The 57,671-nt window shown below is 56.8% G+C and carries 49 protein-coding genes (1 of these 49 running past the window's edge); 44 read left to right on the forward strand and 5 right to left on the reverse strand.

Annotated elements, in window-relative coordinates:
• The first annotated feature begins 42 nt into the window (after positions 1-42).
• Together EOC93_RS08985 and EOC93_RS08990 are read left to right on the forward strand one after the other, a co-directional pair.
• Positions 43-1,671 (forward strand): fatty-acid--CoA ligase, encoded by a 1,629-nt coding sequence (locus tag EOC93_RS08985; protein WP_126103200.1) that lies wholly within the window; start codon positions 43-45, stop codon positions 1,669-1,671.
• 76 nt (positions 1,672-1,747) lie between these two features.
• Positions 1,748-2,530, forward strand: coding sequence for a DUF1499 domain-containing protein (locus EOC93_RS08990; protein ID WP_164759087.1), 783 nt, complete (start codon positions 1,748-1,750; stop codon positions 2,528-2,530).
• A 3-nt stretch (positions 2,531-2,533) separates the two neighbouring features.
• Here EOC93_RS08990 and EOC93_RS08995 read toward each other — a convergent pair whose 3' ends face one another.
• Complete coding sequence (locus tag EOC93_RS08995) at positions 2,534-3,442, reverse strand: MBL fold metallo-hydrolase (RefSeq protein WP_095486143.1); 909 nt, start codon at positions 3,440-3,442, stop codon at positions 2,534-2,536.
• A gap of 115 nt (positions 3,443-3,557) precedes the next feature.
• Here EOC93_RS08995 and EOC93_RS09000 point away from each other — a divergent pair, with 115 nt between their 5' ends.
• The 15 genes from EOC93_RS09000 to EOC93_RS09070 all read left to right on the forward strand — a co-directional run bounded on the left by EOC93_RS09000 (position 3,558) and on the right by EOC93_RS09070 (position 20,255).
• The gene (locus tag EOC93_RS09000) at positions 3,558-4,148 is read left to right on the forward strand and encodes a biotin transporter BioY (RefSeq protein ID WP_095486142.1); all 591 of its coding nucleotides are present in this window, start codon (positions 3,558-3,560) and stop codon (positions 4,146-4,148) included.
• Between the two features lie 478 nt (positions 4,149-4,626).
• Positions 4,627-5,148, forward strand: coding sequence for a transcription termination/antitermination NusG family protein (locus tag EOC93_RS09005; protein ID WP_164759088.1), 522 nt, complete (start codon positions 4,627-4,629; stop codon positions 5,146-5,148).
• 503 nt (positions 5,149-5,651) lie between these two features.
• Positions 5,652-6,647 carry a sugar transferase gene (locus EOC93_RS09010; protein ID WP_245329911.1) on the forward strand — a complete coding sequence of 332 codons (996 nt, stop codon included), beginning with the start codon at positions 5,652-5,654 and terminating at the stop codon, positions 6,645-6,647.
• Between the two features lie 99 nt (positions 6,648-6,746).
• Entirely contained in the window at positions 6,747-7,841 is a 1,095-nt protein-coding gene (gene gmd / locus EOC93_RS09015; RefSeq protein WP_095486140.1) for a GDP-mannose 4,6-dehydratase, read from the forward strand.
• A 21-nt stretch (positions 7,842-7,862) separates the two neighbouring features.
• Positions 7,863-8,651 carry a glycosyltransferase family 2 protein gene (locus EOC93_RS09020; RefSeq protein WP_127204425.1) on the forward strand — a complete coding sequence of 263 codons (789 nt, stop codon included), beginning with the start codon at positions 7,863-7,865 and terminating at the stop codon, positions 8,649-8,651.
• A 63-nt stretch (positions 8,652-8,714) separates the two neighbouring features.
• On the forward strand, positions 8,715-9,716 hold the full coding sequence (locus EOC93_RS09025; protein ID WP_095486138.1) for a hypothetical protein: 1,002 nt from the start codon (positions 8,715-8,717) through the stop codon (positions 9,714-9,716).
• Between the two features lie 97 nt (positions 9,717-9,813).
• Positions 9,814-10,980, forward strand: a complete 1,167-nt coding sequence (locus EOC93_RS09030) for a glycosyltransferase family 4 protein (RefSeq protein WP_281033124.1) — start codon at positions 9,814-9,816, stop codon at positions 10,978-10,980.
• Positions 10,977-11,585, forward strand: a complete 609-nt coding sequence (locus EOC93_RS09035; RefSeq protein ID WP_095486136.1) for a DapH/DapD/GlmU-related protein — start codon at positions 10,977-10,979, stop codon at positions 11,583-11,585. The genes EOC93_RS09030 and EOC93_RS09035 overlap by 4 nt, the downstream gene beginning before the upstream one ends.
• A 379-nt stretch (positions 11,586-11,964) precedes the next feature.
• Positions 11,965-13,518 (forward strand): lipopolysaccharide biosynthesis protein, encoded by a 1,554-nt coding sequence (locus EOC93_RS09040; RefSeq protein WP_095486135.1) that lies wholly within the window; start codon positions 11,965-11,967, stop codon positions 13,516-13,518.
• Positions 13,515-14,843: a polysaccharide pyruvyl transferase family protein gene (locus EOC93_RS09045; RefSeq protein WP_158302601.1), complete on the forward strand. Its 1,329-nt coding sequence runs from the start codon at positions 13,515-13,517 to the stop codon at positions 14,841-14,843. The genes EOC93_RS09040 and EOC93_RS09045 overlap by 4 nt, the downstream gene beginning before the upstream one ends.
• Positions 14,840-16,012, forward strand: a complete 1,173-nt coding sequence (locus EOC93_RS09050; protein ID WP_095486133.1) for a glycosyltransferase — start codon at positions 14,840-14,842, stop codon at positions 16,010-16,012. Before EOC93_RS09045 ends, EOC93_RS09050 begins: the two co-directional genes overlap by 4 nt.
• Positions 16,009-16,761 carry a class I SAM-dependent methyltransferase gene (locus EOC93_RS09055; protein WP_095486132.1) on the forward strand — a complete coding sequence of 251 codons (753 nt, stop codon included), beginning with the start codon at positions 16,009-16,011 and terminating at the stop codon, positions 16,759-16,761. The genes EOC93_RS09050 and EOC93_RS09055 overlap by 4 nt, the downstream gene beginning before the upstream one ends.
• Before the next feature lie 261 nt (positions 16,762-17,022).
• Complete coding sequence (locus EOC93_RS09060; protein WP_127204427.1) at positions 17,023-17,766, forward strand: methyltransferase domain-containing protein; 744 nt, start codon at positions 17,023-17,025, stop codon at positions 17,764-17,766.
• 10 nt (positions 17,767-17,776) lie between these two features.
• The gene (locus EOC93_RS09065; RefSeq protein WP_095486130.1) at positions 17,777-18,853 is read left to right on the forward strand and encodes a glycosyltransferase; all 1,077 of its coding nucleotides are present in this window, start codon (positions 17,777-17,779) and stop codon (positions 18,851-18,853) included.
• A 172-nt stretch (positions 18,854-19,025) separates the two neighbouring features.
• The gene (locus tag EOC93_RS09070; protein ID WP_127204428.1) at positions 19,026-20,255 is read left to right on the forward strand and encodes an O-antigen ligase family protein; all 1,230 of its coding nucleotides are present in this window, start codon (positions 19,026-19,028) and stop codon (positions 20,253-20,255) included.
• Between the two features lie 68 nt (positions 20,256-20,323).
• Here the strand turns inward: EOC93_RS09070 and EOC93_RS09075 are convergent, their stop codons facing one another.
• Positions 20,324-21,031 (reverse strand): hypothetical protein, encoded by a 708-nt coding sequence (locus EOC93_RS09075; protein WP_164759090.1) that lies wholly within the window; start codon positions 21,029-21,031, stop codon positions 20,324-20,326.
• Positions 21,032-21,487: 456 nt separating this feature from the next.
• Between EOC93_RS09075 and EOC93_RS09080 the strand changes: the two genes are divergently transcribed.
• The 21 genes from EOC93_RS09080 (at position 21,488) to EOC93_RS09175 (ending at position 46,194) form a co-directional block, all read left to right on the forward strand.
• Positions 21,488-22,327: a class I SAM-dependent methyltransferase gene (locus tag EOC93_RS09080; protein WP_095486127.1), complete on the forward strand. Its 840-nt coding sequence runs from the start codon at positions 21,488-21,490 to the stop codon at positions 22,325-22,327.
• Entirely contained in the window at positions 22,269-23,306 is a 1,038-nt protein-coding gene (locus tag EOC93_RS09085) for an SDR family oxidoreductase (protein WP_158302599.1), read from the forward strand. Before EOC93_RS09080 ends, EOC93_RS09085 begins: the two co-directional genes overlap by 59 nt.
• A complete protein-coding gene (locus tag EOC93_RS09090) occupies positions 23,303-24,478 on the forward strand; it encodes a glycosyltransferase family 1 protein (protein WP_126103186.1) in 1,176 nt (391 codons plus the stop codon). The genes EOC93_RS09085 and EOC93_RS09090 overlap by 4 nt, the downstream gene beginning before the upstream one ends.
• Positions 24,475-26,715 carry a mannose-1-phosphate guanylyltransferase/mannose-6-phosphate isomerase gene (locus EOC93_RS09095; RefSeq protein WP_095486124.1) on the forward strand — a complete coding sequence of 747 codons (2,241 nt, stop codon included), beginning with the start codon at positions 24,475-24,477 and terminating at the stop codon, positions 26,713-26,715. The genes EOC93_RS09090 and EOC93_RS09095 overlap by 4 nt, the downstream gene beginning before the upstream one ends.
• Before the next feature lie 49 nt (positions 26,716-26,764).
• A complete protein-coding gene (locus tag EOC93_RS09100) occupies positions 26,765-27,238 on the forward strand; it encodes a hypothetical protein (protein WP_095486123.1) in 474 nt (157 codons plus the stop codon).
• Between the two features lie 372 nt (positions 27,239-27,610).
• Positions 27,611-28,117, forward strand: coding sequence for a hypothetical protein (locus EOC93_RS09105; RefSeq protein ID WP_126103184.1), 507 nt, complete (start codon positions 27,611-27,613; stop codon positions 28,115-28,117).
• A gap of 108 nt (positions 28,118-28,225) precedes the next feature.
• Positions 28,226-28,384 (forward strand): hypothetical protein, encoded by a 159-nt coding sequence (locus EOC93_RS34045; RefSeq protein WP_164547023.1) that lies wholly within the window; start codon positions 28,226-28,228, stop codon positions 28,382-28,384.
• Between the two features lie 108 nt (positions 28,385-28,492).
• A complete protein-coding gene (locus tag EOC93_RS09110; RefSeq protein ID WP_095486121.1) occupies positions 28,493-29,302 on the forward strand; it encodes a CpsB/CapC family capsule biosynthesis tyrosine phosphatase in 810 nt (269 codons plus the stop codon).
• Positions 29,302-30,081: a polysaccharide biosynthesis/export family protein gene (locus tag EOC93_RS09115; RefSeq protein WP_095486120.1), complete on the forward strand. Its 780-nt coding sequence runs from the start codon at positions 29,302-29,304 to the stop codon at positions 30,079-30,081. The genes EOC93_RS09110 and EOC93_RS09115 overlap by 1 nt, the downstream gene beginning before the upstream one ends.
• Before the next feature lie 56 nt (positions 30,082-30,137).
• Positions 30,138-32,519, forward strand: a complete 2,382-nt coding sequence (locus EOC93_RS09120; RefSeq protein ID WP_126103183.1) for a polysaccharide biosynthesis tyrosine autokinase — start codon at positions 30,138-30,140, stop codon at positions 32,517-32,519.
• Positions 32,407-33,666 carry a hypothetical protein gene (locus tag EOC93_RS09125; RefSeq protein WP_164547022.1) on the forward strand — a complete coding sequence of 420 codons (1,260 nt, stop codon included), beginning with the start codon at positions 32,407-32,409 and terminating at the stop codon, positions 33,664-33,666. The genes EOC93_RS09120 and EOC93_RS09125 overlap by 113 nt, the downstream gene beginning before the upstream one ends.
• Positions 33,663-35,051 (forward strand): O-antigen ligase family protein, encoded by a 1,389-nt coding sequence (locus EOC93_RS09130; RefSeq protein WP_126103182.1) that lies wholly within the window; start codon positions 33,663-33,665, stop codon positions 35,049-35,051. The genes EOC93_RS09125 and EOC93_RS09130 overlap by 4 nt, the downstream gene beginning before the upstream one ends.
• Positions 35,052-35,094: 43 nt before the next feature.
• Complete coding sequence (gene rfbA, locus EOC93_RS09135) at positions 35,095-35,976, forward strand: glucose-1-phosphate thymidylyltransferase RfbA (protein ID WP_127204430.1); 882 nt, start codon at positions 35,095-35,097, stop codon at positions 35,974-35,976.
• Complete coding sequence (gene rfbC, locus EOC93_RS09140; protein ID WP_095486116.1) at positions 35,977-36,531, forward strand: dTDP-4-dehydrorhamnose 3,5-epimerase; 555 nt, start codon at positions 35,977-35,979, stop codon at positions 36,529-36,531. It begins immediately after the preceding gene.
• Between the two features lie 25 nt (positions 36,532-36,556).
• The gene (rfbB, locus tag EOC93_RS09145; RefSeq protein ID WP_127204431.1) at positions 36,557-37,627 is read left to right on the forward strand and encodes a dTDP-glucose 4,6-dehydratase; all 1,071 of its coding nucleotides are present in this window, start codon (positions 36,557-36,559) and stop codon (positions 37,625-37,627) included.
• Complete coding sequence (rfbD, locus tag EOC93_RS09150; protein WP_127204432.1) at positions 37,624-38,532, forward strand: dTDP-4-dehydrorhamnose reductase; 909 nt, start codon at positions 37,624-37,626, stop codon at positions 38,530-38,532. The genes rfbB and rfbD overlap by 4 nt, the downstream gene beginning before the upstream one ends.
• Positions 38,529-41,180, forward strand: a complete 2,652-nt coding sequence (locus EOC93_RS09155; RefSeq protein ID WP_206072964.1) for a glycoside hydrolase family 99-like domain-containing protein — start codon at positions 38,529-38,531, stop codon at positions 41,178-41,180. The genes rfbD and EOC93_RS09155 overlap by 4 nt, the downstream gene beginning before the upstream one ends.
• A complete protein-coding gene (locus tag EOC93_RS09160) occupies positions 41,173-42,864 on the forward strand; it encodes a rhamnan synthesis F family protein (RefSeq protein ID WP_164759091.1) in 1,692 nt (563 codons plus the stop codon). Before EOC93_RS09155 ends, EOC93_RS09160 begins: the two co-directional genes overlap by 8 nt.
• A gap of 144 nt (positions 42,865-43,008) precedes the next feature.
• Complete coding sequence (locus tag EOC93_RS09165) at positions 43,009-43,788, forward strand: ABC transporter permease (protein WP_095486112.1); 780 nt, start codon at positions 43,009-43,011, stop codon at positions 43,786-43,788.
• Positions 43,778-45,310 (forward strand): ABC transporter ATP-binding protein, encoded by a 1,533-nt coding sequence (locus EOC93_RS09170; protein ID WP_127204434.1) that lies wholly within the window; start codon positions 43,778-43,780, stop codon positions 45,308-45,310. The genes EOC93_RS09165 and EOC93_RS09170 overlap by 11 nt, the downstream gene beginning before the upstream one ends.
• Positions 45,311-45,390: 80 nt before the next feature.
• Complete coding sequence (locus EOC93_RS09175; RefSeq protein ID WP_127204435.1) at positions 45,391-46,194, forward strand: glycosyltransferase family 2 protein; 804 nt, start codon at positions 45,391-45,393, stop codon at positions 46,192-46,194.
• Between the two features lie 102 nt (positions 46,195-46,296).
• Here the strand turns inward: EOC93_RS09175 and EOC93_RS09180 are convergent, their stop codons facing one another.
• Positions 46,297-47,799 (reverse strand): glycosyltransferase family 39 protein, encoded by a 1,503-nt coding sequence (locus EOC93_RS09180; RefSeq protein WP_164759092.1) that lies wholly within the window; start codon positions 47,797-47,799, stop codon positions 46,297-46,299.
• 318 nt (positions 47,800-48,117) lie between these two features.
• On the opposite strand from EOC93_RS09180, the gene EOC93_RS09185 reads away from it, so the two are divergent.
• From EOC93_RS09185 to EOC93_RS09195, 3 genes are all read left to right on the forward strand, one after another.
• The gene (locus EOC93_RS09185; protein ID WP_127204437.1) at positions 48,118-50,079 is read left to right on the forward strand and encodes a nucleoside-diphosphate sugar epimerase/dehydratase; all 1,962 of its coding nucleotides are present in this window, start codon (positions 48,118-48,120) and stop codon (positions 50,077-50,079) included.
• Between the two features lie 82 nt (positions 50,080-50,161).
• Positions 50,162-51,094 (forward strand): glycosyltransferase family 2 protein, encoded by a 933-nt coding sequence (locus tag EOC93_RS09190; RefSeq protein ID WP_127204438.1) that lies wholly within the window; start codon positions 50,162-50,164, stop codon positions 51,092-51,094.
• A 9-nt stretch (positions 51,095-51,103) separates the two neighbouring features.
• Positions 51,104-51,643 (forward strand): sugar transferase, encoded by a 540-nt coding sequence (locus EOC93_RS09195; RefSeq protein WP_127204443.1) that lies wholly within the window; start codon positions 51,104-51,106, stop codon positions 51,641-51,643.
• Here the strand turns inward: EOC93_RS09195 and EOC93_RS09200 are convergent.
• Positions 51,631-52,578, reverse strand: coding sequence for an NAD-dependent epimerase/dehydratase family protein (locus EOC93_RS09200; protein ID WP_127204439.1), 948 nt, complete (start codon positions 52,576-52,578; stop codon positions 51,631-51,633). The two genes, EOC93_RS09195 and EOC93_RS09200, sit on opposite strands and share 13 nt — an antisense overlap.
• Before the next feature lie 17 nt (positions 52,579-52,595).
• Positions 52,596-53,783 carry an O-antigen ligase gene (locus tag EOC93_RS09205; RefSeq protein WP_126107209.1) on the reverse strand — a complete coding sequence of 396 codons (1,188 nt, stop codon included), beginning with the start codon at positions 53,781-53,783 and terminating at the stop codon, positions 52,596-52,598.
• 614 nt (positions 53,784-54,397) lie between these two features.
• Here EOC93_RS09205 and cysD point away from each other — a divergent pair.
• The 3 genes in view from cysD to cysQ are tightly spaced (at most 10 nt apart) and all read left to right on the forward strand, a layout consistent with a single transcriptional unit that may run on beyond the window.
• On the forward strand, positions 54,398-55,303 hold the full coding sequence (gene cysD, locus EOC93_RS09210; protein WP_095486105.1) for a sulfate adenylyltransferase subunit CysD: 906 nt from the start codon (positions 54,398-54,400) through the stop codon (positions 55,301-55,303).
• Between the two features lie 2 nt (positions 55,304-55,305).
• On the forward strand, positions 55,306-57,243 hold the full coding sequence (gene cysN, locus EOC93_RS09215) for a sulfate adenylyltransferase subunit CysN (RefSeq protein ID WP_164759094.1): 1,938 nt from the start codon (positions 55,306-55,308) through the stop codon (positions 57,241-57,243).
• A gap of 10 nt (positions 57,244-57,253) precedes the next feature.
• A protein-coding gene (gene cysQ / locus EOC93_RS09220; RefSeq protein WP_164759096.1) for a 3'(2'),5'-bisphosphate nucleotidase CysQ crosses the window boundary here: on the forward strand, positions 57,254-57,671 show its 5' portion. Its footprint extends 371 nt past the window's final position; 418 of the gene's 789 nt are visible here — the first part of the coding sequence; its start codon is at positions 57,254-57,256; its stop codon lies off the right edge, out of view.

Below are 57,671 nucleotides of genomic sequence, written 5' to 3' on the forward strand. Positions count from 1 at the left end.
GGTTCGCCCCACAATGGAACGAAAAACCAATGGGAGGAAAAAATGCTCGGACTGATGCAGGAATGGCCGCTGCTTTGCCACAAGCTCATCGACAATGCAGCCAGGCAGCACGGCGAACGCGAGATCGTGTCGCGTTCGATCGAAGGCCCTATCGTCCGGACCACTTACGCCGAAATACGGCGCCGCGCCTTGAAAGCCGCGCAGCGGCTCGAGCGAGACGGTTTTGGGCTTGGCGACCGCATCGCCACATTGGCCTGGAATACGGCGCGCCACGTCGAAGCCTGGTACGGCATCATGGGTGTCGGCGCGATCTATCACACGCTCAATCCGCGCCTGTTTCCCGAGCAGATCGTCTGGATCATGAACAATGCCGAAGACAAGGCGATCTTCGTCGATCTGACATTCGTGCCGCTGCTTGAGAAGATCGCCGGCGCGGTCAAATCGCTGAGAAAGGTGATCGTGCTGACCGAAAAGGCGCATATGCCGCAAACGGCGCTGCCGAACGTCGTTGCCTATGAGGAGTGGCTTGACGAAGCCGATGGCGCCTTCGCCTGGAAGACGTTCGATGAAAACACCGCCGCTGGCATGTGCTACACCTCGGGCACGACAGGCGATCCGAAAGGCGTCCTTTACAGCCATCGCTCGAACGTGCTGCACGCGATGATCGCCGCGATGCCCGACGCCATGGGCCTCTCGTCGCGCGATACCATACTGCCGGTCGTGCCGATGTTCCACGCCAACGCCTGGGGCCTTGGCCAGAGTGGCCCGATGATCGGCGCCAAGCTGGTCATGCCTGGCTGCAAGATGGACGGCGCCTCGATCTATGAGTTGCTCGACACCGAAAAGGTGACGTTCAGCGCCGCCGTGCCGACAGTGTGGCTGATGCTGCTCCAGCATCTTGAGGAGACCGGCAAGAACCTTCCTTATCTGAAGAGGGTCGTCATCGGCGGCTCGTCCTGCCCGCGCGCGATCACGGCGAAGTTCCAGGACAATTACGATGTTGAGGTCATCCATGCATGGGGCATGACCGAGATGTCGCCGCTCGGCACCCTGTGCACCATGAAGCCGGGCTGTGCCGGGCTCGAGGGCGAAGCCCGGCTCGACGTCCAGAGCAAGCAGGGCTATCCGCCGTTCGGTGTCGAAATGAAGGTGACGGACGACGACAATAAGGAGCAGCCATGGGACGGCAAGACATTCGGGCGCTTGAAGGTCCGCGGACCGGCAGTCGCGCGCGCCTATTATGGCGGCGTCGGATCCGAACAGTTCGATCAAGAAGGCTGGTTCGATACCGGTGACGTCGCCCATATCGACCCGGGCGGCTATATGCAGATCACCGATCGCGCCAAGGACGTCATCAAATCGGGCGGTGAATGGATTTCGACGATCGAGCTCGAGAATCTCGCGGTCGGCCATCCGGATGTGGCGGAGGCAGCCGCGATCGGCATCCAACATTCGAAATGGGGCGAACGGCCCTTGCTTGTCGTCGTCCGCAAGCCGGGCCGGGAGCCGACCAAGACGGATATTCTCGCTTTCATGAACGGCAAGGTGGCGAAGTGGTGGATGCCGGACGACGTCGCCTTCGTCGGCGAAATTCCCCACACCGCCACCGGCAAGATCCAGAAGACCACCCTGCGCCAGCAATTCAGGGACTATCGCCTGCCGACGGATTGACGGAGATGACGTCTTTCGCCTTCAAGCCGCCGCTAAAGGGCTCTAAACGCCCGTTCGGGTTGGGGCAGTGCGGATAATGGAAACTCCCGAGCGACAGACGTCGAAGGTGGCCGGCTGGTCGCGGCGCACAGGCGCTTTTTCGGCGGTCCTGCTACTGACCGTTCTTATCGGCCATCGATATGGCCTGGTTGAAACGCCGGCTTTCCTCTGGGTGCTTGGCATTGTCGCGTTGCTTGCTGCTTTTGCCTTGCTGTTCGCCGGATTTGCCTTTTCGAGACTGTGGAATTTCGGCGACCGTGGCGGTCGCGATCTCACCGTCGGCACGTTGCTGGCACTGCTGGTGCTTGCTCCTTTTGGCATTGCTGCCTACTGGGCAGCGACTTACACGCCGCTCAGGGACATCTCGACGGATTTCGACGATCCGCCGATGCTCGACACCAGCACCCGGACCGGGGATATGAACGCGCTTTCGCCACCGACCCCGGGCGAGCAGCGCCTGCAGACCGAGACCTATCCGCTTGTCACCGGACGCAGCTACAATCTGCCGTTCGATCGCGTCCTGGAAGCAGTCGAAACCGTGCTCGATCGGCGGGATTGGCAGCTTACGGCGCCGTTTCCCCGCGCGATCGGGCAAAGCGAGGTGACGATCAACGCCCTGGCCAAGAGCTTCATCCTCAGCCTTCCCGCCGACGTCGCTGTCCGTGTGACCGACGATGGCGATGCGATCATTGTCGACATGCGTTCGGCGTCGCGTTACGGCCGCTACGACCTTGGCGACAATGCAGTTCGCGTCGTGGATTTCCTGGCCGAACTGGATCAGGAGGTCGCCGGCCAGGTCGGCACGGCCCCGACCGAGTAGCGCCTACGCAACGGGCGCGAAAATGCCGTCGATCGCCGGGTCGCCGTCGGTGCTCACCAGGCCGCGCGCCACCAGGTCCTCCAGATGGGCAAGCACGGACAGTCCGGCAGCGCCATGAAGGCGCGGATCTGTATTGCTATAGATAGCCATGACCATGTCCTTGATCGTCCGGTCGCCGCTTCTGATCCGTTCGAGGATCGCTTGTTCGCGCATCCTGCGATGCGTCTTCAACTCGTGCATGAAACTGCGCGGCGCGGTCACCGGCCCGCCATGACCGGGCAGCAGCAGGCGATCGTCGCGCTCGATCAGCCGATCCAGCGAGGCCATATAGTCGGCCATCGCGCCATCCGGCGGCGCAACGATGGTGGTCGCCCAGGCCATTACGTGATCGGCCGAGAACAGGACACCGGTTCCTTCCAGCGCAAAAGCCGCGTGATTGGCGGCATGACCTGGCGTCAGCACTGTTCTGATCGCCCAGCCGTCGCCGTTGACGACTTCATCGTCGGGCAGTGTGATGTCGGGAGCAAAGGCGATGTCGGCGCTGGCGTCGAGCGGATTGACCTCGCCTATGCGCAGCGGCCTCGCCGGGCGATGCGGGCCTTCGGCCAGGACAATTGCGCCGGTATGCTGCTTCAGCCGCGCTGCCAGCGGAGAATGGTCGCGATGCGTGTGGCTGACAAAAATGTGGCTGACCGGCCTGTCTCCGATCACCTCGATCAGTGTCTTGAGGTGCGCGTCGTCATCCGGTCCCGGATCGATCACCGCCAGCGTCTTGCGCCCGACGATGTAGCTGTTGGTGCCGTAAAAGGTGAACCGGCTGGGGTTTTTGGCGGTAATCCGAAGCACGTCGGGCGCTACGGTCACGCTGTGGCCGTAGGACGGGTCGAAGCGTGTGTCGAATTCCAGCGCCATGGTGAATGTCGTGACCTTTATTGGGGGGAGGGCAAAACTGATTGCCGCATAACACGGAAGCCAATATAGGAAAACGCAAGGCCGCGCTCTGCGGCAGTCCGAAATGGGGAAGACCATGGCAATTGTAACGACGATGCGCCCGCTTGTTTCTCTCGCTTTGCCTGAAAAGGGCGCGACCCGGCTAATGACCCAGCTTTTGCTTGCGATCGTTGGAACGCTGGTGCTGACCTTGTCGGCCAAGACGAGGGTTTTGCTCGGGCCGGTCGACATCTCGATGCAAACTTTAGCCGTCTTTCTGATCGCCGCAGCATTCGGCATGCGCCTCGGCGTCGCCACGCTGCTTCTTTACATGGCGGAGGGCGCCATGGGCTTCCCAGTCTTCCAGGGCACGCCGGAAAAGGGCATCGGCATCGCCTACATGCTCGGCTCGACCGGCGGCTATCTTGCCGGCTTCGTGGTCATGGCCGCGATCGTCGGCTGGGCCGCCGATCGCGGCTGGGATCGCCATCCGGTCAAGCTCTTCAATGCGATTCTGGTTGCCGAAATCATCATGATGGCGATGGGTTTTGCCTGGCTGGCGCTGCTCATCGGCCCGGAAAAATCATGGCAGTTCGGTGTTGTGCCCTTCATCGTCGGCGACCTGATCAAGGTCGCCCTGGCGGCGAGCCTAGTGCCAGCCGTCTGGTCGCTGCTCAAACGCTCCTGAACTCTGGTCGATAGATCGGGCGCGGCACTGATCGAGTCCACGCAACCACAGGCCTGTGATTGCGTGGTCCTGTTTCAGCGACGGCCTGGCCGCGAGTTCTCGTCAAAGCAGGCCGCCGCCAAGTGGTCGGTAACGCTTTGCTAACGATAACCGTCACACTATGTTCAAATCGACCGATTAAGGACCAGAAGTGCCAGCGGTTCGCCGCGAGTCAGCGTAACCAAGCAGCTACATATCGACGCAATTGCTCGATACCCTGCTGGATAGCTAAAAAAGAAAGCGGCTCGATGACTTTTAGGTGCAGCCAAAGTTAGTGGACAATTAACAGGACTTTTTCGACCAAGCTTGATTCTCGCGAGATGGTTGCTTGCTGGTATCTTCACGCTGTCGTAACCCTTGCCGTCAGCCATGCCGAAAACCGCCGAGAGCGAGACGTGTGATTAGCCCGGAAAAAATAACTGTTAAGGCGACTGTATCGTTGCAACGGCCCGCAACCGGCACCGCCGCACGCTGGTATGCCGCCAGCGTATTTCCGGGAAAAGAAGACGTCGCCGAACGGCATCTCCGGGTGCAGGGGTTTCACCCGTTTACGCCTCGCTGCGAGAAGACCACACGTCATGCCCGGCGCATCGAGACGCGACCGGCGGCCTATTTTCCAGGGTATATGTTCATCTCCCTCGATGTCGCGCTGCAGCGGTGGCGCTCGGTCAATGGAACGTTCGGCGTGCGCTCACTCATCATGCAGGGCGAACGGCCATTGCCAGTCCCGTCGGGGTTGGTGGAGCGGTTCATAGCTCTGACTGGCAGGGACGGCCTGCTTGATTTCAGCGGAGGCCTCGTTGCGGGCGCATCGGTTCGGATTCTTTCAGGTCCTTTCGCGGAGATGATCGGCCGCCTTGACCGACTCGATCCAGCTGGAAGAGCCCGGGTTCTGGTTGCCATCATGAATGGCGAGATCCCTATTGACATGGATTCAAGGGAACTCGTCGCGATCGCATAACCGCAATTGTCGCTCGGTCATGCGGTGTAGACTGTTGGAAAGTCGGCTCTCGGGTTTCACCCGGGAGTGCGGTAGCCATTGTTGGAGCCTAAGCATTCCGATGGAACGAAAGGTTGCCTTGCGCGCGTGGGCACGGAGCCTGACAATTTCTGCATTTCGCGTGGAATGCCTAACGTTTTCTGGCCGTTTCTCGGGAACCCATTAGAGAGCACTCTGAATTGAATGCGCCCATCATAAAGCCGCAAAACCAACGGCACCTGCTACACCGGATTAGATTTCAACTTCTCGGTGGATTGGCTTTTGCGATTCTGACTCCTGCGCTGGTTAGGATGCTGGTAGGTCAAAATATATTATATTACTCAAACGTTCAGATTACGATTTTCGCCGGAATAGTCGCGCATACTTCGGGATTTTTTTTCTTTCGCCGAATAATAAATCTGCCTGGCGTCGCGGCCGCTGGTTATATTATGCCGACTTTTGCGCTTTCCTACGGACTTGTATATTTGGCGATTTTCCTGTTCCGAATTGACTATAGCGCTTTCCAGGCAGCCGGCAGTTTGACGCTGTCAATCTTCTGGTATTTCGGTTTGAGTATCCTGAGCCGGCGCCTGGATCCGTACAGTCTCGCCGTGGTTCCAGGCGGGGCTGTCAGTCGTCTTGAAGAGATTGGCGGCGTGAATTGGCATTGGCTCCGCTCCCCCGAGACGGTCATTGACCGCGTGAGCGGAGTCGTTGCCGACCTTCGTGCCGAGCTATCCGACGATTGGGAGCGCTACATCGCCGATCAGGCTCTCGCAGGCGTTCCTGTCTATCACGTCAAGCAGATCAGTGAATCGCTGACGGGTCGCGTCGAAATCGAGCATTTGTCCGAAAACACGTTGGGTTCGCTTAATCCCAACCAGGCCTATATCAAGATCAAGCAGGTGATCGACTGGGTTTGCGCGCTGTTGGCCCTGATTATGCTGGCGCCGTTCTTGTTGTTGATTGCGCTGATGATCAGGCTGGAATCTCCTGGGCCCGCCATATTTCGCCAGGAGCGCCTAGGCTACGGCGGAAAATCATTTACGGTCTATAAGTTTCGGACGATGACAGTTAGCGCGCCTGAAGCGGCAAACGTTCGCAGTCTCGCCGTCACCAGGCCGGGCGATACCAGGGTTACCCGGCTCGGCCGCTTCCTTCGCAGGAGCCGAATTGACGAACTGCCGCAGTTGATAAATATCGTTCGCTCGGAGATGAGCTGGATTGGGCCCCGCCCCGAAGCGACGGTGTTGTCTTCTCATTATTCGATGGCGCTGCCGTTCTATCGCTACCGAAATATCGTTCGTCCAGGAATTTCCGGGTGGGCCCAGGTGAATCAGGGATATGTGTCTGACGACGACGACGAGATCGAGAAGCTGCACTATGATTTCTATTACATCAAGAATTTCTCGCCATGGCTCGATATCGTTATTGTGCTAAGGACCCTAAAAACGATGCTAAGTGGGTTTGGATCCCGATAATAGCCAGGTTGAATTCAGTCTGGTTCCACCAGTCGAACGCTGCACCGATTGACTGAAGAACGCCATGGTTGTGTTTCTACAGCTGCCGAAGGGAACGAAATGAGCCGAAAAACTGCGTTGATTACCGGTATCACCGGCCAAGATGGCGCCTATCTGGCGGAACTGCTCCTGGCAAAGGGCTACGATGTCCACGGCATCAAGCGGCGTTCCTCGTCGTTCAACACCGGTCGCATCGATAATCTCTACCAGGATCCGCACGAAAAGAACGTAAGGCTGTCGCTTCACTATGGTGATATGACCGACGCGACCAACCTCATCCGCATCGTCCAGGAAGTGCAGCCAGACGAGATCTACAATCTCGCCGCACAATCGCATGTCCAGGTAAGCTTCGAGACTGCGGAATATACGGCGAATGCCGACGCGATAGGTACGCTACGCCTTCTGGAAGCCATCCGGCTGCTTGGCCTGACAAAAAAGACGCGTTTCTATCAGGCATCGACTTCCGAACTCTATGGTAAGGTGCAGGAGATCCCACAAAAGGAAACGACGCCCTTCTATCCGCGCTCGCCTTATGCGGCGGCAAAGATATATGCCTACTGGATAACCGTGAACTACCGCGAAGCTTACGATATCCATGCCTCCAACGGCATACTGTTCAATCACGAGAGCCCGATGCGCGGCGAGACGTTCGTTACCCGCAAGATCACGCGCGCGGCTGCCGCGATCAGCCTCGGCCTTCAGGACAAGCTCTACCTCGGCAATCTGTCGGCTGAACGTGATTGGGGGCACGCTCGCGACTACGTCGAAGGCATGTGGAGAATTCTTCAGCATGACGTGCCAGACGACTACGTCCTTGCAACCGGCGTAAAGAATTCGGTCCGCCGCTTTGTCGAGCTAGCATTCAATGAGGTCGGGACCGAGATCGAGTGGGTTGGTTCCGGGATTGATGAAAAAGGCGTAGATGCAAAATCAGGCGCTGTCCTGATCGAGGTGGATCCGCGCTATTTCAGGCCGACTGAAGTAGAGCTTCTGATCGGCGACGCCTCGAAAGCGGAGCGCGTTCTCGGGTGGAGGGCAACAACCTCGCTCGACGCGATGGTTCAGGAAATGGTTCAGTCCGACCTTGAAACGGTAAAGCGGGAATCGGAGCACCGGCGCCTGGACGAGGATCGCATTCGCGTTGCGGCGCAGTAAGCGACTTTGGGCCTGGTCGACATGAAAATCTCGGTTTTGACGGTCTGCCGGAATTCCGCAGCAACGATCAGGCATACGCTTGACAGTTTTTTTGCCCAAGATCATGAGGACAAGGAACTGGTCGTCGTCGATGGAGCGTCGACCGACGAAACGCTCTCGATCATTCGTTCCTATGGGGACAAACAACTGCAGATCGTCAGCGAGCCGGACCGAGGCATGTATGACGCTCTGAACAAGGGGCTTGCGCTTTGCAGCGGCGAGGCGATCGGGGCCCTCAATGCGGACGACGCGTTTCACGACCGGTCTGTGCTTGGCAAGATCAGCGTGGCGCTCGCTGACGCCGATATCGTCCACGGCCATCTCGACTTCGTGGAAAACCACGACAGCAAGCGGGTGGTTCGCCGCTGGCGGGCAGAACCAAGACCTCGAGATGGGTTTCGTTCGGGCTGGATGCCTGCTCACCCGACCTTCTATGTTCGGCGTGGCGTTGCCGAAAAGGTCGGGTCGTTCGATCTGGCGCTCAAAGTCTCCTCCGACTACGACTGGATGCTGCGGGCCGTCGAGCTTCATGGATTTAGGCTCGCTACAATGGATCAGGTCCTTGTCGACATGATGGTTGGGGGGGCAAGCACAAGGAGTTTCCGTTCCCATATCGGGCACAATCTGGAAGCGCTGCGCTCCCGCCGCCGTTGGCTCGGATCAGGCCCTGTCGACTACGCGCTTGTTGCGAAGCCGATGCGGAAGATTGGGCAGTTCTTCGGCGTCAAGGGTGCCAGCACTGCCAAGCAAAGCCGGCACGGAGCAAGCTGAATAGTGGTTTCGGCAACTGATGCCGCGAAGGCCGGCGCAGGGGTGAGGCGAGATCGCGTTCACGTGTTTGCGCCCGATGGTCACCGCCAATTCTACCAGGGTCTCTTTGCCAGCCTGTTTGACCTTGAGCCGGTAATGGGACGCATTGGACCTCGATTGTGGCTTGACCTCGTTCGGGCCCGCCACCTCCTGTTCGCCACCATAGACGATGACTACGCTGGTTTTATAGCAGTTGCGTTGACAAGATCGCTGATCGGACGGCGCACGGTTGGGCTTTTTCTCAGGCCGTCCCAATGTTTCGAGAGCGGGAGGCTCGTCTATCGCCTCAAGAGATGGGCTTTCCGGTGCTTGCGATATTTGCCTCGCCTGTCGCTCTTTACGATTTTGCCGTTCACATTTGATCGTCGATTTGCCCAGGTCGCGTACGGATGGGTACACGACCCTCAGATGTGGGACATGCATGACCGCGCGATGTCCATCGAAACGTCTCAACTGTCACGCGACGTGTTGGCCGCGGCCGGTGGACGCGCGATTTTGTGCTTCCTGGGCAGCGTGAGAAAGTCGAAGGGCTTCGAATTCTTAGTCAACATCCTCTCCGACCATCCAGATCTCGCGAAAGATGTCTTTGTGGTGGCTGCCGGCCGCGTCGATCCGGCCTCTGGCCGGGATTGTGCTCGGCTGATTTCTACTGGCGGAATGGTGGTCGACCGTTTCGTGTCCGACGACGAACTTCTGAGCCTTTACAAGACCTGCGATTTCGCCTGGTGCTGCTACGAGCCCGACTACGACCAGGCCTCCGGCATATTCGGACGAAGCGTACAATTGGGGGCACGTCCGATCATCCGCAAAGGCTCGCACCTTGAGAAATACGCACAAGAAGGTGCAGTTGCGCCGGTCTGTCTAATTTACGGCGACACCCGTGACGCTGCCGCCAATATAGCAACGGCCGCAGCCAATCGATCCGAGAAGGTCGCGGACAGTCGGTCCGACAAAGCGGTTCGGCTGGGCGAAATCGTCGGTAGCTGGCGGTCTGATTTTATTCAGAAGATCCGAGCGGCCCTTTGACCCGCAGGCACATATTCCTCAAGTACCGCTGGCAGTCAGTTTCGGGTGCCTGCAAGGCGTGGTTCGAAAGTGTGGTCGGTTCCGAGTGTATCCGATAGTGAAGAAAGTTCTGTATTTTCATCATGCGACGGGCTTGGGTGGCGCGCCACGGAGCCTTTCCTTGCTCATCCAGGGGCTTGATCGCGAGCGATTCCAGCCAATCGTAGCTATGCCTAAGCGGGAGGGTAATGGTGCGGTAAAGGCCTTATTTCGTGAAGCTGGTGCCGAGGTCATCGAAGAGAGAGATATACGGCCGTTCAATGGGTCCTCAGTAGCCCGCAATGACGCATTAAAAGATCGCGCCTATGCGATCGCTTCCTATCCACTCACTGTAAGGTGTGCAAAGCGTCTAGTTAATGATGTTCGTCCCGATCTGGTGCATCTGAATTCAACCTGTCTAGTGGCCGCCGCCGCCGGGGCGCACATGGCGGCGCCAAAATTGCCGGTGATCGCTCATGTACGCGAGCCTCTGCTCTCCAATAGGTGGGGCCGAGCGCTGGCCAGCCTTAATAGGAGGCACGTGAATGCCTTTATTAGCATTGACGAAGCTGGTTTGCGGACGCTCGGAAGCAAAGATGCAGATGGGACAGTTGTGTACAATTTCGTCGACGACGAAGCATTTCACTCCGATCCTGAATCCGGTGAAAAATATAGGCGCATGCAGGCTTGGAATGCTGACGATATCGTTTTCTTATTCTTGGCTCGTGTTGCTCCGTCAAATGGCCCCCTGGAGTTAGTGAAGTTGATCGACGAGAACGCGCAAAAGTTGCATCCGTCTGCTCGATTTGTTGTTGCCGGATTCCCAAAAAGCAAGACCGGCTACGCTTTGGCTGCGTACGAAGCTGCAGGACGGAGCCCCCGATGTGTCGCAGTGGATTTCGTAGAAGATCCGGTTCCCTTGATGTTGGCTTCGGATGTAATGGTCGCTCCCTTCACAGAGCCTCACAGTGCGAGAAGTGTGTTCGAAGGTGCCGCGTTAGGAAAGCCGGGCTTGGTCGCCAACGTTCCACATTTGGTTGAATTAGTGAGGGACGGTCACACAGGCGCTGTGTTCAGTTGGGAAGAGCCAAATACCTTTGTGTCTGCTGTTAATGACTTGTGCAATAGTGATAAGCGAACGGAAATGGGGCGTGCCTCGCTCGAGTTTGCTAAGGCAAACTTTTGCAGCAAGACGGGTGTCGAAAAGACAATGTCAGTCTATGACAAACTGTTAGAGAACAGATGATCGCACGAATTGGACATCTGTATAACATAATATGCCGTTTCTACTGGTCTGTGAGAGTTCGCCTGCAACTGCGCATCCGCAGGGTCCCTTTGCCAAAAGGCTTTGTGGTACTTGGCCCATTGGGATTAAGCGCGCGGGGTCGAATTCGTATTGGTGAGAACGTCACAATCGTAAACAGCTCTCGTTTTAATCGGGCCGGTATCAACCACCCAACACAGTTGGTGGCTGGGCAGGGAGCAACACTGACGATCGGTAATAATACTGGGATATCGGGAGCAGCGATATTCTGCTCAGAGTCGATTTCGATTGGAAATAATGTACTTATAGGAGCAAATTGCAATATATATGACACAGATTTCCATCCAGTAGACTTTATGCGGCGGCGCGAGGGCATGCCGTGCAAAACCGCGCCGATAGTTATCGAAGATGATGTTTGGCTGGGCGCGGGCGTTACCGTCCTGAAGGGGGTAATGATTGGCGCGCGCACCGTCATCGCGGCGGGAAGCGTCGTCACTTCCGACATCCCGCCGGATTGCCTGGCCGCCGGCGTGCCTTGCAAGGTCATACGGTTCCTGGCGCCCACGCACGTCGCATCGATTGAATGACGACTTATTTCCTCAATGGCGGCTGGATGACGGCCAACAACGTCATTGCCCGGGTTCTGGGCCTTCTGGTCATAGTCTTCGCCGCGCGACGTCTGAGGCCCGAAGTTGCGATGCCGCCGGTCAGCGCCGTGTTTGGTAACTGGTTCTGCTCGCGCGTCGAGGCGTGCTGTGCCGTCGTTTCCAAGTTAGCCGGTGTTGTGTGGGGGGAGGAGGTTCAAGGTGGGTGCCGTTGGAGCCATTCTGGGCGTTGGATAACGTCTCGCATGATCATGGCATTTCACGACGCTGGAAAGAGCGAGCGCCGAAGATGGCGACAGGTGCCAAATAGCTACGTGCATGGGCCTGTGACCAACCGACGAGAGCGCGCTGGAATGCCATTGTGACGAAGGCTCCGTCCGGTCGTTCTGATACGTCAAAAAGCTCTGTGCTAAGCAGCGAGCATCTGACGCGCGATCTCGGGAGACGCACGGCATCTGGGGGGGTCATAGCCCTCTGCGCTCAGGCTTTGATTCTTCTTACACAGGTCGGCTACATGGCGCTAATGGCGCGGTTGCTGCAACCCGATGACTTCGGTCTGGTGGCCATGGCGGCGTCCGTCACGGCGTTTGTCGGAGTCTTCGCCGACTTGGGTCTGTCCATGGTGACTGTCCAGCGCAAGGAGGTTGATCACGACACCGTCAGCGCGTTATTTTTCGTCAATCTTGGCGTCGGTTTCGGTCTGATGCCGCTGGCGTGGCTGATGGCGCCGGTCGCGACCTGGCTTTTCAATGACCCTCGCGTTTTTCACCTTGTCTTAATTCTGGCGATCGCCATCCCGATCACAGCGGCCGGTGCGCAGCACAAGGCGCTATTAATTCGACACATGCGTTGGATGTCGCTGCATAGTGTAAATCTTGGCAGCCTCGTGTGTGGATGTGCTGTCGGTGTTGCAATGGCCTGGGGTTGGCACTTCGAATACTGGTCGCTCGCCGGGGCGACGCTCACGACGGCTCTTGTTGGCACGACTGGCCAGTGGGTACTGTCACCTTGGCGACCGACCAGGGTCGCCAATTGGAGGAATGCACGATCGGCCATTAGTTTTGGGATCAATTACAGTGGATCCCAGTTCACAAACTACATTAACCGCCAATCCGACAACGTGCTGGTCGGCTGGAAATCCGGTCCCAACGAACTCGGATTCTACACCCGCGCTTACTCACTGTTCATGCTGCCGATGACGCTTATAAGCGGACCAATTGGCTCGGTTATCATTCCGATGCTGAGCCGCCTTCAAACCCAACCCGACAAATGGGCTAGAACCTATCTCAGCGCCATGCGGCTTACACTCATGATAAACACGATATTGTGCATTCTCATTACGATCAATGCGCAAGAAATCGTAGAGATCGTTTATGGAGAAAACTGGTCAAAGTCTGGTACTATTTTGGCGATACTCTCGTTGTCCCTCATCACGAGTATTTCCGGTCAGTTTGGTGGTTGGGCGCTGATCTCTTTGGGTCGAGCGCGCGAGTTGTTTGTATTTTCCATCTTCTCTTCGTTAATCCGATTTGCGCTCTTCCTGTTCGCCATTCAATGGGGGGCTCCGGGAGTCGCTGTCGCGTGGTGCATAACGTCTTGGGTGTTCACCCCGGTACTCTGGCTTTATGCGACAAGAGGTACAGAGCTGAGATTCAAGGATCTTGTGAAGGCATCGAGCCTATTCTTCTTTTCTTATATTGCGATCGTCGCGCTCTTTATTCTCGGGGAGTCGGTCGGAACTTCATTTAACGCCCTGTCTATGCTGACCGAGGGCGGCCTCGTCTTAAAGACTATCAGCACGATGTTAATCTATGGAGCTTTTGTTGTTGCTCCATATCGTTTCGCCGGTTCCATGTGGGAGGACATGCGGCTCTTTCTAGACAAAGACGTCCATCCAGAGGATCTAAAGCATTGAAAATCATCGTCGAAACCACGGTTTTTTTGAACGGCGGAGACGCTGCGATCCAGGTCGCGACAAAACGGATTCTTAAAGCCGCGTTCGGAGACGATATCGAGATCGTTTTTGCGGACATGGATGCGCAGGTCGCCAAACGGTACTATCCGGGAAACACCTTTGTTTGCTTTCCTTCTGCACAGCTTCACAAGAGCAAATATATTAGGTTGCTGAATAGGCTGACAAAGGGACGGCTGGAATTAAATTCAGTTTATTCAATTCTGATCGCCATGATCTTTATAGAGCGGCATTTGAGCTGGTTGAAATACCTTGGGTACGGAGGCCAAGTTGCTCGAGCCTTACGAGAGTACATTGCGGCAGATCTCATTATTTCGACCGGCGGCACGTACCTTTCAAAGAAACACCGAGGGTCGGTTTCCCATCGGCTGCCGGAATATGAGAGAGACGTCTATCTTGGAAAGCCGCCCATTTTTTTTACGCAATCGATGGGTCCATTCGGCGACGATCGCATTTTTCACCGACTTGCGGAGATTCTGAGAAAAAGCCCTCTCATACTGGTCAGAGACCGGAAATCCATGGCTTTCGCGAAAGAGCTTGTCGGACATGCGGATAATATTGAGGAAGTGGCAGACTGCGTATTCATTCTGACGGACCAGGACGAGATCGAGAGACGGCGCGCAGCGTCGCAGGTTGCGAAGCCGGGACGGCGGCCGAGAATCGCCGTTTCAGTTCGGCCGTGGGCGGATTTTGGGGAACGAGATTCTGAGGTCGGCCGCGCGAAATACCATCAATCGGTAGCCCGAGCGACCGCGTGGTTCGTGGAAGAAGTCGGGGCCGAAGTGACATTTATTTCGACCTGCCAAGGGATTCCCGAGTATCGCTTCAACGACTCGGACGCGGCGCGCGACGTCTTGAAGTATCTGCCGGAGCACGTGCGAAACAGCGTAGTCATTGATTTGCAGTTCAGGGACACCGAAACATTGCTTCGTAAAATTGGCGAATTCGATGGCGCCATATGCACACGCATGCACATGTGCATTCTGAGTTTGTGTCGCGGCCTTCCAGTCTTGCCGATTTGCTATGAGAGGAAAACAGCAGATCTTTTTCGATCACTTGATTTGGAGGACTACGTTACTTTCATCGATAAGATTGAGCCGGATGGTTTTCGCAATCTCGCTGAGCGCTGGTGGCAAAACCAGGAATCGATAGCGGAAAGATCGCTGCGGGGAACCCTTGCGCTCCGCGACAGTGCTTTATCCACGGTTGGTATTCTCAAAAACAGATTTGCACCGGTGGAGTTGCAGATGGAGGCAGTATCCCCATGATTGCTGTCATTTCGCAATTCTTCAACACGCCTTCTGAAACATTTATCCGTGATCATGTTCGCCATCTCGCGCCCGGCAGGACTGTGCTCATCTGTCAGGAGCCCGATGGTGCCGATCAATTCGGTTATCCAGTTCTTTCCGGGGTCCCGCGGCTGTCACCGCTTAGCCGACTACACAGCCGCATTGTCAATGTGGCGCGTCTGGGCTGGCTTGCGTATGTGCGTGAGGGAATGTCGCGGAGCGATGAGGACCGGGTTGTCGAATTCTTGAAGGCCCACAAGGTGGATGCCGCCCTTGTCGAGTATCTTACGATGGGCGCGCTGTTCGCTCCCGCTTGTCGCCGCGCCGGCGTGCGGTTGTACGCCCACGCCCATGGGGCGGATTCAACCGTGATGCCCAGGAAGCAACTATGGCGACGTCGCTACCGGCGTCTGTTCGCCATTGTTGACGGCATCATCACGCCATCGCGTTTCATCGCCGACCGTCTGAGTCAAATCGGCTGTCCGAATGAGAAACTCCACGTCAGTCCGTGTGGAGTTTTGCCCGAGCGCTTCACACCATCGAAGCGCGAAAGCGGTCGGCTCCTTTTCGTTGGGCGGTTCGTTGAAAAGAAATCACCGCACCTCGCGATCGAGGCGTTCGCCCGGATCGCTTCAAAGTTTCCCGAGGCGCAGCTCGATTTCGTTGGGGATGGGCCCTTGATGGCGCGATCCAAGGCGTTGGTGGAGCAGGAGAATTTGTCGGATCGTGTCATTTTTCACGGCTCTCGAAGCATAGAATATGTTCAGGGCATGATGCAGGACGCTGCTATTTTCGTGCAGCATTCAGTGACGGCTCGCAATGGAGATATGGAAGGCCTGCCGGTATCGATCCTGGAGGCCATGGCGAGCGCGCTTCCCGTTGTGGCGACACGTCACAGCGGCATTCCAGAGGCCGTTGTCGATGGTAAGACTGGCATACTTGTGGAAGAACACGATATCGAAAGCATGGCAGAGGCGCTTGCTAGTCTCCTGGCAGAGCCTCACCGTGCTGCCAAGATGGGGGATGCCGGGCGCCAGCGCGTGCTGGATCATTTCACCCAACGGCACACGCGCGATCGCCTTCGACACGCCATGATGCTGCCGACAATTGCGGAACCTCTCGACTTCGCTGAGGGCCAGGTTCAATGAAGAATGCCGAGCAGTGGAAGCCTACTAAGTTCGAACGGACCGGCAAGGGCGTTTGGCGCTCGAACCGCAAGGAGGTACCGGCGCGGTCGCGATTGATCGCCGATCGATTGGCGTCCGTCTATGCCGCGGCGATCGCTACTCATGCCAAGGGTCGTCTTGTCGATTTGGGCTGTGGTGCCGTTCCGCTTTACGGGATCTATCGCGAGCATGTCAGTGATGTCTTCTGTGTCGATTGGCCGGGCAGCACCCATGGCGCCGCCTACGTCGACCTTTTCGCGGACCTCAACGAGCAATTGGTCCTGGAGCAAGGGAGTTTCGACACGGTCATCGCCAGCGACGTTATCGAACATCTGCATACGCCGCAGGCCTTGTTCGACAGTGCAGCCCGGGCTTTGAGGCCTGGTGGTAAGTTGATAATCGGCGTGCCGTTTTTTTACTGGCTGCACGAGGTTCCCCACGATTATCATCGCTACACCCGCTTCGCCTTGGAGCGGATGACGATGAAGGCGGGCCTAAGCACAATCGAGTTGTCGTCCTACGGCGGCGTCACAGATGTTATTTCCGATCTTGCCACGAAGGCGGTGGCGTCTCGGCCCCGGATTGCCAGTTCGGTCTATTGGCTGACCAGCCTGATGCGGGCATTGCCGCCTGTCAAGAAATTGGGGCTTGCGACTCGCGAGAGCATGCCGATGGGTTATCTTCTAATAGCCGAAAAAGTATCAGCCCCACCGTCTTCGGGGGGAGGCTAAAAATACAGGACCGCCGAATATTGTGCCTGCAACCGGTGTCGCCGAGAGCTGTCAGGCTCGATTTCGTCATCCGGCGCACAGAAGAGAGACACGACAACGCTTCGTTTCATTCTTGACCGGCATCCAGAAATCGAATTGCGCGAGAGGCGCCACCTTCATCGGGTTGGAGAAATGGGGCGAATCTCGTGGTGCAGCTGGCTATGCCATATCCACTAGGAAGCAGCTATCCGCGGTACGACCGATTGGCAGAAAAGGGATACGGTGATTCTCAAGACATTTATTGGCTGGAACAGGAATGCTGCAGCATGGCTCGAACGCCGTTTTCCCCGAATCTTCGGTGCGCCATCCTACAAGGAAGAACTTGAACGGCGTATCGCTGACGATGTTGCGCGCCTAAGGCCGTCGGCGATCCTCGAAGTCGGCGGGATTGACCGGCCACTCCTCAAGCGGAGTGCTGATTTTACCTATATCGGGCTCGACATCGAGGAGAAGCCAGACTGCTATCGCATCTATGATCGATTTGTCGTCCAGTCGATTGAGCGGCCAGTCGATGTCGAGGCCGGCATGCTGATTTCGATCACATTGATGGAGCATATACCGGACAACAAGGCGGCGGCGCGTTCGATGTTTTTGGCGCTACGGCCGGGGGGCGTGATGCACCACTACATCCCATCGAAATGGCACCCCTATTCGGTGGCATTGCGGCTCGTCGGACCGGTTATGCAAAAATGGCTGATCCCGCACCTTAGGCCGTCTGCCGTCGGTGTTACCGGCTACCCGGCCTTTTTTGACCATTGCTCTCCTTCGGACATGGCGAAGCTGTTTAGCGGCCAAGGATTTGAGCGGGTCGACGTCATGTCATTTTACCGCGCCAGCGATTACTTTGCGTTCTTTTTACCCGCCTATCTTTCCGTCGCTCTGTTCGAGAATCTTTGCGCGGCCCTGAACTGGCGCATGTTCTGTTCCGGCTTCGTCATCAGCGCTACAAAACCCACTCACCAGTAAGAACGAGGCCATGCGACTTTTTCAAAATTCTGGGCTCAACCCAAGCTATCGGCCCCGGCTTGCTGACCTCGTCGGGCAGGCCAGGGGATTCGAGCAGCAGAAGGAAGTGTTTCTGAACGATCGCTACGGGGCGGCACACATTCTCTTGCCGATACTCGGGCGTAGCCCGGAGGCATTCTTTACGAACGGCGACGACGAATCACTGCAGCGGGCTTGGGCGCGCGAAAACGGGCTGGGCCAAGATACGCCGCTGGCCGACATTCTGCTTGCTCAGATCGAGCACCACAAGACAGATGTCTTCTACAATCTCGATCCATTTCGCTACGACGCCACCTTTGTGCGCCGCTTGCCAGGACATGTGAAACGAAAGATTGCCTGGCGCGCCGCACCAGGCAAGATTGACTTTTCAGGTTATGATCTCGTGCTTTGCAATTTTCCGTCCATGCGACAACTTTGGGAGGAGCAGGGCGCCAGGACGGCTCACTTTTTCCCCGCTCATGATCCGGAGCTCGATACCGTCGCCGCAAATCGGGACAGGGACATCGATGTCCTGTTCTTCGGTGGTTACAGTCGCCATCACCAGCGCCGGCGGCAGATATTGGAAGCTGTTGCAGGTCTTTCCAGCCGCCGCCGGGTTGTTTTCCATTTGGATCTATCACGCTATACACCGCTGGCCGAAACGCCGCTTGGCTGGTTCGGTCCCCTGAGAGCGGTGCGGCGCCCGCCTGCGATCCGCGAGGTCAGTGCGCCTCCCGTATTCGGTCGCTCTATGTACGCGCAGCTTGGAAGAGCCAAGGTCGTGGTCAACGCCTCAATCGACATGGCAGGCCCTGACCGTGGCAATATGCGCTGTTTCGAAACCTTGGGTGCCGGGGCTCTGCTGGTTTCCGATTCCGGTAACTATCCAGCGCCGATGTACGATGGGCAAACCATGGCAGTTTATGAGCACCCGCAGGACGCATCAGAAAAAATCGCACGGCAATTGGACAGCGGGAACTGGGACGGGATCGGTTGGGCCGGTCACCGCGCAATCCGTGAAGAATACAGCAAGCAGCGACAATTTGAGCGGTTTCTCGAACTGACATAGCGGAGGATTCCGTCGTTTAGCGATCAATAGCGATGGGACGCTCTGTGTGCAGCGGCTATGACCCGAGAGCGGGCTTTTGGGCGACGCGCATTGGGTGGCCAGCGCCAACCCATTGTCTTGACTGGAAGAGACATGGTATCGATCTTGCTGTTTCAAAGGTGCCATTATCGTTATGCATGTCAGCAAACCCGTCCCGATTTACAAGGATTTGTGGGCGTGGAGCTTTGCTCTGGCGCTTGCCGGTTATCCGTTGGTCGGGCTCCTTTCATCTGTGACCGGACGAGAAGATGAGAGGCTTTCGATCGCCTTTCGGCTTCTGGTAGTTTGCCTCTGTGGGCTGTCTTTTTTGTTTTCAGACCGGCAGAAAGCCTGGCGGTTCGGGGACGTATGGTTATTGTCTTTCGTCGGACTTTACCTGCTGAAGCTTGGCATTGACGCTTCCGAGATCGCTAAGGCGAGGGACGATCTTGTATTTGCCATCATCACTTCGATCGTGCCCGCGGCTTTTCTGGGCCTGTCGACGAACAGATGGTCGGAGATCAACGTGGCGTGGGCTCTTTTTGCTGTTGGGGCATTGAGCGTGGCGGGCATCGTTTGGCTTCAATATAGTGGCTCCAATGCCGTGCTGATCGATAGTACGGACCGAGTCCATTTCGCGCGGTTGAACCCTATTTCCATTGGTCACGCCGGTGTGACTACACTTATCGCCTCGTACACGCTGATAAGAATTCCCCAAAGAAAAATTCTGAAGATCGCAATTGTTGCTGTAATCGTCACCTCGGCAGCCGCCATTTATCTGGCTGCTGCTCGCGGTCCGATTGTCGCCTTGGCATGTTGCGCCATTTTGCTTCCCATGCTCCGTCCCAAATTCATGACCATGATGATGTGTCTGTTGTTTCTTACGGGCGCAGTGTTGGTGTTGGCGGTCACGGACATAACGCCGTTGCTGGATAAGTTCCATTTGACGGCGATTGGAAAAGACACTTCAACAACGAGCCGTCTTGGATCGATTGCATTGTCGTGGGAGCTCTTTCAGCAAAACCCATTGTTTGGATACGGGACGCAACTGCCTTTGTACGGATATCCGCACAATATGTTCATGGAGATCCTTCAAGCCATGGGGCTTCTCGGCATGGCGATATTCGTTCCGGTTTTCGTGAAGGTAGCAAAGGCGGTAAAGTTTTTGGCCGACAGGCGCTTGGCGCTCCTGCCGCTTTTGACCACGCAAGCCATCGTCGGAGCCCAATTTTCCGGATCGCTCTGGGGTGCAGCGTTCCTTTGGATTGTCGTTACGGTCATGATCTTCCGCGTCAACGCCATGAGGTCGTTTGATTTGTGGGCACACCGACGCATGATGTCGCGCTCATATGCCCGGTTTGGAGCACCCATCAGGGCCGGATAACCGGACGCCATAGCCCGCTCGAAAACCGGTATGCACCGGACATGAGCCGGCGATACGTTGACCCGCCACTATGGAGCCTTGTCAAGCTCGTTCAGGAATCTCAAGGTAGCTTGCCACCACTCCGCTTTTTCATCCCATTTCGCTGGCCGATAAGGGGAATTGCTGCCGATGGTACCCCATAGAACGATACCGTCAGCCAGCTTCCTGCAAGTGTCCAGTTGGGTATACCAGAGATCGCCTGGCAGAAAGGCCATGGTCTTATGAAACTGCGGCCACAGAAAGCAGTAGACCGGCTTCCCTTGTGAAATCCTTCGTGCTTCCCCGATATTGGCCCGTGCATAGGCCACCCAGGCGTCCTTGTCGCCGTAAAATGTATACAGGGAGGGAAATAGCGCATCGACATAAGGGACGAGGGCGGACCCGATCTTGGTGTTTTGCTGCTTCCAATCGTCCAGTGCAACGGCGCCCTGGTGGCCGATCGCTCTCCAATGATCCCTGAGCGGCAAGACAGCATAAAGGCCGAGCTTGACGCTCGGGTCTGACTTTCTGAAGGCGCTGAGCGTCTTCTGATATTTCGCGATGGACGACGCTTGATCCGGGCCCTCCAAGGGCCAGCTTTCAATGTCGATATTCAGATATTCGTTACTCCTCGGCATTGCCAGCGCTTGCTGCACTTGGCCAGCGTCGGGAACGTCCGGTCCCAGAACATGAGGGTCCACGATCCTCAGGTACTCGAAGCCGAACGAACGAAAATCGGGCCCGCCGGCGAAGTTCATAGCCTCGAAAAGCCTGAACGGAGCCTGCGTCTGCGCTATCGCCGGCCAAGACGTTAGAAGGCATATTATGCAGAATATTGTCTTGAAAAACATGATGCTCGCTATCCGTAGTCCGCAACGGGTGAGTTTGCGCTTCCGATATTGGCGCGGGTCGAATTCTCGTGATCTGAACTTGACGAGTCTCGAAACGGTAGCTTAGCTGGACGTCTCGAACAACCTCCTAACTAAAGCGTGATCGACGCTGGAAATTATCCGCCTGGGATGGTGGACGGGCGAAGCATGCGGGCCTATGACCGAAGCGCTATCCCACTCGTTAAGCTAAGCCTTGGCGGTGGTCGTCTCGGGCAATCTGAGAAATCTGGCGAGAGAGCGAGATTGTTGTGACCAAGAACATGCCGCCTTACGCAGTTGTCGCCGGAAATCCGGCGCGGATGATCCAGCATTTGGGTTCTCTCGATGCCTGAAGCGGCCATGAATTGGGAAGACGCCGTCCGCTGGTGCATGAGCGAGCCTTCGATGAAAGAGCTCGCCCGCGCCGCCTATTTTGACGATCCGGTTGTGGCCGCACAGCGCTATCACCAAAGCGCGGAGTTCGACGCGGTTCGCAGCATGATCCCGCGCAAGGCGGGCCGTGCTCTCGATCTTGGCGCCGGCAACGGCATTCTCTCCTATGCCTTGGCGCGCGAGGGGTGGTCCGTAACCGCTGTCGAGCCCGATCCGAGCGCACTCGTAGGCGCCGCTGCGATCCGGACTCTTGCCGAAAGGACAGGCACGCCGATCGACGTGATCGAAGCGTTCGGTGAGGCGATCCCGTTATCCGCGGCAGGCTATGATTTGGTCGTCGCACGGCAGGTGCTTCATCACGCCCATGACCTTCCGGCTTTCTGCCGCGAAATGGCGCGTCTCTCTCGCGAAGGCGCGACGATCCTGTCGTTGCGCGACCATGTTGTCTCCGGGCCGCAGCAACTCGAGCCTTTTCTGCGCGCTCACCCGCTTCATCACCTCTATGGTGGAGAGAACGCCTTTACGCTGGCGGCCTACCGCGCTGCAATCCAGGAGGCCGGGCTGACGATCGACCGCGAATTGAACTCATTCCAGTCCGTCGTGAATTATGACCCAATGACACCATCTGAGATTCGCGAGAGGCTCGCCAAAATCTTTGGCCCGTTCTCCCCGGTTGTTCGCCTGGCTCTTTCGCCTGTTCCCTTTGGTGTCGTCGCCAGGGTCGCCGCGTCGGTTGACCGCCGGCCCGGGCGCCTGGTCTCTTTCCTTTGCCATAAGCACGGGAAGGACTGATTTCTTGACACAATCACAAGAGGCTAAGCCTGTCTGGGTGACTGGAGCCGGCGGTTTTATCGGCCTGCACCTCGCTCGTTTCCTTGCTCAAAAGGGCTGCCACGTCATTGGCTTCGGTCGAAAAGAAGCACCCGAGTTTGCTATGGCAACCCACGGCGCCTTTCTTTCGGGCGGGGTGACCGTGGAAACGCTGGATGCGGCTCTGGCGGCGCATGGCCGCCCAGCAGCCGTGTATCATTTGGCGGGTGGCGCAACGGTCGGCCAGTCAATTGCCGATCCCCTGAAGGACTTTGAACAAAGTGTTGTCTCTGCGGCTCGTGTGCTTGATTTCTTGCGCCGCCACGCACCCGATGCACCTGTCGTTCTTGCATCCTCGGCTGCGGTCTATGGCGGCGGGCATGCCGGTTCGATCAGGGTCGACGCGGCGCTCGATCCCTATTCTCCGTATGGCTATCACAAACGCATGGTCGAGGAGCTTGGCCGGTCATATTGTGCCGCATACGGCCAGCCGGTCTCGGTGGCTCGCCTCTTTTCGGTCTATGGCGAAGGATTGCGCAAGCAGCTGCTCTGGGATCTCTGCGGCAGGCTCGCGGCAGGCGAAACCGACATTGTGCTTGGCGGCACGGGTACGGAAATGAGGGATTGGCACCATGTCTCGGATGTCGTGCGTTTGATCCATCGCATTTTGCCTGCCGGCGAACCGCGCTTCGCCATCTATAATGGCGGTGCGGGCGCAGCTGCGTCCGTCAGCACGATTTCCAGCATGATTTTGAAGGCCTGGGGAGGGAACCATCGCCTCTCGTTTTCTGGTGAGTCCCGGCGGGGCGACCCTGTCAATCTGATCTCGGATCCGTCCGGCGTCCCGGAGGGGCTTCAGTTGCAGGTGCCGCTCAGCAAGGGTATTGCAGGCTACGTCGATTGGTATCGCGCCGACGTTCTCGCCGAGCCTGTCGGTCGTCAGCGGCGCGCCGCGCCTTGATTACCGTCGGTTTCACTCTCATCGGCCGCGGAACTTGGTCAGGCGGCGAATCCTATCTACGCAACATGTTGAGCGTTATCGCCTCCGAGCTGCGTGGTAAGGTGCAGGCGAAACTGTTTCTTACACCCGAGCAGCATTCAAGCATTGGCGCGTCCTTCGATCATATGTTGGCTGCACCCGCTATTATTGATGACCGGGTCATGGGCGCCGGGCTCGGCAGGCGAGGGCTGATCGCACTTGCTGGCGGAAGGGATCGTGCCTTCGCGGACCTTGTCGCTGCGCAAGGCATCGATGTTGTCTTTGAAGTCGCCCAGTGGTTCGGGAACCGGTTTCCAGTACCGGTTGTTTCCTGGATCCCGGATTTCCAGCACCGGCGCCTGCCGCAACTCTTTCCGCGTAGCGCCTGGTGGCGCAGGGATCTCGGCTATCGCCTGCAGACGTCCGGAAATCGTACGATAATGCTATCGAGTGGGGATGCGCTGGCGGACTGCGAAACATTCTATCCAGCCTCGCGCAACAAGACCGCTGTCGTGCGTTTCGCTATCGACCTCGATCCCGGTGCCATCCTGGCGCGCGCCGATGAGGCGCGACAGGCACATGGTCTGCCTGCGCGTTTCTTCTTCCTCCCCAACCAGTTTTGGATCCACAAGAACCATAGGCTGGTCATAGAGGCGTTGAGGCATATAGGCCAAATGGGGGCGCTGGACTCCTTGCCGCCGATAATCCTCACGGGGCGCACCACCGATCCGCGCGACCCGACATTGTTCAAGCGCATGATGGAGCTTGCGGAAACGCACCGGCTCGGAAGCCATTTTCGACACCTCGGATTGATTCCCTATGACGATGTCGTCGCCCTGATCGGAGCCGCGGACTATCTCCTGAACCCTTCGCACTTCGAGGGGTGGTCAACCACGGTCGAGGAAGCGAAGTCGCTGGGAACGCCGATGCTGCTGTCCGACATTCCGCTGCATCGCGAGCAGGCGCCGGAATCGCTCTTCTTCGCACCCGATAGTGCAGAAGCGCTGGCGCAGCGACTCCTGGAGGCCGGGCAGCGCCCACGCTTAGCCCGCGATAGTGTCGCCGTGCTGCAGGGTCGGCAACAAATGCGCCGCCGAGACTACGCGGCAGCGCTCCTTGCTTTGTTTGAAAATGTCAGAGGTGTCACCCAATGACCGAACGGATCGTCAGTTTTGTCATGAGCGGCGGCGTTGGCTCACGGCTGTGGCCGCTGTCGCGCGAGGACAATCCCAAGCAGTTCCATGACTTTTCGGGCGATGGCTCGATGCTGGCCAAGACGTTGCGCCGGTTGACGGCGCGGCCGGATGGTGAAACGCCGATTTTCCTGATTGCCTCGGAGCGGCACGCCGACCGCGTCCATGCCGACCTCGCCGGCCTCGACCTTTCCGGCGGCGGCCCCTTGTTCGAGCCGACCGGCCGCAACACTGCCGCCGCCGTTGCCTTGGCGACGCTGCGCACCTTGTCCGAATATGGCGACAGCCTGGTGCTGGTGGTGCCGTCCGATCATGAGATCACTACCGCACGGCAATTCTGGCAGAGCGTGGAAAACGGCGCCGGTGCGGCGCGCGCGGGCCGGCTGGTGGTGTTCGGCATCAAGCCTAGCCAGCCGGAGACCGGCTACGGCTATATCGAGGTCGCCGGCGAGAAGGATGGCATCTGCGATGTCTCGCGTTTTGTCGAGAAACCGGACCTCGCGACCGCGCAAAGCTATCTGGCGGCCGGTAACTTCTACTGGAACACTGGCATCTTCCTGTTTCGTGCCAGCGCCATGCGCGACGCTTTCACGGCTTTCGAGCCCGAGATATGGAATGCCACCGAAATTGCCTACCAGGCAGCGACATCAGATCTTTCCGGTCTCTATATGCCTCTGGAGCTCTACGCCGCCATTCCCTCGACGTCGATCGACTACGCGATCATGGAGCGCGCCAGTCACATCGCCATGGTACCGGCCGGCTTCCGCTGGAACGATCTCGGTTCCTGGCAATCACTGCTCGATGTCGGTCCCTCCGACGAAGAGGGCAACGTCATCGTCGGCGACGTCGTCGCCATCGACTGCGAGAACTCCTACATCCGCAGCGACAGTCGCTTGCTGTCGGCCATCGGCCTGAAGGACGTTGCCATCGTCTCGACCGCCGACGCCACCTTCGTCGCCCCGGTCAGCCGCAGCCAGAACGTCAAGAAGATTGTAGAGCAGCTCGAAAAGAGCGGTCGGCTTGAAACCAGGTTCACGCCCGCCGACGACCGCGTGATCGAAAGCGGCGCTTGGCGGCGCCGCGTTCACCACTGGCTGTTTGAAGAGACGGTGCCGCTATGGTCCACGGTCGGTGTCGACGAGCGCCATGGCGGTTTCCACGAGGCACTCGGCTTTGACGCCACACCGCTGATGAAGCCTAAGCGCATGCGCACCATGGCCAGGCAAGTCTACGCCTTCGCTGTCGCCAAGGCGCGCGGCTGGGATGGGCCCGCCGACAGGTTGATCAGCCACGGCATCGAATTCATGAACAGGAACGGCCGCACCGACAATGGCGGCTGGGTGCGCACGCTTAATGTCGATGGCACGGTCGCCGATGCCACAGAGGATGCCTACGATCATTCCTGCGTGCTCCTTGCGCTGGCGCATGCCCATATGGTCGGCAATGCCGATGCATTGCGGCTTGGCGAAGAAACGTTTTCGTTTCTCGACGCGCATCTCGAGGATCACCGCATGACCGGCTTTCTCGAAACGTCGAGCGGCGCGGGCGAACGCCGCTCCAACCCACACATGCATCTGCTCGAGGCTTTCCTGGCCTGGCATCAAGCGACCGGCGATCTCGCCTATCTTCGCCGCGCCGCGCGCATCGTCGATCTGTTTCGCAGCCATTTCTTCGATCCGGAAAGCTGGACGTTGGGCGAATATTTCGACGCCGAGTGGAGCCCGGCGGAGGGCGAGAAAGGCGGATGGACGGAACCCGGCCACCATTTCGAATGGGCTTCGCTGCTGGTCGACTTCGCAGGGCGCACCGGCCAGAGCGAACTAACCAGCTTTGCCAGAAAGCTCTATGCCTCGGCCATCGCCAACGGCCTCAATCGCGCCACCGGCCTCGCCTATGGCGCCGTCTCGCGGCAAGGCCTGCCGCTCGACCTTGTCTCGCGCAGTTGGCCGCAGGCCGAAGCAATCAAAGCAGCGATTGCACTGGACGGTTCGGGCGGTCCCGACCTCAAGCCGGAGATCGAAGCACGTGTCGGTCGCCTGTTCCGTTGGCACATCAATCCGGCGCCGCTCGGCCTGTGGATAGACCGCATCGACGAGCGGGGGCGCTCGCTGGCGAGCGATGTACCGGCAAGCATCTTCTACCATCTGGTCTGTGCGCTGACCCAGTATCTCGACAGCACGGTCGGCGAATCTCGGTAGAGCGATTGACGGAGAGACGCGTGCTTGGCCACGGCGGGAGTGAGAATTTTTGTCGTTCAAGAAAATAGGCTTGCTGGCACTCGTTGCCTTGGCGTTTGCGATTGGCTTCTTTGCCATCATCGTGAAAAAAGGGACGCCTGTTCGTTCGCAACCCCCTAGGCCGCAAGCGGCGCTTGAGCCGTTTGATGGCAAGCTTTCCATCCAGGCGGTCGATGATCTTCGCGTCGGTGGCCGCAAGATTGTGTTGTGCGGCGTGGCGTTTACCAAGCCGCGATCTATGCGTGCGATGGTAACGGAGGCGGCGCGCCGGGATTACCAAGGGCTCGCCCTGACCTGCAAACCGGTCGGCACGGGGACGCCTTGCGACGGCAATGTCGCCTCAAAGTTTGGTGATGCCATCGTTGTGCAATGCCTCACGTCCGATGGCACGGATTTGGCGGCGAAGCTTGCCGAGAACGGCATCTTGTGCGGTCAGCCTGCGCAGGCAGGTCCGATCTACAAATCTTGCTTGTCGGGTTCGTAGCTCACGGGTTCCCTAACTGCCCCTCGCATTCCCATGGATCGCGACTGTCATAAAACGAAAGGCAGGATGTGCGATGACGCCCCCAAGTCAAACAGAGTCGACTCATAATCCCTGTACGAAGCACGGCGCGATTGGCGGTCATCAGGGCCCAAGAAATAGACCTGACTTTCCGACAATTTCCAGATGGGCCGGCGCTAGAATGCTAAATTCAAATCTGCCACGTGAGTGTGTCCGATGAAACACAGCGGAACCAAAAAGTCATCTCGCACCTGCGAAGCAGGTTGGAATCAAAGCAAAAAGCTGTTACGCGCTTGTTCAATACCTTGGTACTTGGGCGGGACGAGGTACGGCGGGAAAAAAGGATCGAAACGAATGAACCTTACTGTAAAAATTGCGTTGGCCGGATTTGTCGCCTCAATCGGCTTCGGCTCGGTTTCGTCTTTCGCTCAGGACACGCCATGCACCTGTACGACCCCTTACCAGGGAGCGGCGAATTCGATTGGTTCCATCGGGCACGCCAATGGTGACGTAATGGTTTCGCAAGCCGCCGGCTATGGCCCGGCCAAAGCGGGAAATGCGCTGGATTTCGGCAGCCGCGTAGTGGTCGGAGCCAGGGGATCGGCTTCCGTCAAGGTCGGTGGCTGCAATCTGGATGTGCCGGCTAATTCAAGCCTCGACATTTCTCGTGTCGAGAACAATATCTGCCTGAAAGTTGTGGGCTCCGAGCAGACGGCTGCCGCCGTTAGCTCTGAGTATACGGGTCAGATTCCCCCGGGCGGCAACCGGTCCAACACTCCGCTATTCATTTTCGGTGGTATGGCTGCCGCCGCCGGTATTCTGGCCGCAACGCAGGATGACGACGACGGCGTGAGCCGTTAGGCGCAACAGGACAATCGCAGCAAAGGCATGTGACGGCCTCTGCTGCGATTGTGTCGCCGGTGCCCTCTGTGCCTTGGGCTTAGCGCGCCGGCTGGAGCCGGGGTATTTATGAAACTCGTCAACCATACCGCTCTATTGCTTGAGTTGGAGCTGGGTGCGGTTCGTCTTGGGCGAACTCGCACCGTGACAGGTGGCGCGGCAACGCTGATCATTCGCTTGCACGATGACGGCAGCGCCGTCGGCGAATGGCTTGAATCTGGCAGCTAAAGCATTGCATGAATTTGATAAATGCGTCATTCGCTATCGTGCGGGTGGCGCATTTGCCTATTATCCGGGAGAAAATGTCACGTTGCTTCAGTGCGGCCACAAACGTCAATGATCGACCTGCATTCCCATATCTTGCCCGGTCTTGATGACGGCTCGCGCAGTCTTGCTGAATCGCTGGAAATGGCGCGGCTGGCCGTGGCAGACGGAACGACCCATATGGCGTGCACGCCTCATATCGTGCCAGGCATGTATGAAAACGGATCAGCAAATATTGCCCGAGCTGTTCAAGGGCTGGAGCAGGCGCTGCGCCGGGCCGAAATACCGCTCGCTCTTTATGTCGGCGCCGACGTTCATGTAGCGCCCGATCTTCCGGAGCAATTGGCTCTCGGCGATGTGCCGACGTTAAACAGGTCTCGCTATTTTCTATTCGAACCGCCGCATCACGTTTTACCGCCAAGGCTGGAAGATCTTGCTCTACGTCTCGTAAATGCCGGGTTCGTCCCGATTCTTACCCATCCTGAGCGGCTGACCTGGATCAAGGCAAATTACGACGTTGTCGAGAGGTTGAATGCAATGGGCTGCCTTGTTCAGCTTACGGCAGACTCGATTGTTGGTGCTTTTGGGCGCACGGCACTTTACTATTCGGAAAAGCTGATTGACGAAGGCAGGGTAGATATTATCGCATCCGACACTCATGGCGCCACTCGCCGGCGTCCTGGGCTCTCGCAGGCAGTCGCTGCTGCCGCGAAGCGATGTGGGGAAGATGAGGCCCGCAATATGGTGTTCAAACGTCCAGGCGAAATATTGGCGAATCGGCACCTCGAGCCGGTCGGAAAGGCACACGCAAAAAAACCAAGCCCCGGCAACGTCGGTCGCTTTGCGGGATTGGGTCGCTTGTTGAAGGGTGGGACGGCGTGATGGGCGTTTTTCATTTCGCAAAAGGCTGTATGGGCACGATGTGTGTCTTGCTCGCTTCGCTCACGATGTCTGCCTGCACAAGCACCTCGTCAACGACACCGGCTTCGGTCGATGCGCTGCAATTGACTTCAACCTCTGCGCCGCTTTCGGGCGGCGGTGCCCTGCAGGTCGTAAAGGACCTGCCTGCGCCGCAAAACACCCAGAACGGCAGCGAGCAGCCTTTGTCTCCGAACGACGTGCTCGAGGTGAATGTGTTCCAGGTCGACAATCTGAACAGAACCGTTCAAGTCGACGCCGGCGGGCAAATTTCGCTTCCACTTATCGGCACCGTCGCCGCGGCGGGAAAGACCGTCCGTCAGTTGGAGCAGGAAATCGAAACGGCATACGGCGCCAACTATCTGCAGTCGCCCGATGTGTCGGTTTTCGTCAAGGAATCGATCGGACAGCGCATTACCGTCGACGGCGAAGTTGCCAGGGCCGGTATCTTTCCGGTATCGAGCAATTCTTCTCTCATCGATGCGATCGCCCTTGCCGGAGGGTTTAATAATGTTGGAGATGCAAAAAAGGTCTTTGTCTACCGCACTATTGGCCCAAACACGTTGGTCGCAAATTACAATGTGGAGGAGATTCGTGCTGGCAAGAGCCGCAATCCACGCATCTACGGTGGTGACAAGGTTGTCGTCTTCGCCTCGAAATCGAAAATTGCGATGAACAATCTCAAAGACGCTCTCGGAGTTGCATCAAGCGCAGCGAGACTTGCGGTGGTCCCGGGACTATAAATTGCAGCTGGTCGGAATTTTCGGAACACAGACAAACCCCAGGATCATGTCGCACCATGCTCGATCGTAACAGACAGCATCAAATTGCAGGCCCAGGACACGGCCAAGCCCTGTCCGCCGACCTGTATTATGACGGCGCGCACAACTATAGCCCCTACGGCCGCGATTACTCGGAGCAGGACGAAGGCTTCAATCCGCTCAAGCTGCTTTTTTACGTTGTCCAGTATCGGTGGCTGATCGTCATGATGGTAGCCGGCGGGCTTGTCGCCGGCGTCATCGTTACCATGATGCAGACGCCAAAATATCGGGCAACAGCACAATTGGAAGTGCTGGTTCCTTCGGCCAAGGTCTTCAAGGACATTGAAGTGGTTTCTGAAGCCAGCGACGCCTATCTGGTCTTTGAAACCGCCCGGGAAAAGCTGAAAAGCCGGGCTTTGGCGCAGCGCGTGGTTTTCCAACTAGGGCTTAGCGAAAAGCCGGATTTCCTGTTTCCGACCCCGAACTTCTCGCTTAGCAATATTTTCTATCGTGCGTTCGGAATTTCCAAATCGCCTTCCATTGAAGAGACAACCCCGGAGGAACGTGAGCAGATTGCAATCGGTCGCGTTCGAGGTGACCTCACAGTCAATTTGGTCCCCAACACCAGCCTGCTGTCGATTACGTTTGCCGACCAGAAACCGAAATATGCAAGTGATATAGCCAATCAGGTTGCGCAGAGTTTTATCGACCAGCGCCTCGATCAGACGAGCGAAACCTCAGACCTGGCACGGCAATTCATTCAGGAACAGGTTTTGCAGGTCAAGCAAAAGCTGCAGAAGTCGGAGGAGGAACTCGTCGCTTACGCAAAGGATGTAGGCATCACCATAACCGGCGACGAAAAGTCGCTGATTGGATCGAACATCGAGGCTTTGAACACGGCGCTCGCGACAGCAATCCAGGAACGTCTCGATGCCGGCCGGGTGGTGGAACAAATCGACAAAGGTCGCGGCGCGAGCCTTGGCCCGGTCTTGGAAAGCGAAGGTCTGCAGAAGCTCAGCGATAAACTGGCCGATTTGACCAGCCAGTATCAACAAAAATTGGGCATATTGAAACCCGGTTTTCCGGAAATGCAGCAGCTTCAGTCGCAGATCAAGGAGCTGCAACGGCTTTATAACAATGGCGTTTTGACTATAACCGATTCGCTGCGACAGAAATACCAGGAAGCTCAGAACAAGGAAGCCGACCTCAAGTCAAAGCTCGCCGAGATGGAGATGCAGCAGGTTATCTTCAACGACAAAAATATCAAATACACGATCCTGAAGCGCGAGGTTGATTCCAATAGGTCTCAGTATGACAGCCTTATTACCAAGCTGAACGAGGTTGGCGTCAGCTCAGAGCTCAAGTCACAAAGTGCCGCAATCGTGGATTTCGCAGCACAGCCTGGCAGCCCTTATTCTCCACGATTGACAATTAGTCTTGCAATCGCTCTGTTTCTTTTCATGGCTCTGAGCGCGTCAATTATCTATATCATCGAGTTGTTGAACAACACCTTCACCAATCCTGAGCAGGTCGAAAAGGAATTGGGATTGGCGATGCTCGGCATCTTGCCGCTTGTCGATGACCGGGAACTCATAGCCAGCATCGCCGATCAGAAATCCGGACTATCCGAAGCCTACCGTTCGCTTCGAACGTCGTTGCAGTTCTCCGGCGCCGAAGGTGCGCCGCGATCGCTGCTGGTCACGAGTTCGGAACCCTCGGAAGGCAAGTCGACCACCTCGTTCAAGCTCGGGCAGGATTTTGCGGCGCTCGGTGCAAGGGTTCTCATTGTCGACGGCGATCTTCGAAAGCCCAATCTTCATCGGCTGTTTGGTCTCGACAACACAATCGGACTGAGCAACCTCCTGACGAACACCGTCCGCAAGGAAGATCTGGCAAGCATTTTCAGGGCGACGAAATATCCTAATGTGACCGTTCTGACCTCTGGAACGATCCCGCCGAACCCCGCTGACCTGCTTTCTTCACCGAAGATGGCACTGATCATCACGAATCTCGGCAAGCGCTTCGATCTTGTCATAATCGATGCCCCACCGGTCGTCGGCCTTTCAGATGCGCCCATCCTCAGCCGGCTTGCCGAGGGCACATTGATGGTCATCTCTACCAATCAGGTGACGCGCAAGTCGGCGAAGACGGCGTTGAAACGCCTGCGAGCTGCCGGCGCGAACGTGGTCGGAGCGGCGATGTCGAAGTTTGCAGTGAACAAGTTCGATTACAACTACGGCTACAAGTATATGAACTATCAGTATTACGACTACGGCACGGGTACCCCGAAAATTGAGGGCAAAGTCGATGACGGAGCAGACCAGCCCGCTTATGCAAAATCTCCGGCGTTCAGGCGTTTGGTTCGTCGCATCCGTTCTGGTGTTGGCGGCTTCGTCGATCGGGCTAAGTCGATTTCTTGAAACCGAAACGCCAACCGTTTCCCTTGCGCTGGATCCGCTGAACGTCAATGCCCTGATAGGCGAAATTACCAACGACCTGAACGATACAAGCACCGCTCCCGATCTCGACGCATTGCTTGCCAAGGCCGAAAGCGCGCTTCGCTTTGACCTTGCGGACGCACGTCTCTACAGCCTGATCGGCGAGATCAAGTACCGACAAGGTGACAAAGTCCAAGCCTATGAATTTTTCGATCAGGCTCGAAATTTATCCAAGACTGAAATCCACGCGCTCCAGAGGTCGATCGGCCGCTCGATCGAAACAGGCGATCTGTCAAAGGCTGTTGGCGAGATCGATATTTTGCTGCGGCGATGGCCAGATCAATTTCCGGCGATCGCCGAGGGGCTGCCGACAATCCTCTCGAACCCCGATGGATACCAGGCTGTACTGGCGGCCATCAGGGCCGCGCCGCCCTGGAGAGCCAAGCTGTTGGTCGAGCTGGGCAAAACGCCCGACGGGCTCGATTTCGCAAATCGGCTGCTGCTCGATTTGATTGGGTCAAGCGTGCCACCAAACTCAAGCGAATTGTCCTATGTGATCTCCGGCCATATTCGACAGAAAGAATATGAACAAGCGTATCGGTTGTTTCTTTTCAGCCTGTCCGATCAAGAACGAAAGCTGGGCGGGTACATTTTCAACAGCACATTTGAGCCTGTGTCCAGCGGTAAGCCTTTTGACTGGCAGGTCGGCAATCAGTCGGGCCTGGAAGTTACGTTTCTATCATCTCAAGATGCGGTCGAAGGTGAGGGTGGAGCGACGGTCCGCTTCCTAAACACGCCCGTCAAGAACACAGCTCTTCAGCAATATATAGAACTGCCTCCAGGCTCCTATAAAATTTCTCTCGCTGCGTCTGCGAGAAACTTGAAGCTGCCAAAGGAGTTGTTCTGGTCGATCAGATGTGTGGGGCCGACCGGCGAAATAGCGCGTCTCAATATTCCGGAGGGTACATACAACCGCCAAGCGCTCAGTCAGGATTTTTCGGTTGGACCGGCTGGGTGCCCCATGCAATTGTTGAAGCTGGAAACTGCCGCCATCGCCGAGAGCTGGCGCTTTCGATATGTCGGTACGTTGATAATGCACAAATTGAGCATCGAGAGACTTTCATCTTGAGCGACCGGCCATCGGAATGGGATAAATATCTCCTCGGATCGGTTCTGTTTATATCGCTTTTGTTCGGCGGTGGCACTGCAAACGGCCTCTATACGGACACGCTGATTGAGATCGCGGCAATTGTCTCGGCGGCGGCTGTCTTTTCACAGACCTCTGGCCAGAGGGTCCCCCATTCTGTTCTGTGGCTGCTTATCTTCGCTGTGGCGTTGGTGATTTTGCAAATTGTCCCGCTGCCTGCGGCGATTTTCAGTGGATTGCGACCAGAGCTGTTGCTCGCAGATTCCGGGCTGGTTGGAGAAACTCGTTTTCGCTTCGTCAGCGTCGGAGTTGGACGGACGATTGAATGTCTGTTGTATCTGGTGGCGGCGGCGGCATTTTTTTTGAGCGTATTGCGTTTGCGCGTCGAGCAGGTGCACGGGCTTCTGCCGTTCTTTTTTATGGGTGTTATCTGTAACGGCTTGGCAGGCGCGATTCAATATTCGCTCTCCGACGACATCGCCATAGAGGGATTGTTGCCTTTCACGATCAACGCCGGGCTTTTTGCCAACGAGAATCATTTTGCGGCATTACTTTTTGTTTCTATCCCCTTCGTCGTTTATTATGGTCTGTTCCGCGGACATCTTTTGTCCGGATCGCTCGGGCTGGTCACGCTTTTGCTGCTTCTTTTGGCCGCCGGTTCGCGCGCCGGTGTTCTGATTGGACTGGCGATCACCGTACTGTCCATCGTCTTTCTTTCAGCGCGTTCCAAGGCGAGTGGATTCGGCATCCTGCTGATTTTCATTGCGCTTTCGGTCTACACCATGGGCGCGTGGACAAAGATCGATGCCGAGGCGGTTGATCCGGATTTCGGGCGAGGAGAATTTGCGCGTACCACTGTCGAAGGAATCAAAGAGAATTGGGCTACTGGCGTTGGGTTTGGGAATTTTCAAAAGGCTTATCAGATATACGAAAAAGAAGAGATGATTTTTAAGCAATACGTCAATCACGCCCATAATGAGTATCTTGAAATAGCCTTCGAAGGTGGAGCTCTCGCCATTCTGCTGATGGTGCTTTATTTCGTAATTCTTTTGATGGCGTTTACTAGAATTCGCCGCGACCCACTTCAAAAGGCGGCGTTTCTCTCGGTGTCTTTTCTTCTCATCCATTCACTGGTTGATTATCCGTTGCGGACCGAAGCGCTTGCAATGACGTTTGCCTTTATGAACGCCATCATCTTCCATAAGGGATTTTCAGACCGTTTGGCCCAGAAGAACGAATTGATCGAGATCGACCACAACGGTGACAAATTGTTTGTTCCAATCGAAACTTCGTCCCAACGCAAGCCAAGATTGACAAGCCGCCGCGTGAAACATAAGCACGAACGCGCGAAACATAAACACGAATAAGTTGCGTCGGCTGGGGAGCGAAGGCGGTTTTTAGGAGAGCTTGTTGAAAGGCATTATCTTGGCTGGGGGCAGCGGAACCCGGCTCTATCCGCTGACACTGGCGGTCTCTAAGCAAATCCTGCCGATATACGACAAGCCGATGATCTACTATCCGCTGAGCGTCCTGATGCTGGCGGGAATCCGCGAGGTTCTGGTCATCTCGACCCCGCGCGACCTGCCGGTTTTTCGGGATCTGCTCGGCGACGGCTCAGAGTTCGGGCTTGATCTGTCCTATGCTGAGCAGCCGCATCCCAACGGCCTTGCTGAAGCCTTCATCATTGGCCGTGACTTCATCGGCAATGACAGCGTCTCGATGATCCTCGGCGATAACATCTATTTCGGCGAAGGGCTGTCGCAGCTCTGCCGGACGGCAGCTTCGCGCAAAAGCGGCGCCTCGGTGTTCGCCTACCATGTCGAGGATCCGCAACGCTATGGCGTGGTTTCGTTCGACAAGATCAGCGGCTCCGCTTTGACGATCGAGGAAAAACCGCAGGCACCGAAGTCGAATTGGGCCATCACCGGCCTCTATTTTTACGACAATGATGTCGTGAATATAGCCCCGACGATCCGGCCCTCTGCCCGTGGCGAGCTCGAGATCACGGCGGTCAACAACGTATACCTGGAACGCGGGCAGTTGCAGGTTCACCAACTCGGCCGCGGCTATGCGTGGCTCGACACCGGCACCCATGACAGCCTGCATGAAGCCTCTTCCTTCGTGCGCACGATCGAGCATCGTCAAGGTATCAAGGTTGCCTGCCCGGAAGAAATCGCCTTCGAGCAGGGCTGGCTGACGGCGGACAAGGTTCTGCAGCGCGCCACCCGCCTGGGAAAGAATGAATATGCCGCCTATTTGCGCAAGCGCGTCATCGAGTTGACGGAGAACTAGGTGTTGGAGATCAGGCCCCTCGGCCTCGACGGCGTGCTGGAGATCATCCCGAAGCGGTTCGGCGACACGCGGGGGTTCTTTGTCGAGACCTACAACGTCGAGCGGTTTTCAGACGCCGGTATCGATCTGCGTTTCGTGCAGGACAACCACTCCTATTCCGCTGCCGCGGGTGTGTTGAGGGGGCTTCACTATCAGCTTCCCCCGCGTGCCCAGGACAAGCTGCTGCGCGTTATCCGCGGCAGGATTCTTGACGTTGCGGTCGATATTCGCCGCAGTTCGAAGACATTCGGAAAATGGGTGGCCCTCGATATCTCCGCCGAAAAAGGCAATCAAATTTTGGTGCCGCAAGGCTTTGCGCACGGTTTCGTCACGCTCGTGCCGGACACCGAGGTGCTGTATAAGGTCACCGACACCTATTCGCCGGAACATGACCGATCGATCCGTTTCGACGATCCCGCCATCGGCGTCGAATGGCCATCGCTATCAGGCGGATTTCAACTTTCGGACAAGGACCTCAAGGCGCCGCCGCTCGCCGCCGCCGAGGTGTTTGTGTGAAAGACGTTTACGTGAGGAGAGCGGCATGAATTTTCTGGTGACTGGAGGTGCCGGCTTCATCGGCTCGGCGGTGTGCCGGCATTTGTGCGGCAATCCGGCCTACCGGGTGACCAACATCGACAAGCTCACCTATGCGGGAAACCTCGCCTCGTTGCGGCCGATCGAAAACGCGCACAACTACAGATTCGTGCACGCCGATATCTGTGACGACAGGACGATTCTGGAAGTGCTGCACCACGACGACATCGACGTCATCATGCATCTTGCCGCCGAAAGCCATGTCGACCGGTCGATCGACGGGCCGGGCGCGTTCATCGAGACCAACATCGTGGGAACTTACCGAATGCTCAATTCGGCCCTGGAATATTGGCGCAGACTTCCCGACGAGAAGAAAAGCCGTTTTCGTTTCCATCATGTTTCGACCGACGAGGTGTTCGGCGATCTGCCCTTCGACAACGGCATCTTCACCGAACAGTCGCCCTATGCACCGTCTTCGCCCTATTCGGCGTCGAAGGCCGCATCCGACCATTTGGTGCGTGCATGGCATGACACCTACGGCCTACCGGTCGTCCTGTCGAACTGTTCGAACAATTACGGTCCGTTCCATTTCCCCGAAAAGCTGATCCCGCTCGTCATATTGAACGCGCTCGACGAAAAACCGTTGCCGGTCTATGGCGCCGGCGCGAACGTGCGCGACTGGCTTTTCGTCGAGGACCATGCGCGCGCCTTGGCGATGGTCGCGACCCAGGGGGCGGTTGGCGAGAGCTACAATATCGGCGGCGGCTCGGAACGTACCAATCTGGCGGTGGTCGAGGCGATCTGCGACATCCTCGACAGCAGGCGGCCGCGTTCTGCCGGCCGACGCTATCGCGATCTCATCACCTTCGTCGCCGACCGCCCGGGCCATGACCGGCGCTACGCAATCGACGCTTCGAAGATCGAGCGTGATCTCGGCTGGACGCCGCGCGAGACCTTCGACAGCGGCCTCGCCAGGACGGTGGACTGGTATCTTCAGAACGAGTGGTGGTGGGGTCCGATCCGACGCGAGCAGTACGCCGGCGAGCGGTTGGGCGAAGCGCGGAAGGGCGCCGCGTGAGGCTTGTCGTCACCGGACGCGAGGGCCAGGTTGTCAGCAGCCTTGTCGAGCGTGCGCGCACGCACCCGGATGTCGAGGTCGTCACCCTCGGCAGGCCTGAACTCGATCTGGCGAAGCCGGAGACGATCGAACGGGCGCTTGTGGCTACCCGACCCGACCTGGTCGTGTCCGCCGCCGCTTACACCGCCGTCGACCAGGCTGAGGACGAACCGGACCTTGCCTTCGCCGTTAACGGCATCGGCGCCGGCCATGTCGCCGCGGCTGCAGCACGGATCGGTGCACCGGTGATCCATCTGTCGACCGATTATGTCTTCGATGGGAGCGGCGAGGGGGCTTATGTAGAAGAAGACGAGCCCGCTCCGCGCAGCGTGTACGGCGCCTCGAAGCTCGCCGGCGAGCAGGCGGTCGCCAAGGCCAATCCGCGCCATCTCATCCTGCGCACGGCATGGGTCTACAGCCCGTTTGGCAGGAATTTTGTCAAGACGATGCTGCGCCTCGCTGCCGATCGCGACGAGTTAGCGGTGGTGGCCGACCAGTGGGGAAATCCCACTTCGGCGCTTGATATCTCTGACGCGATCTTGCATGTCGCGGCGATGCTGCATGGAAACAAGGACTTTGCCTCATACGGTGTCTATCATCTGGCTGGAACCGGCGAGACCAACTGGAGCGGCTTTGCCCGTCATATCCTGGACACAAGCCAGGCGTTTGGTGGCCCCTATGCGCGGGTGAGGGATATCGCCACTGTGGATTATCCGACCAAGGCGCAGCGCCCGGCGAATTCTCGCCTAGCGAGGACGAAATTCACGTCCGAGTTCGGATGGACGGCGCCGGAATGGCGAGAATCGACGAAAGAGGTGGTCCGTCGTCTTCTGATCGGAGAGACGAGACAGACATTGACAGCATGAACAAGCAACCATCTCCGGAAAATTTGCGTAGTGCGACGCCCGCGCCACGTGCCGCCGACAAAGCAGCGGCGAAGGCGCGAGCCAAAGCCAAACCGACCGCCGCCAAGCGCACCTGTATTATGGTGCTCGGCATGCACCGTTCCGGCACCAGTGCACTGACCAGGGCCATCAGCCTGCTCGGCGCCGGGTTACCGAAGAATATGCTCGGCGCCAATCCAACCAACGAAACAGGCCACTGGGAGCCGCTGCGGCTTATGGAACTCCATGACCGGATGCTGGCCGAGGCTGGCAGCCGATGGGATGACTGGCGGGCTTTCGATCTGAGCGACCTGTCGAAGGCGCGTGCCCGACTCTATCGGGCCGAGATCGCACGGTTGATCGACGAGGAATATGGCAACGCACCGCTCCTGGTGCTTAAGGAGCCGCGCATCTCGCGTTTCGTGCCGCTGTATGCGGACGTCTTGAAGTCGATGAAAATCGATCAGCGATACGTGCTTGCAAGTCGCAATCCGCTTGCGGTCATCGCCTCGCTGGGCAAACGGGGCGGGTCAACGCTGGGGTTCGGTGCGCTGCTTTGGCTTCGCCATGAATTGGAAGCCGAGTGTTCGACGCGCGGGGCGCCGCGCGTGTTCGTATCCTACGAGGGGATGGTACAAAATTGGCGACTGGCCCTAGAAAAGATCGGTACTGCGCTCGATCTTGTCTGGCCACGGCCAATCGAGGAAGCCGCCGCTGAAGTCGACGCCCATATTTCAACCGATCACCAGCACCACGTAGCGAGTGACGGCATGCTCTTGGCGGACGAGCGCATCGGGAACTGGGTGAAAGATGCTTACTCTGCACTCAAGGCTCTGGAGATACATGCCAATGATGCCACGGCCATGGCAATTCTGGACCGCATCAAAGCTGAGTTTGATGCGGTCGCTCCCGTCTTCGGCGATGCATTCTTCCCTGAACTTGATGCGCGTCTTCAGGTGCTCAATCGAGAAAACACCGCCCAGCGGCAATTAATCGAACAGCGCGAAGACGAGATAGCGAGACTGACATCTGAGCAAAGGCAAAAAGATTCAGAAGTTCAGGTGTTGGCCGCGCAACTAACAGAGGAGCGCGCGGATTTTCTACGTTTGACGGAGGAATCAAACTATCTAACGCGCGAACTTCAAAAAAATCAAAACCTTGTGTTTGATCTAAATTATCAAATACAGAATTTTAAGACCGAAAAACTAGCGCTCGAAATTCGATCAAACGGCGAATTGTCGAGTTCCGCACACGAAGCCGGCAATCACTCAGCTTCGTTCGAGGCCTTTTCCAAAATTCCGGAAGAGCAAGAAACAGTAAATATCGAAGAAGATGATTCCAAATTAATAGCTTTTTACCTGCCTCAATTTCATCGAATAGACGAAAATTCTGAATGGTGGGGGCCAGGGTTCACAGAGTGGACAAATGTTGCCAGAGCCACTCCAAACTTCGTTGGCCACAATCAGCCAAAAATTCCCCGTGATTTGGGATACTACGATCTTACCCACCCGAATACCATGCGGGAACAGGTGGAAATTGCAAAGCTATACGGATTGCATGGGTTTTGCTTTTATCACTATTGGTTCAGCGGCAGAAGGGTACTGGAAACGCCTGCCAATCTATTTTTAGAAAGTGATTTAGATTTCAAATTTTGCATGTGCTGGGCCAATGAAAATTGGACGCGTGCTTGGGATGGCGACACGAAAAATGTCTTGCTCGAGCAAAAGTATGCCGAAGGAGATGCCGAAGCATTTATCGACGGGATGCTGGCTTACTTCGGTGACCAAAGATATATCAAAATTGACGGTGCGCCTCTGTTGGTAGTTTATCGGGCCAAAGAGATACCGAACCCCCAACGCTGGTTTTCTATATGGCGTGATCGTGTCACCGCTCATGGATTTCCAGGCCTCCATATTTGCGTGGTCGACTTCTACGACATATCCGCACCCGAAGAAGTTGGGGCCGACTCGCTGGTCGAGTTTCCGCCACACAAATTTAACGGACCTCAGAATCACCCGTCTGAATTTCCCGCTATTACAAATCCCAACTTCTCTGGCGGTATCGTTGACTATCGAAAAATGATCGCCCAAAGCGCCAATCGCCTGAGGCCATCCTTCAAAATGTTTAGGGCTATCATTCCAGGTTGGGACAATACTGCGCGCCGACAGAACAACCCGACGATAATTGTTAACTCAACGCCTAAACTATTTGGTGAGTGGCTTCGCTTCTTACGCTTTCAAGCCAGGCAGGATCATGCTGAACCTGACAATCGCCTTATCTTTGTCAACGCGTGGAATGAATGGGGTGAAGGGTGCTATCTGGAACCCGACCAGCAATGGGGCCTCTCATATCTGGAAGAAACGCTTCGGGGGAAGTTCTTTCACCCAGCCAGCGAACCTGTCGGGATTGATGCAGCTCGATCGCGTTTATTCGATCGGCTTGTGGCAATGACCAACCACGGGGAGATTTCGAGTACCCCCATACCTAAGGAGATTTTTCTAAATATTCGACCTCCCGGCCGAATAGCCGAAAGAGCATCAGCGGTACTTCGACAGTCTCCAACACTGCATGCCATGGCCAGATATCTATATCGTCGTTTGCGGCAGAAGGGACGTGGTTACAGTGGATAGCGTAGCCGTTGTTGCTCACTTCGATGTAAATGATCGCGTCGAACCCAATTTTTTTGACCTATTGAGTTCTCTCTGTGGGTTCTTTGACAGAGTCGTTCTTGTGACGACTAGCAAAATTGCTCTCGATCTGATAGAAAACTTACCTAATCTCACAATAATAAGGCGCCCTAATTTTGGATATGATTTCTATAGCTACCGCGTTGGATTGACTTACGCGTTAGAAAATTGGGAAGTCGGCAACATATTGCTGATAAATTCCAGCTTTGTAATCCTATCACGCGATGTTTTTAGGCGTGCGTTAAGTAGGATGTCCGAGTTGGGTTCTGCCCATGATGTGGTTGGGGCGACCGAGTCTTTGCAGTTTTCTTGGCATGTTCAGTCGTATTTGTTATTTTTAGGATCGAGTATTCTTAGGCGACCTTGGTTTATAGCATTCATGAACAGTATAGAGCCAACTAACTCAAAAATCGACACAATTCTGAAGTTTGAGCTCGGTTTATCCTCGGAGCTAAGACGTAATGATGCTGTGGTTACAACTCTCTTACAGCCGTCCCTTGAGCAAATTGAAGACGCTAGCCATGGCTGGAGCGAAGGCGACAAGAAGCAGTATGCCGACAAGCTAGATGTCGTTTCTAGTGCAACGCCGCCAATTCAGAACTTTAATCCCGTGCACCATCTGGCGGGGCTTGTTGCACGCGAATTGGGCTATGTGAAGCTTGAGGTTTTAAGGGAGAACCCCCATCAAATCGACTTGGGTTTCGTCGATGAATTTTGCGAGAGAGAGCGCCTTGGTTCGGTACAAGAAATGGTTGGACGTAGCCGAGCTAGCTATGCGCGTGGGAGTGACAACCTTTCTGCCCTTAAGATTGATAGAAGACCTATTCCGTCAGCAAAATTGGCGCAGTGGCGGAAGACGAGGGCTGGGCAGGTTGATGTCGCGGTAGTCCTACATCTTTACTATATTGAAATGATCGATGATATTCATCGATTGTTACAAAACATTGTTGCTCCATTCGATCTCTATGTGACGACTTCGGCTGAAGCCGACTGCCCAAAGATATTCTCAACATTCTGCTGTTTGGCTCAGAGCATTTCAATTTACTGCTCGGAGAATAGAGGTCGGGATGTTGGTCCGTTCATTTCGGTTTATCGAAGCGGTGTGCTTGACCGATATAAAGCGGTCTTAAAAATCCATTCCAAGATGAGTACGTATAGCGCCAATGGAGTCGTTTGGAGAGATAGGTTGTACCGGTCTGTTGCAGGCGATTCATTGACGGTACTAAGATCCATAAAATTGCTCAGAACCGGCGAAGTCGGCATCGTCGGCCCACATCGATATTATCTAACCAATGATCGGTTCTGGGGTGCAAATCGTCAGACGATGCGCCGGTTGCTCCAAGAGATGACTATTTTCGATTCCGACGAGAATTTTGAGCTGGGATTTTTTGCCGGTTCGATGTTTTGGTTTGTGCCGCAGGCACTTGCGCCTTTGAGAGTGATTCCCGAAGCGAGCCTCACTTTCGAAATGGAAAACGGTCAGCAAGACGGCACCCTCGCCCATGCGATCGAGAGGACGTTCTGCCCGATCGCGCGGAGCCAAGGTTTTGTTGCATCGAGCGTCATCCTTCAAGGACAGGAAATCCATAGGTATTCCTCAGTCGAGAACGACGTGCCTGTATTGTGACGCGGTTGTTAAAGCGTCGTGGGCGGCTTGGGTTATCAGGAAAGCTGGGGACATGGGCTTACTGTTCCCGACCTGAACGAGCACAACAGTTCGCTGGCTTTAGGGACCTTCTGGTCGCCAGGAGGGAGATGAAAAAAGGACGTCATGACATTGATTCTCTCTCTCATCCGTCGCGAGATCGCCGGGCGGTACCGTGGTTCGGTGCTCGGTCTTTTATGGTCGCTCCTCAATCCGCTGTTCATGCTGGCCGTCTACACATTCGTTTTCGGCGTGGTGTTGAAATCGCACTGGACGACCCCTGACCAGCAGAATGCCACGCATTCGACCGGCGAGTTTGCGGTCATCTTGTTTTGCGGACTGATCGTATTCCAGTTTTTTGCAGAGGTGGTGTCGCTGGCGTCCGGGCTAATTGTCGCCAACGTCAACTACGTCAAGAAGATTATCTTCCCGATCCAGATCTTGCCCGTGGTTTCGGCCGGCGCGGCCTTGTTCCATGCGGCCGTCAGCCTTCTGGTGCTGCTCGTTTTTGCCTACATCGTGTTCGGCAAAATCCCGCTGACGGTGGTATTGGCGCCGGTAGTGTTCGCACCGCTGATTGTTCTCGTGCTCGGCATCGCCTGGATGTTAGCATCGGTTGGCGTCTATTTTCGCGACATGAGCCAGATCGTGGCGCCGCTGGTGACGGCGACGATGTTCTTATCGCCGGTGTTCTTTCAGAGGACGTCGCTGCCGACATGGCTGCAACCTTGGCTTTCGCTCAACCCGCTCGCGATTCCCGTCGAGAGTTTTCGTGATGTGGTCATCTTCGGTATACAGCCGAACTGGACAGCGCTTGGCTATTACTCACTGGTGTCGGCCGCGGTAGCGTTTCTAGGTTATGAATTTTTCCAGAAGACCCGCAGGGGCTTTGCCGATGTTCTCTGATAAATCGGGCGTAGAAGGTGGCGACCACGGTTCGGATGTCGCCATCCGCGTGCGCGATGTGTCGAAACACTATGTCATGTTCGAGCGGCCGGAGGATCGCTTCAAGCAGATGGTGGTGCCGCGGCTTGAGCGGCTGGTCGGTCGTCCGCCGCGCCGCTATTTTCGCGATTTCGCTGCCTTGTCAGGTGTCTCGTTCGAGATCGGTCATGGCGAGACAGTCGGCATCATCGGTCGCAACGGCTCCGGCAAGTCGACCCTGTTGCAGATTGTCTGCGGCACGCTGCAGCCGACCAGCGGTTCGGTCGAGGTCAACGGTCGCGTCGCCGCACTGCTCGAACTTGGCGCCGGCTTCAATCCCGAGTTCACTGGTCGCGAGAACGTCTTCCTCAATGCTTCCATCCTTGGCGTGCCGCACAAGGAGATGGAGTGGCGCTTCGACGACATTGCACGCTTCGCCGACATCGGCCCCTTCATTGATCAGCCGGTGAGGACCTATTCTTCAGGCATGTATGTGCGGCTAGCATTTGCCACCGCGATCAATGTCGACCCGGATATTCTGGTGGTGGACGAAGCGCTTGCCGTGGGCGACGAGGCGTTCCAACGCAAATGCTTCACCCGCATCGAGCAGATCAAGGACAGGGGAGGCACCATCCTGTTCGTCAGCCACGGCGCATCGACGATCGTTCAATTGTGCACGCGAGCCATGCTGATTGATGCTGGCGAGAAGATATTCGAAGGGCCCTCGAAGGCGGTGGTCAACCAATACCAGCGACTGGTGAATGCGAGTACCCAGGCGGCCGGCGAGGTCCGCGCGGCCATTGTAGGAATGCCAGATCTGAATCCCGCTCAAACGGGGATATTGGTTCAACAAACAACCCCGGCTGCCGATGGGGACGAGATAACCACGGATTCGTTGCCAAACTCTGGCCAAGAGGCTGGACCTTCGCTGCCTCAAATTCAAGATCAAGTTCAAATGGTCAAATATGCAGAGCACTTTGATCCGACACTTGTGTCGCAATCAGTTATACATCTGGAAGAACGGGGTGCCCGTATCCGTGATATTCGGATTCTCACATTCGCTGGAGAGCGTGTGAACACTCTACAGCTTGGAAAACGCTATGTATTTGAATACTTTGTAGATTTCTCGGCAGAAGCCAACAATGTTGGGTTTGGAATGTTCATCAAGTTGCTCAATGGTGTTGGCCTTGGAGGCGCCAATAGCAATCGTACACCCGGATCGCAGTTGAGGTCGGTATCGAAGACGACAACGCGCCACGTACGGTTCGAATTTGACTGTAGATTTCTCCCGGGAACCTATGTCGCAAATTGCGAGGTAACCGGCACAGTTGCAGGTGAAACCTACACGATGCATAGGGTTGTGGACGCCGAGCTTTTTCGCGTTTCGCCTGAGCCAGATCTGCTTGCAATAGGCTATCTCAACCTGGAGCCCATGCTCACCGTTTCGTATGAAGATGATGTTGCCGAAAGAACCCAGAAAAATGCCGGGACGTCTTTTGATTGATTGGCGCTTTCCCGCGATCGAAGTCATTTTGATAGAATCAAATCGAGAAAAATAGAATAGTGAAAACGCTAGGTTTGATAATGATCGTGCGGGACGAGGCCGACGTCATTGAAAAAAATTTGAGATTTCATGAAAGTCAGGGATTTGATTACTTTGGGATAATTGACAATCTATCCACCGATGGAACTCGGGATATAATTGAGGACCTTTCAAAAGATATTCCAATGACGATTCTCTCCGAGGAGAACACCGACTATAGGCAGGATGTATGGGCGGGACGTTTGGCGGAATGCCTATCTCAAACAGGGATAGATCTTGCGATAAGTCTGGATGCCGACGAGTTCATTTCAGGATTAGGATCAACCTTCAAGGAAATTGCAGATGAACTGCAATGCCCTTTGATGTGCCCAAGGCACAATATGGTGCCACTGAAGGCTGAATTTTCTGAATTTGCTAAGAACCCGCTCCTTGCTGCACGCTACAGGGTGGCTAGGCCGCTTTCAACGCAGTTGCCAATCATGCTTCGAAGCATGCCCGGGAAAATGCTCTTCCCGTTGCAGGGACTGCGTTCCATTGCCCGTGGGAATCACAGCATCGAACATGAAATTGGCGAACGTTCGGTCTCGGACCGCGCTCTCATTCGCCATTTCCCTGTTCGCACATACGATCATTTCCTAAAGAAGCTGGAACAGGCTAGGGCAAGATTCCGGCAGGAGCAAGATGCGCATCAAAATACATCCTGGCACATCCGCCGCTGGCTGTCGCTCAAGGACGACGGATTTATTGAAAATGAGTACGCGTCTTTTTTCGTAGGCGAAAATGATATGAAGATGTACTTGTCGGATGGAACAATTGTTGAAGATTTATTTTCAAATATGTTGTGATATAGGCTAGATTTTTGCCATATCAATTTGGGGCTTAGCACTATCGTGTTTGGCGCTTGGCACTCTTCGAGCCCCACAGCAAACCAGTGCAAACCGGGCTGATCAAGGTCCAAGTTCGGCAGGATCCGGGATACAAAATCGCGCTTGCCGCAGATCATAAATCTTCACGGTGGGTGCCACGTATGCGTAGTCGCCGTACAATCTTGAGAACTGCGCCGCGACATGGCCGTCGAGACACCGAAACATGCCGGCCAGCACGTAGGTAAGCTGGGGTTGCTCGCTCAGACCTCCGCCGCGCAGATATCGCGCAAATCTCTGCGATACGAGATAGTCGACCGACGACAAATCTCGATAGTCCCGTGTCTCGGGTGCCGGCTCTCCCATTAAATAATCCGCAAAGAAACGGGTAATGCCCCGGGTTTCGAGAAAACGCATCGCTGCGAAGCGGGTATCATTTTCCCTGCTCATAGATCCGGTGTACTCGATGCTGGCATGAGAACTGGCGGCCATGGCCAGAAGCCCCAGGCCGGCGCTCATCCAATGCGACCTGGGCGCTATCGCTTTGGAGCAGGCAATGCCGGCCGCTAGAAGCAGATAGATTACCACGGGCAAAACATAACGCATGGAGCCTATGATCTTGAGCGGCGAGAGCTCGAGCATGAAAAGCCACGCAATGGCCGCGCCCGCGAAAGCGGCGACAGCCCTGTTGCGATCGCCAAGAATAGCGATGGCGATTGCTCCCAGTGAGATCACCATCGTCGGCACCGTGAGGCTGGGAATCAGGTGATAACGGAAGTGAGTCAGCCCGTAGCCCTCGAAAAACCACTCTTTCAGATCGTGCCCTTCTTCAACATGGTTTAGTTCAATAACGAAGCCTCGGAGTATGGTCGAAAGCCCGCTGCCGGTTTCGGTCAAAAGCGACGCGGTATAGACAGCCAGAACGGTCAGTGCGCCGACTGCGGCAACGATCGCGGCTTGTCTCCACTCCAGTTTGCAATATGTGATCGCCACAACGAACAGCACCAAACTGTTGGCGACTCCGACATACTTGGCCGTGATTGCGAGCCCCAATGCGAACCCGAAATAAAGAAGGTCGACGCTGTCGGTGCGCTCTCTCAGTCGCACAAGCGCGTGCAATCCTATGCAGATCGCGAAAATAAGAACTGCGTCTTCTTTGAAGTAGTGCGCGTGGATTGTGATGGCCGGTGACGCCGCAAAAACGCAACCCCACAGGAAAGCGTTGAGCTTGTCCGCATATCGTCGCAAGACGAGATAAAAGAGGACGCTCGCCGCGACGGAAGCAAATGCACAGACGGTCCGGCCAGCCAAGCGAAAATCCCGGTCATGCACGGCACCATCGAGCCATGCTGCAAACCGCGCCAATACGATCAGCAGTGGTGGATGGCGGTAATTGTCGGGTTGTCCAAAGGCAAATCCCACTTTGATGGCTTCATCGGGATGGACACCGAACGGAAAGTCGATGTTGTGAAAAGCCAGCAATGCGGAGATTGCCGCAACTGCCAAGGTTGCGGACAAAAGCTCGAGGGAGACATAACATCCCGATGAGCCTGTCGCCTTGAGTCGCCATGCCGCGACGAATGCCATGCCCAACCTCTGATGCATCGTGCGGGTTTTGTGAATAAACCGGCCACCAAGCCAATCCTGATGCTGTTTGTAGACCACGGAGTCGACTTATCAATACCGCCCCGCTCGGCCACATAGACTAGGCTTTAAAAAAATCTCTGGCGATGACTGCGGCTCCGCAGTATGCGATACAACCGCTGGCTGGTGATTGGCACGACAAGCCAACGTGATCGGCGGCGAATTCGCCCGTATCACACTGGCAGCCAGTCCTCGATCCCTGGAGTGTAGTGCCGCGCAATGAATTCATACTTAGAAGCCGTATTCGGACTTCGGCCGGACATGCGGCGTTTTTTTATCATGATCCAGGACGCCGTCATGGTTCTGGTCGCGGTCGCGCTTAGTCTAGTTCTGTCGCGGTCCAACCTCTCATTCGAAGCTTTTTCCTACGAGGGTCTGACCACCTGGGCGTGCATCGTCGTTTCCAGCCATTTGCTGTTCAGATATTGCGGCCTCTACAACACGGTCTGGCGCTTCGCTTCGACGCCGGACTTTTTCAACATCCTGAAGAGCTGCGCGATTTTGACCGTCGCGCTCTATTGCGCCTCGCTGTCGTTTCGTTTCTTCAAGCCGGTGACGGGCATCAACGAGCGCCAGTTCATCGTCTTCTTCCTCGTGTCCTTCACGATCATATCGGCGCCTCGGCTCTTCTACCGCTTTCTTCGTGACGGAGCGAGCTGGCGTATCCTGAACAGGGCCGCCGACAAGGGATTGACGAAGCAAGCCCTGTTCGTCGGCCGGCTCGGCGAGGCCGATCTGATCATTCGCTTTACGCGCACGGCGCAGCCTGGGGACTATTCCATCGCAGGAGTCATGGCGATCGAGAACGACGCGCCGTTGGGCACCCGGATTCAAGGGGTTCCGGTGGTGGCAGTCCGCCCCCGTTTGATGGAATTCCTGGAGGACTACACAAGGGGCACGAAAAGCCTCGACCTGCTGATTTTCGGAAATGGTGCCGGGCGGGAGTTCGAGGAGTATTCGGAGCTGGTTCGTGTCGCCCGGCATAGTGGCATAGCCGTTGTGCAATTCTCGGGATTTTCCGAACTGGGGCAAGGAGGAAAGCTGGTTCTCGACGCCGTCGAGATGGAAACGATCCTGCGCCGTCCAGCGGTGCCTTCCGACATCGAGCGTATCAGCACTTTTGTCCGTGGCAAGCGCGTCCTGGTGACGGGCGGAGCCGGCTCCATCGGGCGAACTCTAGTCAGGCGATCGCTGGAACTGGGCGCCGAGGCGGTTCTGGTCGCCGATCTCTCCGAGTTCGGCATTTTCCAGTTGAGCCAATATATCGACGAGAAAGACCATGACCGTCTCAAGGCCCGCATAGTCGATGTGGCAGACCGGCGGCAAATGACGCGTGTCATAAGCGAATTCAAACCCTGCATCATCTTTCATGCCGCCGCGCTCAAGCATGTCCCCCTGCTCGAGGAAAACTGGGATGCGGCGATCCAGACCAACGTTTTCGGAACGCTTGTCTGTGCAGAGGTAGCCGCCAAATGCGGGGTGCCGCAGTTCGTGCTTGTCTCGAGTGACAAGGCGGTGGACCCGACATCCGTGCTCGGCATGACAAAACGAGCAGCCGAGCAGATCGTGAGCGCCTTGCATGAAACCCATGCGGCCCAACCAAACGGGCATCAACCGCGAGGGCATCATTCCGGCACCAAGTTCATTGCCGTCCGGTTCGGCAACGTTTTTGGCAGCAATGGATCAGTGGCGACCATATTCCAGGCACAGATCGAGGCTGGAGGGCCCGTCACCATTACGGATCGGCGCATGACGCGCTATTTCATGACGGTGGCCGAATCCGTCGACCTCGTCATCATGTCGGCAGCCGATGCGGCGTCGCGACAGGGCAGGGACGACTATGCCGTCTATATGCTCGACATGGGCAAGCCGGTGTCCATAGTTGAAGTCGCCGAGACGATGATCCGCATGGCTGGAAAGAGCCCCTACACGGATATCCCAATCCGGTTCACCGGAATAAGGCCAGGCGAGAAACTTCATGAAACGCTCCACGGCGAAGATGAAGAAGTCGTCGAGCTCAGCACCTCCAAGGTTTTTGGCCTCAGGACGGATGTTGTCGACTGGCCGAGGGTCGAGACCGCGCTTACGGCGCTGCAGACAGCGATGAAGAACCAGGACAAGGGCTCGGCGCTTGCCGTGCTGGAAGGGCTCCATCAAGCAGAAAGATCCCCGGGTGACCTACGTCGGCCAACAGGCCCGAAAAGAATTGGACATGCGGGATAGGACACCCTTCGGGCGGTTGTGATTGGATGAAGCGAACAAATCTGATAGCCATTCTCAGGCATTTGCAGATGACACCACAATCGTGAGCAAACAAGATCAGCGCGTCGCCATACTGATGGGCACGAAGGACGGCGCGGCTTTCATCGAAGAACAGCTCGGCTCTCTCCTCGCGCAGTCGCATTCCCTGGTCGATCTGTGGATTTCCGATGATGGTTCGACCGACGGCACGACCGCCATCATCGGCGCCTGGAAACCTCGCTGGCACAAGGGTCGGCTGAGCTTGGTGGACGGGCCCCGCCAGGGTTTCGCTGCCAATTTTCGGTCGATGATCGTCGATCCGCGGATTGAGGCGGACTACTATGCCTTTTGCGACCAGGACGACATTTGGGAGCCGGACAGGCTGGAAAGCGCTGTCCGCTGGATGCGGACGCTGGACGCAAGAATCCCGGCTATGTTCTGCTCCAGAACCGCAACCATGACCGAAAACGGAAGCGTAATCGGCTGTTCGCCGCTGTTCCAACGGCCGCCGTCCTTCCGCAACGCTCTCGTGCAAAGCATTGCCGGCGGCAACACCATCATGATCAACGGCGCGGCACGCGACCTGCTGGCCAAGGCGTCGTCAAAGGCCCGATTTGTCAGTCACGATTGGTGGGCCTATCTCATCGTAACGGCTGCAGGCGGCATCGTTCGGTATGATCCGCGGCCTTTGGTGCGCTACCGCCAGCACGGGGCAAATTTGGTCGGGGCCAACGTTTCGTGGAGGGCGAGATTTTCCCGGCTCGCGCATCTGCTGAAAGGCGGATTTGCCAATTGGACGGATGAGAATCTCAGTGGTCTGGCCGCCAATCGTGATCTTCTCACGACAGACGCGGCTGCCTGCCTAGGCTTGTTCATCCTGGCCCGAAAGGGCAATATCTTCCGTCGCCTGAGCTATCTGCGCCAAAGCGGCGTCTATCGGCAGACGCCTTTTGGAACCTTCGGGCTCTATTTGGCAATCTTCTCCGGCCGGATTTAACGCATGTTCATGAAGGCAGCGAAGCAGACCTTCGACCTCGTGGTGGCGGCCCTGCTGCTGCTGATCACGTCGCCTGTCCTGTTGCTTGCCATCCTGGCTATTCGGCTATCGTCACCCGGGCCTGCAATCTTTTCCCAGACGAGGGTAGGCCGCAACGGCGGGCTTTTTCGCTGCCACAAGTTGAGAACGATGTATCTGGGGACGCCGTCATTGCCCTCGCACGAGGCGCCGGCAAATTCGGTTACGGTGGTCGGAAAAGTCTTGCGGCGGTTCAAGCTTGATGAATTGCCGCAACTCTGGAACGTCCTTAAGGGGGAAATGAGCCTGGTCGGGCCACGTCCATGCTTGCCCACACAAACGGAGCTGATCGAGCGTCGCAAGCAGTTGGGCGTGTCATCCATGCTTCCGGGCATAACCGGCTTGGCCCAGATTCGAGGCATCGACATGTCGGTCCCGACGCTCTGTGCCGAAACCGATGCCGCTTATCTCAAGGCGGCGTCGTTCGGTCTCGATGTCAGGATTCTGCTTGGAACGATTTATCGGACCTGAGCAAGTCTGCTGACCCGCGCTATTGCGGTCAGTCGCTCGATCGTATCGGTTTCCGGCAGCCAGCCCTCCGAAATGAGCAGGGACGGATCGCATATCTGCGTTGCGGTCAAGCTTTCCCAAAATTTGCGTTTGCCCAGCAACGATGCGACCGGCCGTATCAGGCCGGCAGGGGCCGCAACCAGGCGTTTCGGCCGTCCAAAGCCTTGCCGAAAGGCTTCGATGATGGCGGCGACCGGGATTGGCCGTATATCGCTGGCGATATAGACGGGGCGAAGCGGGATCGAATGGGTCAGCAGGTGCAAAACCGCCCGGGCCGCTGCCTCGGAGGATATCAGCGAGCGGACGCCCGCCAGGGCCGCTGCGGGCAGCGGCAAGGCGGTGTCGGCCAAGCGCATCAGTGTCGCCAGATTTCCCTTCATGCCAGATCCGTAGACCGGCGGCAGGCGCAGCATTGCGGCATCGGAGCGGCCGGACGATGCATAAGCGTCCAGGACCCTGATCTCGCCTTCGCGTTTCGAACGCCCATAGGCGCATTGCGGGGCAGGGATAGTCTCTTCGTCGAGCCTCCCGCTGAAGCCGGCGTCGACCACAGCCCGGGTCGAAGACAGGTAAATAAAGCGTCCGTTGGCCTGTGCAGCCGCGGCGCGCGCGAGCTGCTCGGTCAATTCGGCATTGGCTTTCAGGTAATCGGCTTCGGTTGGATTGCCAGGATCGTTGTTCAACCCGGCGCAGTGGACGACATGCGTGACGTCTTTCAGGATCGTCGCAAAGGCCTCGGCAGGCGCGTCGAAATTCGGCAGCAGGAGGATGTCGTTTCCCGAACCGAGCTTTTCCGGGTGCCGGGAGGCGATCCGGATCTCGAACTGCGCGTCTCGGAGGTGTTGCACGACAAGGCGCCCGATGAACCCTGTGGCGCCAGTGACCAACACTTTCATTGCATTGCTCGAAGCTACTACTCGGCGGCCGATGTCGCAGGAAGCGCTTGTTCGTCCGCCAGCGGCATATGGCGCCCCGATGCAAGATATGTCCCCGACACCAGGAAGATCATCAGCACCGAATCCAGAATATCATGACCGATAAGAATGCCCACCATTCCGCCTGAGAGATAGGTGATCACCACAATGACGATCATGGTGGCGCCGAACCGCTCGACCGGATCGGCACTGATGCGCAGCACTGCGGCGGCATTTTTGGCGGCAACGATAAAGATGGCCGCCAGCGCGACAGCTCCCACGATTCCTGCTTCCACCAGTGCGGTCAGAAAGCCGTTGTGGAAGTGGCTGAAGCCTTTGTCCATGCCGAACTGCTCTTGGAATCCCTGTTTCATCAACAGCGGCGTCGCGCCCACCCCATGTCCGAAAAGCGGCATTTCGCGAAATGCGTCGAGGCCAATTTGCCACATGGCAACGCGAAATCCCAAGGCGGTGCTGTAGTTGCCATGCGCCGTGAGCGCCTCCCAGTCGGAATGGAGGAACTCGGCTCGCTCCAATATTGTTTGGAATCCAAAGGCAGCGATCGCGAGGCCGGCCACGCCCAGCATCAACAACAGACGAAGGGCGTACTTGCCCCTGAGCTTCTGCCGATTGATCAGCAGAACGGCTATGCCTGCAATCAGCATCGCCAGCCAGATGATACGCGAACCGGAGTAGAGGATGGCGATTGTTCCGGCCAACGCCGCACAGGCGAGAAGGCTCCTGGCCTTTTCGATTCCCGACAAAGCGCCAGCCATGCATACCAAAACACTGAGGCAGGCGACCGTCGCGAACACGATCGGATTTCCGGCACCACCTTCAACCCTTGGCAGGCCAATCCAATAGTACTGGATGCCAGTCAGCAGCAATGCGCCGAAGCAAGCGGCCATGCTGCTCAGTATGATGACGCGGGCAAGGGTGGTTTTCTGCGAAATGCTCCAGACCGAATATGAGAAGGGGAAAAACAGGAAGGTGATCAACGGTACAAGATGCGTCGCATCCCTCGCAATCGAGTTGTTGACGATGGAGGCGAGGACAACGGCGCCGCAAAAGGCATAGATCGCGACGGTGAGGGCGGCCATGGGCCGATCGACATTGAAGCGCCGTCTCTTCAGTGCAATGAGTAGGGTCGACCACAGGCCGCCGCCATTGAATGCAAAACTAACCACCGATCCCAAAACGGAGGGAGAAAAGAAGCAAAGAATGGAAAAGTAGATATTGACCCGTGCCGGTGTGAATTGTTGTTTTATCGATGAAAGCCGGTCCAAGGGTATAATTCGCATTCTTCGGGATCTTTTGAGATGAGGATTTAACTTGACCGTGGCTGGTGCAATGATCTTCAAGATTTCATGCCCATGCGCTACGCGCGGTGGCTCATTCAGGAGCCGGTATAGCGGCTGATCATGGTTTTCGATAGTACGGCAGGGCCGGGCCTGCCATCAAAATCGAGAGTGCGGCTTAATCCACCACTCGTGACCGCAGGAGAGGATAGCCCGAGTTGACGTTGATCTCGCCCCCGCGAATATTTTTCTTGGGCCACTAGGTCCCTTAGCCCATTGAGCAGGAATTTCCGAGATCTGGCCCCAGCGTGGAAAATTCATTCCCGAACCACTCTAGGGCAGGCTTGTCTTGCATTGTTATAGACATTGGCGATCTGCTAGAACGCCTGCACGAAAAAACGAAAAAAACATTGTCCAGAAATGAAGCTTGAACCGGGTAGCTGAAAATTGCGCCTGATGCATCGATGCAGGGTCTGGATGGCACGAGAGAACGCTCACAGTCCATGAACATCGCGCTTACGCACCTTCAGCGGCTCGAGGCTGAATCCATCCATATCTTTCGCGAGGTTGCGGCGGCGTTCGCCAAGCCGGTCATGCTCTACTCCGTAGGCAAGGACTCCTCCGTGCTGATGCACCTTGCGATGAAGGCGTTTTATCCCGCCAAGCCGCCGTTTCCCTTTCTCCACGTCGACACGACCTGGAAATTCCGCGAAATGATCGCTTTCCGCGATCAGATGGCGCAAAAGCTCGGCTTCGATCTCCTGGTCCACGTCAACGAAGATGGTGTGCGCGACAAGATCAATCCCTTCGATCATGGCTCGAACACCCACACCCATGTGATGAAAACCGTGGCGCTGCGGCAGGCGCTCGACAAGTACGGCTTCGATGCAGCCTTTGGCGGTGCCCGTCGCGACGAGGAGAAGTCGCGCGCCAAGGAGCGGATCTTCTCCTTCCGCAACGCCCAGCACGTCTGGGATCCGAAGAATCAGCGGCCGGAGATGTGGAAGATATTCAACACCCGCATCGCGACCGGTGAATCGATCCGGGTCTTTCCATTGTCGAACTGGACCGAGCTCGATATCTGGCAGTACATTCTCCAGGAAGACATCCCGATCGTGCCGCTCTATTTCGCCAAGGAGCGGCCGGTCGTCGAACGTGACGGCATGCTCATTCTGAGGGATGACGACCGCATGGTATTGCGCCCCGGCGAGACAGTGGACAACCGGCTGGTGCGCTTCCGCACGCTTGGCTGCTATCCGCTGACCGGCGCGATCGAATCGGACGCCGATACGCTGGAGGCCATCGTCGGCGAAATGCTCACCGCGCGCACGTCAGAGCGCCAGGGCCGCTTGATCGACCGGGATGAAGCGGGCTCGATGGAAAAGAAGAAGCGCGAGGGGTACTTCTGAGCATGCGCCACATCATGGCCAAGAGCCTCGCCTCCACCGACGGCATTCGTGACTATCTTGCGGTGCAGGAACGAAAGTCGCTGCTGCGCTTCCTGACCTGCGGTTCCGTGGACGACGGCAAGTCGACGCTGATCGGGCGTCTGCTTTCGGACACCAAGCAGATTTTCGAGGACCAGCTTGCCGCGCTTGAGCGTGATTCGCGCAAGCATGGGACGACGGGCGACGACGTCGATTTCGCGCTGCTGGTCGATGGCCTAGAGGCGGAGCGCGAGCAGGGCATCACAATCGATGTCGCCTATCGCTTTTTCGCCACGCCGAAGCGCAAATTCATCGTCGCCGACACGCCCGGCCACGAACAATACACGCGCAACATGGCGACAGGCGCGTCGACCGCCGATCTGGCCATCGTGCTGATCGACGCCCGTCAAGGTGTGCTGCGCCAGACAAGGCGCCACTCGATCATCGCCTCGCTGCTGGGCATTCGGCACATCGTGCTCGCCGTCAACAAGATCGATCTCGTGGGCTTCGACAAGGCCGTCTTCGAACGGATCATCGAGGATTTCAGGCAATTTTCGCACAAGCTCGGCTTCCAGACGATCGTGCCGATCCCGATGTCTGCCCGTTACGGCGACAACGTCACCAGCCGCTCGGACAAGACGAAGTGGTATTCCGGGCCGACGCTGATCGAACATCTGGAAACCGTGTCGGTCGATGAAGCCGTTGTCGAACTGCCGTTCCGTTTTCCGGTGCAGTATGTGAACCGCCCCAATCTCGATTTTCGCGGTTTTGCCGGCACGATCGCGTCCGGCTCCGTCTCAACAGGCGACGAGGTCGTTGTCGCCAAATCCGGCAAGTCCGCACACGTCAGGCGCATCGTCTCGCATGGCGGCGACCTGAGCCAAGCGGTTGCCGGCCAGGCCATCACCGTTGTTCTCGACGACGAGGTCGAGGTCTCGCGCGGCAATATGCTGGTGTCGCCGGTGGCGCGGCCTCAGGTCGCCGACCAGTTCGCCGCCAATATCGTCTGGTTCGACGAGCATGCGCTGTTGCCGGGCCGCTCCTATATCCTGCGGACCGAGACCGATCAGACCAGCGCCACCGTCACCGACCTGAAATACCGCGTCAACGTCAACGACTTTGCCCATGAGGCGGCCAAGTCGCTCGAAATGAACGAGGTCGGCATCTGCAACATCTCGACGCGGGCGCCGATCGCCTTCGACACTTTCGCCGAGAACCGAACGACCGGCGCCTTCATCCTGATCGACCGCATCACCAACGCCACGGTCGGCGCTGGCATGATCCTGCATTCGCTGCGCCGTGCCGAAAACATTCACTGGCAATCGCTCGATGTCGGCAAGCACGGCCGCGCCGATCTGAAGAACCAGCGGCCTGCCGTGTTCTGGTTCACCGGGCTCTCGGGCTCGGGCAAGTCGACCATCGCCAACCTCTTCGAGAAGAAGCTGTTCGCCACCGGCCGCCACACCTACATCCTGGATGGCGATAATGTTCGCCACGGCCTCAATCGCGATCTTGGCTTCACCGACGCCGACCGCGTCGAAAACATTCGCCGCGTTGCGGAAGTGGCGCGCCTGATGGCCGATGCCGGGCTGATCGTCATTGTTTCCTTCATTTCGCCCTTCAGCGCGGAGCGGCGCATGGCCAGGGAGATGATGGCCAACGGTGAATTCGTCGAGGTGTTTGTCGATACACCCTTTGAGGAATGCGCCAGACGCGATCCGAAGGGTCTCTATGCGCGGGCGTTGAATGGCGAAATCAAGAATTTCACCGGCGTCGATTCCCCGTATGAGGCTCCTGAAAACCCCGAAATCCATCTCAAGACACTCGGCAAGTCTGCCGAGGAGATGGTAGAGGCCCTGGAACTCTGGCTGAACGAGCGCGACATTGCCGAAAACCAATACGATAGCGGCGGCGGCATCTGACGACGAAGCGATGCTCGGCGTGTTCGAGCGCCTTGCCTTGGCGGCGGGGCGAGAGGTGATGCGGGTTTTCGATGCTGGTTGCGCGGTCGATCAGAAATCAGACAGCTCGCCGGTGACCGAGGCCGATCGCGAGAGCGAAAAGATCATCCTCGCCGGCTTGCGCGCCGCGTTCCCCGACATCCCTTGCGTGGCTGAGGAAGAGGCATCGGCCGGCATCGTGCCGCCCGACCTCGACGACGCCTTTTTTCTGGTGGATCCGCTCGACGGCACCAAGGAATTCGTCAACCGCAGGACCGACTTCACCGTCAACATCGCGCTCGTCCGCCACGGCGTGCCGGAGATCGGCGTGGTCTTTGCGCCATGCACCGGACGCTTTTTTTCCGGCCGGCCGGGCAGGGCGGAAGCAATCGAAGTCGATGGCGACTACC

The organism is Mesorhizobium sp. M6A.T.Ce.TU.002.03.1.1 (assembly GCF_003997275.1).
GTDB lineage: Bacteria > Pseudomonadota > Alphaproteobacteria > Rhizobiales > Rhizobiaceae > Mesorhizobium > Mesorhizobium mediterraneum.

What these genes read in the sequence shown, in the direction of transcription:
- EOC93_RS08985 (WP_126103200.1), top strand. Translation starts at nt 43, where the DNA reads ATGCTCGGACTGATGCAGGAATGGCCGCTGCTTTGCCACAAGCTCATC.
- EOC93_RS08990 (WP_164759087.1), top strand. Translation starts at nt 1,748, where the DNA reads ATGGAAACTCCCGAGCGACAGACGTCGAAGGTGGCCGGCTGGTCGCGG.
- EOC93_RS08995 (WP_095486143.1), bottom strand. Translation starts at nt 3,442, where the DNA reads ATGGCGCTGGAATTCGACACACGCTTCGACCCGTCCTACGGCCACAGC.
- EOC93_RS09000 (WP_095486142.1), top strand. Translation starts at nt 3,558, where the DNA reads ATGGCAATTGTAACGACGATGCGCCCGCTTGTTTCTCTCGCTTTGCCT.
- gmd (WP_095486140.1), top strand. Translation starts at nt 6,747, where the DNA reads ATGAGCCGAAAAACTGCGTTGATTACCGGTATCACCGGCCAAGATGGC.
- EOC93_RS09020 (WP_127204425.1), top strand. Translation starts at nt 7,863, where the DNA reads ATGAAAATCTCGGTTTTGACGGTCTGCCGGAATTCCGCAGCAACGATC.
- EOC93_RS09035 (WP_095486136.1), top strand. Translation starts at nt 10,977, where the DNA reads ATGATCGCACGAATTGGACATCTGTATAACATAATATGCCGTTTCTAC.
- EOC93_RS09050 (WP_095486133.1), top strand. Translation starts at nt 14,840, where the DNA reads ATGATTGCTGTCATTTCGCAATTCTTCAACACGCCTTCTGAAACATTT.
- EOC93_RS09055 (WP_095486132.1), top strand. Translation starts at nt 16,009, where the DNA reads ATGAAGAATGCCGAGCAGTGGAAGCCTACTAAGTTCGAACGGACCGGC.
- EOC93_RS09065 (WP_095486130.1), top strand. Translation starts at nt 17,777, where the DNA reads ATGCGACTTTTTCAAAATTCTGGGCTCAACCCAAGCTATCGGCCCCGG.
- EOC93_RS09070 (WP_127204428.1), top strand. Translation starts at nt 19,026, where the DNA reads ATGCATGTCAGCAAACCCGTCCCGATTTACAAGGATTTGTGGGCGTGG.
- EOC93_RS09075 (WP_164759090.1), bottom strand. Translation starts at nt 21,031, where the DNA reads ATGAACTTCGCCGGCGGGCCCGATTTTCGTTCGTTCGGCTTCGAGTAC.
- EOC93_RS09080 (WP_095486127.1), top strand. Translation starts at nt 21,488, where the DNA reads ATGCCTGAAGCGGCCATGAATTGGGAAGACGCCGTCCGCTGGTGCATG.
- EOC93_RS09095 (WP_095486124.1), top strand. Translation starts at nt 24,475, where the DNA reads ATGACCGAACGGATCGTCAGTTTTGTCATGAGCGGCGGCGTTGGCTCA.
- EOC93_RS09105 (WP_126103184.1), top strand. Translation starts at nt 27,611, where the DNA reads ATGAACCTTACTGTAAAAATTGCGTTGGCCGGATTTGTCGCCTCAATC.
- EOC93_RS34045 (WP_164547023.1), top strand. Translation starts at nt 28,226, where the DNA reads ATGAAACTCGTCAACCATACCGCTCTATTGCTTGAGTTGGAGCTGGGT.
- EOC93_RS09110 (WP_095486121.1), top strand. Translation starts at nt 28,493, where the DNA reads ATGATCGACCTGCATTCCCATATCTTGCCCGGTCTTGATGACGGCTCG.
- EOC93_RS09115 (WP_095486120.1), top strand. Translation starts at nt 29,302, where the DNA reads ATGGGCGTTTTTCATTTCGCAAAAGGCTGTATGGGCACGATGTGTGTC.
- EOC93_RS09120 (WP_126103183.1), top strand. Translation starts at nt 30,138, where the DNA reads ATGCTCGATCGTAACAGACAGCATCAAATTGCAGGCCCAGGACACGGC.
- EOC93_RS09125 (WP_164547022.1), top strand. Translation starts at nt 32,407, where the DNA reads ATGACGGAGCAGACCAGCCCGCTTATGCAAAATCTCCGGCGTTCAGGC.
- rfbB (WP_127204431.1), top strand. Translation starts at nt 36,557, where the DNA reads ATGAATTTTCTGGTGACTGGAGGTGCCGGCTTCATCGGCTCGGCGGTG.
- EOC93_RS09155 (WP_206072964.1), top strand. Translation starts at nt 38,529, where the DNA reads ATGAACAAGCAACCATCTCCGGAAAATTTGCGTAGTGCGACGCCCGCG.
- EOC93_RS09165 (WP_095486112.1), top strand. Translation starts at nt 43,009, where the DNA reads ATGACATTGATTCTCTCTCTCATCCGTCGCGAGATCGCCGGGCGGTAC.
- EOC93_RS09170 (WP_127204434.1), top strand. Translation starts at nt 43,778, where the DNA reads ATGTTCTCTGATAAATCGGGCGTAGAAGGTGGCGACCACGGTTCGGAT.
- EOC93_RS09175 (WP_127204435.1), top strand. Translation starts at nt 45,391, where the DNA reads ATGATCGTGCGGGACGAGGCCGACGTCATTGAAAAAAATTTGAGATTT.
- EOC93_RS09180 (WP_164759092.1), bottom strand. Translation starts at nt 47,799, where the DNA reads ATGGCATTCGTCGCGGCATGGCGACTCAAGGCGACAGGCTCATCGGGA.
- EOC93_RS09185 (WP_127204437.1), top strand. Translation starts at nt 48,118, where the DNA reads ATGCGGCGTTTTTTTATCATGATCCAGGACGCCGTCATGGTTCTGGTC.
- EOC93_RS09195 (WP_127204443.1), top strand. Translation starts at nt 51,104, where the DNA reads ATGAAGGCAGCGAAGCAGACCTTCGACCTCGTGGTGGCGGCCCTGCTG.
- EOC93_RS09200 (WP_127204439.1), bottom strand. Translation starts at nt 52,578, where the DNA reads ATGAAAGTGTTGGTCACTGGCGCCACAGGGTTCATCGGGCGCCTTGTC.
- cysD (WP_095486105.1), top strand. Translation starts at nt 54,398, where the DNA reads ATGAACATCGCGCTTACGCACCTTCAGCGGCTCGAGGCTGAATCCATC.
- cysN (WP_164759094.1), top strand. Translation starts at nt 55,306, where the DNA reads ATGCGCCACATCATGGCCAAGAGCCTCGCCTCCACCGACGGCATTCGT.